The 57,671-nt window shown below is 40.1% G+C and carries 51 protein-coding genes, 2 tRNA genes, 1 other RNA gene and 1 pseudogene (1 of these 55 only partly in view); 32 read left to right on the top strand and 23 right to left on the bottom strand.

The features are described from left to right. The 4 genes and pseudogenes from F903_RS13285 to F903_RS13270 form a co-directional block, all read left to right on the top strand. Positions 1–2,341 (top strand): annotated as a pseudogene (locus F903_RS13285) (heavy metal translocating P-type ATPase); it begins 179 nt to the left of the window's first position. Between the two features lie 161 nt (positions 2,342–2,502). Further along, on the top strand, positions 2,503–3,759 hold the full coding sequence (locus F903_RS13280) for a putative solute-binding protein (protein WP_005197710.1): 1,257 nt from the start codon (positions 2,503–2,505) through the stop codon (positions 3,757–3,759). Between the two features lie 509 nt (positions 3,760–4,268). Then, the gene (locus F903_RS13275) at positions 4,269–5,303 is read left to right on the top strand and encodes a DUF6670 family protein (protein ID WP_005197708.1); all 1,035 of its coding nucleotides are present in this window, start codon (positions 4,269–4,271) and stop codon (positions 5,301–5,303) included. 309 nt (positions 5,304–5,612) lie between these two features. Then, the gene (locus F903_RS13270; protein WP_005197705.1) at positions 5,613–5,894 is read left to right on the top strand and encodes a hypothetical protein; all 282 of its coding nucleotides are present in this window, start codon (positions 5,613–5,615) and stop codon (positions 5,892–5,894) included. A gap of 296 nt (positions 5,895–6,190) precedes the next feature. Here F903_RS13270 and ssrS read toward each other — a convergent pair. The 3 genes from ssrS to F903_RS13260 form a co-directional block, all read right to left on the bottom strand. Further along, a non-coding RNA gene (ssrS, locus tag F903_RS16470) (6S RNA) lies at positions 6,191–6,376 on the bottom strand. Positions 6,377–6,462: 86 nt separating this feature from the next. Further along, a complete protein-coding gene (locus tag F903_RS13265) occupies positions 6,463–6,750 on the bottom strand; it encodes a cell division protein ZapA (RefSeq protein WP_004670486.1) in 288 nt (95 codons plus the stop codon). A gap of 2 nt (positions 6,751–6,752) precedes the next feature. Continuing rightward, positions 6,753–7,307 carry a hypothetical protein gene (locus tag F903_RS13260; protein ID WP_004670487.1) on the bottom strand — a complete coding sequence of 185 codons (555 nt, stop codon included), beginning with the start codon at positions 7,305–7,307 and terminating at the stop codon, positions 6,753–6,755. A gap of 66 nt (positions 7,308–7,373) precedes the next feature. Between F903_RS13260 and F903_RS13255 the strand changes: the two genes are divergently transcribed. The 5 genes from F903_RS13255 (at position 7,374) to F903_RS13235 (ending at position 12,749) form a co-directional block, all read left to right on the top strand. After that, a complete protein-coding gene (locus F903_RS13255) occupies positions 7,374–8,006 on the top strand; it encodes a UPF0149 family protein (protein WP_005197703.1) in 633 nt (210 codons plus the stop codon). A 69-nt stretch (positions 8,007–8,075) separates the two neighbouring features. Then, complete coding sequence (pepP, locus tag F903_RS13250) at positions 8,076–9,395, top strand: Xaa-Pro aminopeptidase (RefSeq protein ID WP_005197701.1); 1,320 nt, start codon at positions 8,076–8,078, stop codon at positions 9,393–9,395. Positions 9,396–9,883: 488 nt separating this feature from the next. Continuing rightward, positions 9,884–11,095 carry a 2-octaprenyl-6-methoxyphenyl hydroxylase gene (ubiH, locus tag F903_RS13245; protein ID WP_005197699.1) on the top strand — a complete coding sequence of 404 codons (1,212 nt, stop codon included), beginning with the start codon at positions 9,884–9,886 and terminating at the stop codon, positions 11,093–11,095. After that, positions 11,092–12,324: an FAD-dependent monooxygenase gene (locus F903_RS13240; RefSeq protein WP_005197697.1), complete on the top strand. Its 1,233-nt coding sequence runs from the start codon at positions 11,092–11,094 to the stop codon at positions 12,322–12,324. The genes ubiH and F903_RS13240 overlap by 4 nt, the downstream gene beginning before the upstream one ends. A 173-nt stretch (positions 12,325–12,497) precedes the next feature. Next, the gene (locus tag F903_RS13235) at positions 12,498–12,749 is read left to right on the top strand and encodes a hypothetical protein (RefSeq protein ID WP_005197695.1); all 252 of its coding nucleotides are present in this window, start codon (positions 12,498–12,500) and stop codon (positions 12,747–12,749) included. 102 nt (positions 12,750–12,851) lie between these two features. On the opposite strand, the gene F903_RS13230 is transcribed toward F903_RS13235, so the two are convergent. Then, positions 12,852–13,292, bottom strand: a complete 441-nt coding sequence (locus tag F903_RS13230; protein WP_005197693.1) for a MerR family transcriptional regulator — start codon at positions 13,290–13,292, stop codon at positions 12,852–12,854. Between the two features lie 61 nt (positions 13,293–13,353). Here F903_RS13230 and F903_RS13225 point away from each other — a divergent pair, with 61 nt between their 5' ends. Further along, complete coding sequence (locus tag F903_RS13225) at positions 13,354–13,992, top strand: cation efflux transmembrane domain-containing protein (protein ID WP_004670494.1); 639 nt, start codon at positions 13,354–13,356, stop codon at positions 13,990–13,992. A gap of 60 nt (positions 13,993–14,052) precedes the next feature. Here F903_RS13225 and F903_RS13220 read toward each other — a convergent pair whose 3' ends face one another. Next, positions 14,053–14,655: a LysE/ArgO family amino acid transporter gene (locus F903_RS13220; RefSeq protein ID WP_004670495.1), complete on the bottom strand. Its 603-nt coding sequence runs from the start codon at positions 14,653–14,655 to the stop codon at positions 14,053–14,055. Between the two features lie 106 nt (positions 14,656–14,761). On the opposite strand from F903_RS13220, the gene F903_RS13215 reads away from it, so the two are divergent. Further along, positions 14,762–15,652: a LysR family transcriptional regulator ArgP gene (locus F903_RS13215; RefSeq protein WP_005197690.1), complete on the top strand. Its 891-nt coding sequence runs from the start codon at positions 14,762–14,764 to the stop codon at positions 15,650–15,652. Positions 15,653–15,743: 91 nt separating this feature from the next. Here the strand turns inward: F903_RS13215 and rsmI are convergent, their stop codons facing one another. Continuing rightward, positions 15,744–16,580 (bottom strand): 16S rRNA (cytidine(1402)-2'-O)-methyltransferase, encoded by an 837-nt coding sequence (gene rsmI, locus F903_RS13210; protein WP_005197689.1) that lies wholly within the window; start codon positions 16,578–16,580, stop codon positions 15,744–15,746. Between the two features lie 16 nt (positions 16,581–16,596). Here rsmI and F903_RS13205 point away from each other — a divergent pair, with 16 nt between their 5' ends. The 4 genes from F903_RS13205 to F903_RS13190 all read left to right on the top strand — a co-directional run bounded on the left by F903_RS13205 (position 16,597) and on the right by F903_RS13190 (position 19,584). Next, a complete protein-coding gene (locus tag F903_RS13205) occupies positions 16,597–17,532 on the top strand; it encodes a penicillin-binding protein activator (RefSeq protein ID WP_005197686.1) in 936 nt (311 codons plus the stop codon). 12 nt (positions 17,533–17,544) lie between these two features. Then, complete coding sequence (locus F903_RS13200; protein WP_005197683.1) at positions 17,545–17,949, top strand: YraN family protein; 405 nt, start codon at positions 17,545–17,547, stop codon at positions 17,947–17,949. Between the two features lie 69 nt (positions 17,950–18,018). Then, positions 18,019–18,708 carry a BON domain-containing protein gene (locus F903_RS13195; RefSeq protein ID WP_005197682.1) on the top strand — a complete coding sequence of 230 codons (690 nt, stop codon included), beginning with the start codon at positions 18,019–18,021 and terminating at the stop codon, positions 18,706–18,708. 3 nt (positions 18,709–18,711) lie between these two features. Further along, entirely contained in the window at positions 18,712–19,584 is an 873-nt protein-coding gene (locus tag F903_RS13190) for an alpha/beta hydrolase (RefSeq protein WP_005197680.1), read from the top strand. Positions 19,585–19,600: 16 nt separating this feature from the next. Here F903_RS13190 and nudC read toward each other — a convergent pair whose 3' ends face one another. The 3 genes from nudC to dnaQ all read right to left on the bottom strand — a co-directional run bounded on the left by nudC (position 19,601) and on the right by dnaQ (position 23,527). After that, positions 19,601–20,353 (bottom strand): NAD(+) diphosphatase, encoded by a 753-nt coding sequence (nudC, locus tag F903_RS13185; protein ID WP_005197678.1) that lies wholly within the window; start codon positions 20,351–20,353, stop codon positions 19,601–19,603. Beyond that, on the bottom strand, positions 20,353–21,999 hold the full coding sequence (locus F903_RS13180; protein ID WP_005197677.1) for a hypothetical protein: 1,647 nt from the start codon (positions 21,997–21,999) through the stop codon (positions 20,353–20,355). The genes nudC and F903_RS13180 overlap by 1 nt, the downstream gene beginning before the upstream one ends. A 169-nt stretch (positions 22,000–22,168) precedes the next feature. Continuing rightward, positions 22,169–23,527 carry a DNA polymerase III subunit epsilon gene (gene dnaQ, locus F903_RS13175; protein ID WP_005197676.1) on the bottom strand — a complete coding sequence of 453 codons (1,359 nt, stop codon included), beginning with the start codon at positions 23,525–23,527 and terminating at the stop codon, positions 22,169–22,171. Between the two features lie 281 nt (positions 23,528–23,808). Here dnaQ and F903_RS13170 point away from each other — a divergent pair, with 281 nt between their 5' ends. The 6 genes from F903_RS13170 (at position 23,809) to F903_RS13145 (ending at position 33,729) form a co-directional block, all read left to right on the top strand. After that, complete coding sequence (locus F903_RS13170; RefSeq protein ID WP_005197674.1) at positions 23,809–26,868, top strand: LysM peptidoglycan-binding domain-containing protein; 3,060 nt, start codon at positions 23,809–23,811, stop codon at positions 26,866–26,868. Between the two features lie 8 nt (positions 26,869–26,876). Beyond that, positions 26,877–28,721, top strand: coding sequence for an extracellular solute-binding protein (locus F903_RS13165; RefSeq protein WP_005197673.1), 1,845 nt, complete (start codon positions 26,877–26,879; stop codon positions 28,719–28,721). A 27-nt stretch (positions 28,722–28,748) separates the two neighbouring features. Further along, positions 28,749–29,819 carry a microcin C ABC transporter permease YejB gene (locus F903_RS13160; protein ID WP_005197672.1) on the top strand — a complete coding sequence of 357 codons (1,071 nt, stop codon included), beginning with the start codon at positions 28,749–28,751 and terminating at the stop codon, positions 29,817–29,819. Then, positions 29,819–30,829 carry an ABC transporter permease gene (locus tag F903_RS13155; protein WP_004670508.1) on the top strand — a complete coding sequence of 337 codons (1,011 nt, stop codon included), beginning with the start codon at positions 29,819–29,821 and terminating at the stop codon, positions 30,827–30,829. Before F903_RS13160 ends, F903_RS13155 begins: the two co-directional genes overlap by 1 nt. Further along, positions 30,807–32,399, top strand: coding sequence for an ABC transporter ATP-binding protein (locus F903_RS13150; protein ID WP_005197671.1), 1,593 nt, complete (start codon positions 30,807–30,809; stop codon positions 32,397–32,399). The genes F903_RS13155 and F903_RS13150 overlap by 23 nt, the downstream gene beginning before the upstream one ends. A gap of 85 nt (positions 32,400–32,484) precedes the next feature. Then, entirely contained in the window at positions 32,485–33,729 is a 1,245-nt protein-coding gene (locus tag F903_RS13145; protein ID WP_005197670.1) for an NADH:flavin oxidoreductase/NADH oxidase family protein, read from the top strand. 85 nt (positions 33,730–33,814) lie between these two features. On the opposite strand, the gene F903_RS13140 is transcribed toward F903_RS13145, so the two are convergent. From F903_RS13140 to pyrC, 3 genes are all read right to left on the bottom strand, one after another. Further along, positions 33,815–33,890 (bottom strand) — tRNA-Glu (locus F903_RS13140). A 19-nt stretch (positions 33,891–33,909) separates the two neighbouring features. Beyond that, positions 33,910–34,572: a ribonuclease T gene (rnt, locus tag F903_RS13135; RefSeq protein WP_004670511.1), complete on the bottom strand. Its 663-nt coding sequence runs from the start codon at positions 34,570–34,572 to the stop codon at positions 33,910–33,912. Next, a complete protein-coding gene (gene pyrC, locus F903_RS13130) occupies positions 34,557–35,591 on the bottom strand; it encodes a dihydroorotase (RefSeq protein WP_005197666.1) in 1,035 nt (344 codons plus the stop codon). The genes rnt and pyrC overlap by 16 nt, the downstream gene beginning before the upstream one ends. A gap of 162 nt (positions 35,592–35,753) precedes the next feature. Between pyrC and F903_RS13125 the strand changes: the two genes are divergently transcribed. Further along, positions 35,754–37,031 (top strand): GGDEF domain-containing protein, encoded by a 1,278-nt coding sequence (locus F903_RS13125; RefSeq protein ID WP_005197665.1) that lies wholly within the window; start codon positions 35,754–35,756, stop codon positions 37,029–37,031. A 56-nt stretch (positions 37,032–37,087) separates the two neighbouring features. On the opposite strand, the gene F903_RS13120 is transcribed toward F903_RS13125, so the two are convergent. Further along, on the bottom strand, positions 37,088–38,326 hold the full coding sequence (locus tag F903_RS13120; RefSeq protein ID WP_005197664.1) for a L,D-transpeptidase family protein: 1,239 nt from the start codon (positions 38,324–38,326) through the stop codon (positions 37,088–37,090). 195 nt (positions 38,327–38,521) lie between these two features. Between F903_RS13120 and hemE the strand changes: the two genes are divergently transcribed. From hemE to F903_RS13100, 4 genes are all read left to right on the top strand, one after another. Further along, entirely contained in the window at positions 38,522–39,595 is a 1,074-nt protein-coding gene (gene hemE / locus F903_RS13115; protein WP_005197663.1) for a uroporphyrinogen decarboxylase, read from the top strand. 31 nt (positions 39,596–39,626) lie between these two features. Further along, positions 39,627–40,421 (top strand): DUF817 family protein, encoded by a 795-nt coding sequence (locus F903_RS13110; protein WP_005197661.1) that lies wholly within the window; start codon positions 39,627–39,629, stop codon positions 40,419–40,421. A gap of 181 nt (positions 40,422–40,602) precedes the next feature. Next, positions 40,603–41,073 carry a DUF3015 family protein gene (locus F903_RS13105; RefSeq protein ID WP_004670517.1) on the top strand — a complete coding sequence of 157 codons (471 nt, stop codon included), beginning with the start codon at positions 40,603–40,605 and terminating at the stop codon, positions 41,071–41,073. A 77-nt stretch (positions 41,074–41,150) separates the two neighbouring features. Continuing rightward, complete coding sequence (locus tag F903_RS13100) at positions 41,151–43,031, top strand: Lnb N-terminal periplasmic domain-containing protein (protein WP_005197660.1); 1,881 nt, start codon at positions 41,151–41,153, stop codon at positions 43,029–43,031. Positions 43,032–43,063: 32 nt separating this feature from the next. On the opposite strand, the gene F903_RS13095 is transcribed toward F903_RS13100, so the two are convergent. From F903_RS13095 to trpD, 6 genes are all read right to left on the bottom strand, one after another. Beyond that, a complete protein-coding gene (locus F903_RS13095; protein ID WP_005197659.1) occupies positions 43,064–43,426 on the bottom strand; it encodes a cupin domain-containing protein in 363 nt (120 codons plus the stop codon). A 23-nt stretch (positions 43,427–43,449) separates the two neighbouring features. Next, positions 43,450–43,998 (bottom strand): GTP cyclohydrolase I FolE, encoded by a 549-nt coding sequence (folE, locus tag F903_RS13090; RefSeq protein ID WP_005197658.1) that lies wholly within the window; start codon positions 43,996–43,998, stop codon positions 43,450–43,452. Between the two features lie 90 nt (positions 43,999–44,088). Then, positions 44,089–44,778 carry a Smr/MutS family protein gene (locus tag F903_RS13085; RefSeq protein WP_005197657.1) on the bottom strand — a complete coding sequence of 230 codons (690 nt, stop codon included), beginning with the start codon at positions 44,776–44,778 and terminating at the stop codon, positions 44,089–44,091. 238 nt (positions 44,779–45,016) lie between these two features. Next, the gene (locus tag F903_RS16285; protein WP_005197656.1) at positions 45,017–45,346 is read right to left on the bottom strand and encodes a hypothetical protein; all 330 of its coding nucleotides are present in this window, start codon (positions 45,344–45,346) and stop codon (positions 45,017–45,019) included. Positions 45,347–45,410: 64 nt separating this feature from the next. Further along, positions 45,411–46,217 (bottom strand): indole-3-glycerol phosphate synthase TrpC, encoded by an 807-nt coding sequence (gene trpC / locus F903_RS13075; RefSeq protein ID WP_005197654.1) that lies wholly within the window; start codon positions 46,215–46,217, stop codon positions 45,411–45,413. Between the two features lie 9 nt (positions 46,218–46,226). Continuing rightward, complete coding sequence (gene trpD / locus F903_RS13070) at positions 46,227–47,276, bottom strand: anthranilate phosphoribosyltransferase (RefSeq protein WP_005197652.1); 1,050 nt, start codon at positions 47,274–47,276, stop codon at positions 46,227–46,229. A 270-nt stretch (positions 47,277–47,546) separates the two neighbouring features. Between trpD and F903_RS13065 the strand changes: the two genes are divergently transcribed. Next, positions 47,547–48,347, top strand: a complete 801-nt coding sequence (locus F903_RS13065; protein ID WP_005197650.1) for an MOSC domain-containing protein — start codon at positions 47,547–47,549, stop codon at positions 48,345–48,347. Between the two features lie 70 nt (positions 48,348–48,417). Here F903_RS13065 and F903_RS13060 read toward each other — a convergent pair whose 3' ends face one another. Then, positions 48,418–49,788 carry an L-cystine transporter gene (locus F903_RS13060; RefSeq protein WP_005197648.1) on the bottom strand — a complete coding sequence of 457 codons (1,371 nt, stop codon included), beginning with the start codon at positions 49,786–49,788 and terminating at the stop codon, positions 48,418–48,420. 356 nt (positions 49,789–50,144) lie between these two features. Next, complete coding sequence (locus F903_RS13055) at positions 50,145–50,729, bottom strand: anthranilate synthase component II (RefSeq protein WP_005197646.1); 585 nt, start codon at positions 50,727–50,729, stop codon at positions 50,145–50,147. A gap of 1,399 nt (positions 50,730–52,128) precedes the next feature. Between F903_RS13055 and glnA the strand changes: the two genes are divergently transcribed. The 5 genes from glnA to F903_RS13030 all read left to right on the top strand — a co-directional run bounded on the left by glnA (position 52,129) and on the right by F903_RS13030 (position 56,954). Beyond that, positions 52,129–53,544, top strand: a complete 1,416-nt coding sequence (glnA, locus tag F903_RS13050) for a type I glutamate--ammonia ligase (RefSeq protein WP_171063427.1) — start codon at positions 52,129–52,131, stop codon at positions 53,542–53,544. A 356-nt stretch (positions 53,545–53,900) separates the two neighbouring features. Further along, positions 53,901–54,392 (top strand): chorismate--pyruvate lyase family protein, encoded by a 492-nt coding sequence (locus F903_RS13045; protein WP_034595165.1) that lies wholly within the window; start codon positions 53,901–53,903, stop codon positions 54,390–54,392. Positions 54,393–54,406: 14 nt separating this feature from the next. Next, entirely contained in the window at positions 54,407–55,288 is an 882-nt protein-coding gene (gene ubiA / locus F903_RS13040) for a 4-hydroxybenzoate octaprenyltransferase (protein ID WP_005197636.1), read from the top strand. A gap of 112 nt (positions 55,289–55,400) precedes the next feature. Further along, complete coding sequence (locus F903_RS13035) at positions 55,401–56,660, top strand: alpha/beta hydrolase family protein (protein WP_005197633.1); 1,260 nt, start codon at positions 55,401–55,403, stop codon at positions 56,658–56,660. Positions 56,661–56,747: 87 nt separating this feature from the next. Further along, positions 56,748–56,954, top strand: a complete 207-nt coding sequence (locus F903_RS13030) for a hypothetical protein (protein ID WP_005197631.1) — start codon at positions 56,748–56,750, stop codon at positions 56,952–56,954. Positions 56,955–56,974: 20 nt separating this feature from the next. On the opposite strand, the gene F903_RS13025 is transcribed toward F903_RS13030, so the two are convergent. Together F903_RS13025 and F903_RS13020 are read right to left on the bottom strand one after the other, a co-directional pair. Then, positions 56,975–57,415, bottom strand: coding sequence for a DUF2726 domain-containing protein (locus F903_RS13025; RefSeq protein ID WP_004670541.1), 441 nt, complete (start codon positions 57,413–57,415; stop codon positions 56,975–56,977). Between the two features lie 63 nt (positions 57,416–57,478). Further along, positions 57,479–57,554 (bottom strand) — tRNA-Asn (locus F903_RS13020). Between the last annotated feature and the right edge of the window lie 117 nt (positions 57,555–57,671).

Genomic DNA, 57,671 nt, shown 5'->3' with positions numbered 1-57,671 from the left:
TATTAAAGAACACGTAAAAAAATCATCCTGTTGTGGTGGAGGACAAAGCCATCAACACCATGTAGCCGCCGATGGCCAAACCGAGATCGATCCAGTCTGTGGCATGTCAGTCAAGACCACGACTGATTTAAAAACGGAATATGAAGGGAAAACTTACTATTTCTGTAACCCATCTTGCTTAGAGAAATTTGAACATGATCCAGCGTTCTATTTAGTCCCTGTGGACCAACGCCCAGTACCCGAAGGGGCAATGGATATGGATTATACCTGTCCAATGGACCCAGAGATTGTGCAAAAAGGGCCGGGTACTTGTCCGATTTGCGGTATGGCGCTTGAGCCGATGCAACCGACTTTAGATGAAGGACCAAATCCTGAACTGGTTGATTTTAGTCGGCGTTTTTGGACAACTTTGCCTTTAAGTTTATTGGTGATGATCTTAGCGATGGGCTCACATATTCACGCTTTTATCTCACCACATATTCAGCCATGGATTGAGTTGGTGCTCAGTTTACCTGTGGTGTTATGGGCAGGTTATCCAATTTTACAGCGTTGCTTAATCTCCTATAAAACTGGTCATCTCAATATGTGGAGTTTGATCGGTGTCGGTGTGTTCGCGGCATTTATTTATAGTGTAGTTGCAACAGTCTTTCCATCTGTGATTCCTGTTGAAGCCAAAACAGGGCATGGTGCCGCTGTGTATTTTGAAGCGGCCTGTATGATTGTGTCTTTGAGTTTACTCGGACAGGTTCTTGAGCTTAAAGCACGTTCCCAAACGGCAAACTCATTGAAAGCACTGCTACGTTTACAACCTGCCAAAGCCAAATTGGTGCAGCACGACCAAGTTGTGGATGTTGATATTGCCATGGTCAAACAAGGTGATATTTTACAAATTTCATCGGGTGAATAAATCCCTTTAGATGGTGTTGTGGTTGATGGAAAAACCTATGTCGATGAGTCGATGATGACAGGCGAACCTGTACCTGTGAAAAAGCAAAAAGACAATCAGGTCATTGGTGGAACAATCAATCAACAAGGTTCTATTCGTATTCAAACGACTGCTGTCGGGACCAATACCACTTTAGCCAAAATGATTCAGACTGTAGCGGATGCACAACGTTCCAAAGCACCATTGCAACGTATCGCGGATGTTGTAGCGAAATACTTTGTGATTACGGTACTCACGATCAGCGTGTTGACGTTCATTACATGGATGGTTTTTGGTCAAGCACAGTTTGACTTGGCTTTGATGTGTGCGGTAGCCGTTTTAATTATTGCCTGTCCATGTGCCTTAGGGTTGGCAACGCCAATGTCAGTGATGGCAACTACAGGTCGCGCAGCGCAAAAAGGGGTGCTATTCAAAGATGCTGAAGCGATTGAAGCATTAAGCAAAGTAAACACTCTGATTATTGATAAAACAGGCACATTGACTGAAGGCAAACCAAGCTTAAAAGAAATTCAGCCATTATCGACAACGTATACTCAGGTACAAATTGAACGATGGATTGCTTCGATTGAACAATATTCAAGCCATCCGATTGCTCAGACTTTGACTAAATTGGTGGATGCAAATCAATTGCTTAATGTGACTGACTTTGAAGATGTGACAGGTTTCGGCGTCAGAGGCAATATTGATGGCAAAACCCTATATATTGGTAGCCAAAAATTGGTTGAGCAGCTCGATTTAACATTTAGTGACGATTTAAGCAAAATGCTAGACCAAAAACGTTCGCAAGGCGATGTGATTAGTTTCTTGATGTCAGAACAGGAGTTGATTGCTTATGTTTCGATTCATGATGCGATTAAACAAAATGCCAAAGCGGTGATCGACCAACTCCATGCCGATGGCATAGAAGTGATTATGGCGACAGGTGATCATGCGAAAAATGCACAAATGGTCGCTAATGTTTTAGGAATCAAGCAGGTTCATGGCAATCTTGATCCAAAGCAAAAGCTCGATATCGTCAAACTGGCGCAAGCGCAAGGCAAGATCGTCGCAATGGCAGGGGATGGAATTAATGATGCACCCGCACTTGCACAGGCCAATGTTGGGATTGCGATGGGTACAGGCACTGATATCGCTAAACAAACGGCGCAAGTCACCTTAGTCAAAGGTGATATGCAAGGGATTGGTCAAGCATTGCATATGGCGAAACTTGGTGTAAGAAACATGAAACAGAATCTTGCATTTTCCTTTGTTTATAATGGATTGGGTGTGCCCGTTGCAGCAGGGATCTTCTTTCCATTGACTGGGTTATTACTTACACCAATGTTTGCAGCAGTGGCGATGTCGCTGAGTTCATTGTCTGTTGTAGTGAATGCCTTGCGCCTAAACCGCTCTTAAGCTTTCTCTTTTCATTGTTGTAAGTTCGCTGTCTGGTTTTATAGCTAGACAGCTTTTTTATGGGCTAATATGACTATTCTGCCCGAAGCTAAAGTCAATGGGTCAATTTTATTTGCGTGTGATTTGCTTAGTGTCAAATGATAATTCACAGGAGTGAAAAAATGTTTGTGCGACAACAACAAAAATGGCAATACAACACTTTGATCCGATCATTCTCGCTTGCAACTACATTAGCAGCTTCATTGTTGATCTCATCTACCTTATACGCTGCACCGCCAGCCGAGAAGCTTGATCTCACTTTATCTCAGCATTCGCAGAATAAAATCAAAACTTTGCTCAATGATCCAAAGATTTGGAAACAGATTCCCAAACAAGTGACTTTGTGTGTGTATTCACCGAATGGGGAACATGGTGAGGCATTTCAACAAGCCACGAGTTATATCAGTGAATTGCCCCGTATTGTACGTATTGCCAAACAATATGGGGTCAATATGAATATTACTCGACCTTCCAATTTACAGCTCAAGATTGATCTGGACTATCCGAAATTAAAACAAAATGCATCAACCATGGTGACACTCAAAGTCTATACCAATGAGGGTGTATTAACGGAAGACTTTCGCAGCAAACGCTGTGATGGTGCGGGGATTAGTAATTTAAGAGCAAGACAGTTTAATCCATTTGTGGGAAGTATTGATGCGATTGGTGCATTACAGAATTACAAGCAACTCACCTCAGTGATTCAATTATTAGCTCATCCTAAATTCGACGACAAAATGATCAATCATGATTATGAAGTCGTGGGCGTTGTGCCGCTTGGTGCGGCCTATATTATGGTGAGTGATCGAAATATTAATACACTCGCAAAAGCCGCTGGACGAAAAATCGCAGTATTTTCATTTGATCCAACACAAAAGAAGTTAGCTCAAAATGTCGGTGCGCAAGCGATTTCAGTGGATTTAGCAACTGTAGGACCTAAATTCAACAATAGAGAAGTCGAAATCATGGCTGGCCCAGCGATTTTGTTTGATCCACTGGAATTGCATAAGGGCATGACGGATAAATCAGGAAAAATTGCAGGTGGGATTATTCGTTTTCCTGTTGTACAGGTTACAGGTACTTTGATCATGCATCGTAATAAATTCCCAGCTGGAATGGGACCGATTGCACGCGAAATCATCTCTAAACAATTGCAGCCTGCATTTGATTTTGTAGATAAAATTGAAAAAGATATTCCTGAAAAATACTGGATGGATATTTATGAAAGTGAAAAACCTGGTTATATGCGACTGATGCGAGAAGCACGTATTCAAATGACCAAAGAAGGTTATTACGATAAAGACATGATGAGGTTACTGAAACAAGTCCGTTGTTCGCAGCAGCCGACGCATTATGAATGTGCATTGAATGATGAGTGATTTTTTATAGTCAGACCAATGCCTAGAATTCTACGGAAAGAGTAGAGGTTATTTAGATATAAAATTTTATTAGCGAGCTGTTAGCTCATACGATCAGTAGTAATGTAAATGTTGGGATATGCCATAAAGCTTTCTGATGAGAGTTTTATGGCATTTTATTTAAGTGGTCTAGAGATTTTTCCACTCCTTTAAAGCATGAAATTATAGCAAGACTAAGCAATCCATTGCTCAAACCATATTCGTCGATCGCTATGATAAATTCAAGTAAAATAAGATATTAGCCAATTTATTAATTTGACATTTTTGACATCAATTTGTTTTCCTCTTCGGTCAATTTTTTTATAGCTCTTTCTCTCATACTTAAAATGTCTTGATAAATTCAAGATGATGTTAACCCTTTAATTCGTTTTATTTTTGGTCAAATTTGTACTACAAAGGATGTTAGACATAAAGATATATGAGAGGGGGGATAGCTGAAATATTGAGTAAAGTTTAATAGAGGTTCTGAAATGTCACGATTATTCCCAAAACAAATTGTTGCTCCAAAACCATTGCATGAGATGATTGACTATTCAGGAAAAAGAAATGGTCGACCTTTTGATGTCGAAACGGAAACGCATACACCTCAAGGAAAATATACTTGTGTTCACTATGGTGTGATGATTCCTAATCTCCCTGCACCCTTTAATTTTTTGAACCTTTTAACCGTGGTTGGACAACCACGAGTTAAAATTTTTCGTAATGAACATTTAATTAAAACTTCAAGTATTGATACAGCAAATGTATTAATTGGTACAGCTATAGGAACAAAAGACTATTTTAAGGGCTATAGTGTCAAAAATGACTGTGCTTTAGTAAGTAATGGTTCATCTTTATGTTTTGGTCGAGATTTAGTGTTAGAAGGCACTTATCCTAATTTTCATGCTTATCGTGAAGGGCATGAATTTAACTTTGATTTGAAAATCACTGCAACTGATAAAGTTGCAAACTTTGCTGAGTTAACTTTCGGTTTATATAATCATTGGGCTTTACTCTGCCAATATGAAGGTTATCTCGAATATCAAGGCAAGAAGACCCATGTCGAAGGTCTGTGTACGTATGAATATGCACGTGCAATAGATATCAACTTGCATATGAACTATTTTACGTATCATATTTTAAATATCGATGAGAAAACTCAGGTTCTTTTAGTTGAAGTACTTGGTCCATTGAATCTTGTCTTACAACGCCGTGTGTATATTCGTGCGATTGATGATCATGGAAGCATACATTCTGAAGATTTTAAATTGGAAGTTCATGAGTTTGAATCACAACGTTCTATAACGCCTAATGGTTTATCGATGCGTTTACCTCGAACTTTTTCATGGAGTGTTAATGATGAAAAAGGAAAGCTATTAATTTGTATTGATGGCCTAGCAAATGGCGATTTTAAGTATGGTATGGCTGGTGGTTATGCAGGAAGTTATCAATATAAAGGTACATTTCGAGGTCAAGCAGTAGAAGACACAGGTTATATTGAATATCTTGATACGCGGACAAAATAATCTAAATTATGCAGCCGCAGCAAGCATTGATGAAATATCAACAGATACTAATTTAATCATGAATCTAATATCTAAAGGATTTATTATGAAATTGCAGAAATGATTTATCTTAAATATCGGTATGTTTTAATGAAAGAAACTAAAAACATTCTTTAGAAATTGTAGTAGAGTTAAAAAAACTCACAATTTGGTGCTCCACAGTACAATGGTGGAGCGAGTTGATTAGAATAATTAAACAACCATAGTTGTTTTAAAAGCATAGAATTTATATGATAAGATAATAAAATTATTAACAAAATTTCTAATCAAATGAAAAAATTACTTTTCTTTATAATTTTAGCCATAACAGCCCAAGTTCAAGCTCAAATAAATTTAAATAAACTAATGATAGAAAATTCAATGGAGCTTGGGAAAAGCCTTGAACGAATGGATTATTTAAGCAAAAGAAAAGAAAGCCCAGAAGCTAAAATAGAAGATCATTGCCAATTCAGAGAGGCGACGCGACAACATATTAAGGTTTTAAATAGAACATATGAGATAATACAACTAATGAAAAAAAGGATACAACAAGCCAGCTTAACAAAGAATTGAAAGAAACAATAAGAGCATTTGAAACAAAAATGGAAATAGAAGATGAAGCTTTAAGAAAGGAAATGAATGCATCACAAGAAATGAGAATGATTACCCTAGATTATGTATGTAAAGCAACTCAATAACGAACCGCCCCGAGATTGTCTCTCTGTATGTTGGAATTTTAAACAGATTAAAGTTATGTTTGCGATACTATTTTGCGTTTATGTGTAATTTTGAATAAACATTTAGATGTAATATTAGGCAGTAACTTCTGGAATTTAATGAATAGTACAACTCTTGTTTTTATAATTAAAAAACACTCCAGAGATGCCGCTGCATGTCGTTACCCTTGAACCCTAAAGTTCAAGGTGGAGGGCGCCGCATACTTGCTGGGTTTTCTGCACGGGGCAGACATACACTCTAAATATACAGAACACCATCCTAAAGTGATGATATCGGCTCAGGGGAATCGGACCCGCTGGCGAACATCCTAGAGATAGACTTAGTATAACTGATCTTGACCTGATGACAATGTTTGCATGTAAAGATACTTACTAATTGATGAGGCTTTGTGCAATCACCATGTTTATTGAACAGTTTGCTCTACATCTTCCAAAATCGTTTGGAGTAGGTGTTCGCAGTGTGCGTATTGCTGTAAAGATTTATTTAAAGCAAATACTTCCTGTGCCATTTGTAGTGCAACCATAATGACTAACTTATTGTGTTCTACACGTGGCGCACTTCGACGCATGTCATGAAATTTTTGATTGAGCAATTCAGCAGCACGTTCTAACTCTTCGCGCTTATCTTCTGTGGTGTTCAGGCGGAAAGTTTGTTCAATTAAGCGCAATTCGACAACGATAGGTTCACTCATGATTAAGATTCCTCGTGAGTTTCAGCAATCGGGTGGGCAAGCTGCTGAATTTCTTGTGCATGTTGATCTTGTGCTGTACCTAAGATTGCGAGACGTTGAATAATCGCTTCAACTTTAGCCTTCGCTAATTCATTTTTTTGTAATAAGCGGTCACGATCTTGTTGTAGATCTTGGATTTCTTGCTGATTATTGCGTTGTTGTGCCTGTAACTTTTCTTTCATTACACGCAAATCATTACGTTCAGCCAAGATTTCTTGGAAACGATTCTTTAGGTCAGTGGTACTTTTCTCTAAACGGCTATAGCGTTCAGCCAAAGTTGTTGCATCATTATTCAGTTGTTTAAATTGATCTTGTAACTGAGTCAGTTGTTCAGTTAAGTTATCAACTTCATCCTGTTTTTGCGTGATGATGCTATTCTTCTGCACAATTTGTGCATGATGTTCAGTTGCAGCTAATTGTTTAGCTTCAGTAAGCGATGTGTTTTCTCGCTCTATATGGCGTAGGCGTGTTTTTAAAACGCCAATATGCGCTTGTAGACGCTGTAATTGTTCTAACATAACGAAGGTCGCACAGAGTTGCAATCAAAGGTAATATATACAGCAGTATAGAGATTGGATAAACGAATGCAAGACGATATTTCAGGTTGGAACGAATGGAATGCTCATTTTAAGGGAATTGAAGAAATTTCAAGCCCAAGTGAGTTACATGGGTTGCTAACAGGTATAGTTTGTGTGACACAAGCGCCGACAACTGATGAATGGTCACAAATCTTAAACACCTTAAATGTACCTGCATTGACAGCAGAAGCATTACAAAGTTTGACTGATGAGGCTGATGACGTATCGCATGCTTTATCTGATGATGAACTGGATTATTTACCAATGTTGCCAGATGATACCCATGTGCTCGAAGAGCGTGTCACTGCATTAGCAGATTGGTGTGCAGGGGTGGTTTTGGGTTTTGGTTTAGCTTGCGGTCGTATTCGTGGCGATGAACAAGAACTGATTGAACATTTACAAGAAGTTGCAGCCGTTGAGTTTGAAGATTCAGATAATGATGAAGAAGGTGAAGAAAGTTATCTGGAACTGTATGAATTCGTACGTCTAATTCCTGTCAGTTTATCTATTGGTCGTACAAAAACGCCTGTGGCTGAAAGTTCTTTGTTACAAAACTTTCATGCGAAAAGCAGAAACCAAGATACCGCAGTTGATCCGCAAACAGTCGTTGAAATGTTTACCCCACATCGTCCGAGTTAACTCGGGCGCTGCCTTGAAACTTTATCATTAAAGATACTTACAATCCTTCATCTTCATCAGTAGGGCGATATGAAACTCAATCAAGCAGATTTTAAACAACGCCGCGATCTTCTCGCTGAGAAAATGGGCAGTAATAGCATTGCCGTAATTGCGACTCGAGCAGAAATGTATCGTAATCGTGATGCTGATTATAAATATCGTGCAGACAGTAGTTTTTATTATCTCACTGGATTTGCAGAGCCAGAAGCAGTTGCCATTATCGAAACCTTTGAAGAAGGTGAAGAGTATAGCTATAGCCTGTTTTGTCGTGAACGTAACCGTGAAATGGAAATCTGGAATGGCTATCGTGCTGGAGTCGATGGTGCAGTTGAAATCTATGATGCAGATGAAGCTTATGCAATTGATTTATTAGATGAAGAAATTATCGAGAAGCTGTTAAATAAACAACGTCTTTACTATCGTATGGGGCAAAATGCTGAATTTGATGCGAAAGTAAGCCAATGGATTCAGAAAGTGGATGCACAACAGCGTCGTGGTGGCACTGCACCTGCTGAAATGATCCAACTTGATCGTATTATCGATGAAATGCGTCTGAAAAAATCAGCGTTGGAAATTGAGTTGATGCAGATTGCATCGAACATCAGCGCAGAAGCGCATACCCGTGCCATGCAAACTGTGAAGCCAAATATGATGGAGTATGCCTTAGAAGCAGAACTCAATTATATTTTTGGAAAAAATGGTTGTGTACCTGCCTACAATAGCATTGTGGGTGGCGGTGAAAATGCCTGTATTTTGCATTATGTTGAAAATAATCAACCGTTGAAAGATGGTGATCTGGTTTTAATCGATGCGGCTTGTGAGTATGAATGCTATGCCTCAGACATTACCCGTACATTCCCTGTAAATGGTAAATTTAGTCCTGAACAAAAAGCTTTATACAATATTGTTTTAGATGCTCAGCTTGCTGCAATCGATGCTACTCGTATTGGCAATAATTATAAATATCCGCATGAAGTGGCGGTGAAGATATTAACCCAAGGTTTGGTTGATCTTGGTTTGCTTCAAGGCGATGTGGATGAGCTAGTAGAAAGCGAAGCATTCCGTCAATTCTTCATGCATGGGACAGGGCATTGGCTTGGTATGGATGTGCATGATGTCGGTGCCTACAAAATTGGTGAAGACTGGCGTGCTTATGAAGCAGGTATGGTGGTTACCGTTGAGCCGGGCTTATATGTTGCACCCGATGATGAAACTGTAGATGCCAAGTGGCGCGGTATCGGTATTCGTATTGAAGACGATGTTGTCGTGACTGAAAATGGTCCACTCGTTCTCACTAAAAACGTGGTGAAAACCGTTGAAGAGATTGAAAGTTTGATGGCAAGTCATTAAGTAGAGGTTGAGAAAAAGGCTTATCGATTGATAGGCCTTTTTATTTACCCTAGGTTTAACTTAAAATTTTTCTAACTTATTGAAAAAAATATCTTTGTGGAATCTTCTTGAGAAATTATCCAATTTTAGGATAAGCCTTCAGCTGGACCTACTTTTGTTTCGGCATGAGGAGCGAAGCTCCGCAAGGGCAACCATCTTGCGCAGCTACATCGCTGCTCACCGCAAAACTCGTTGATTGCCGTCAGCTAATTTAATGAGTCGCAGAAACAATACCTTATTAATGGAGTCCTGTCTCAAACAGTTGCGGATGACATTTCCGAGTATCATATTATTGTCGAACTCAAATTATTTAGTTTGATGCTCAAAATAACTTTTGACGATATTTTAAAAACACAGACCAAACAAAGTACAAATTCCCTTCCTGAGTTGAGTTAGAGTAAGATAGTCCCGAAACGTCAAATCATGAAAAACTGATAAGGAATAATATTATGCAGCAACAAGTCATCATTGTCGGTGGGGGTATGGTTGGACTCAGCCTAGCCTTAATGTTGGCAAAATCTAATATCGAGGTAAAGCTATTAGAAGCTGTGAAATATCCAAATTATGACGATGAAAACCTTGCGCCTTATCATTCTAGTTTTGATGCAAGAAATACTGCATTGTCACGCCGTAGCGTGCAGATTTACCAAAAACTAGGTTTGTGGGATGCCTTGCAACAACATGCAACGCCAATTCTTCAAGTCCATATTACTGAACAGGGCAGCTTTGGTAAGGCGCGCTTAGTTGCAGAACAAGAAAAAGTAGAAAGCTTTGGACAAGTGATTGAGAACGCTTGGCTTGGTCGGGTGTTGCTGACCCAAGTTCTCCAACATCCATTGATTGAATTGATTGATGGTGTGCAAGTGACTTCATTGACGCAAGATGCGGATGAGGTGCAGATCGAAGCGATGCGTAATGGAGAATACATCCATGCATTGAAATCAAAATTAGTGATTGCTGCGGATGGTCGTGATTCATTTTGTCGTCAAGCAATAGGCGTGGGTGTAGATGAACATGATTATGATCAAGTGGCAATCGTCACCACCGTCCAGACCTCCAAGCCCCATCAACATGTCGGTTTTGAGCGTTTCAGTGCATTAGGCCCATTGGCACTCTTGCCTTTACCGGGTGAATACCGCCGTTCTGTGGTATTTCCTGTAAAAAAAGGCACAGAACAGCCATTCTTAGGTGAGGAAAATGATCAATATTTCCTTGATACCTTGCAACAAACCTATGGTGATCGTGCTGGAAAATTTGAAAAAACAGGTAAACGTTTCTGCTATCCATTGTCACAAGTCTTAGCGCATAAGCAGGTCGTTGGGCGTGTGGTTCTCATGGGCAATGCTGCACATACGATTCACCCTGTTGCAGGACAAGGTTTTAACCTTTGTTTACGTGATGCAGATGTCTTGGTTCGCTTCTTAATGGAACAATTGGCGAAGTCTGATGATATTGGTCATCCAGATAATTTACTCGCTTATGAGCAAGCGCGTTTAAAAGACCAGCAACGTGTGATTAAGTTCTGTGATTCCGTGGTGCGTGGTTTTAGCAATCAAAATCCAATTTTAAAATTAATACGTAATACAGGATTGGTTGCCTTTGACGTGATTCCGGGAATTAAGCCGTTGGTTGCCAATTATGCCATGGGACTAAAAGCATGAGTGAAATGTTAGATGTGGTCATTGTTGGAGGTGGCTTGGTTGGTGGCTTAACCGCCTTGCTATTGGCACAGGGAGGCGTGCAAGCCACAGTATTGGATGCTGCCCCTGTACTGGATCAAGAAAAAACACTTGCGGTGATGAATCCACGGGTACTGGCACTCAGTCAAGCCACCATTCATTTACTAAAAATGGTCAATGTGTGGGATGACTTGGCGCGTCAAATGCCATATTCAGGCATGCAAGTCTGGAATAAAAATGGCTATGGTGAGATCAATTTCGGACATGCATCTGAGCAACCACCACAGCCTGATCAAGCGTTAGGCTCAATGGTAGAGCCAAGTGTTTTAAATGTTGCTATTCAACAAAAAATGCTACAGCAACTCAAAGACTACCGTACCCAAGTCAAAGTGATTCGGATTGAGCAAATTCCGCAAGGTTGGTCGATTGAATTAGCTGATGGCACAACGCTTAAAACCAAATTATTGATTGGTGCTGATGGTGCGAACTCATTTGTGCGTGAACAGGCTTATATCGATTTAGATGTACTGGATTATCAACAAGCTGCAATCAGTTGTGCGATTAAAACCACACAACCAAATAAATATGTCGCACGTCAAATTTTCTTGCCGACTGGGCCACTGGCTTATTTACCAATGGCAAGTCTTGATGCCCAAGAAAATGGCTATTGGCAGTCGATTGTCTGGACCTTGCCTGATGATTATGCCGATGAATATTCAGCATTCTCTGATCAAGCGTTTATGCAATTGCTGACCCGAGAAAGTTTGCAAATGCTGGGAGAGGTGGTTGAAGTACGTTCACGCGCACAGTTTCCACTCAAAGCTCGTGCTGCACAGCGTTACATTAAATCAGGCTTGGCATTGATTGGGGATGCAGCACATGTGATTCATCCTTTAGCTGGGCAAGGTGTCAATATTGGTTGCTTAGATGCAGCGGTGCTTTGTGATGTATTACTACATGATTTAAAACGTGGTGTGTGGGCGAATGAGCAGACTTTGTTGCGTTACGAGCACCAACGTAAAGGGCAGAATGACGCCATGATGCACAGCATGTCTGCGATTGGTTGGTTGGAAAGTTCTGAGTTATTTCCGTTGGTGTGGGCGAGAAATTTCGGTTTAAAACAGGTTGAGCAATTCGATTGGTTCAAAGATCGTTTTATGCAGCAAGCGAATGGTTTAAAGACCTTACAAGCAACAAGATACGCTTGCTAAAAAATAGTAGATATTTTTTAAACAATCATTTATAAATCAGAGTGAATTTGGTCGAAAAAAACACGATTTAACAAATATTGTGCTTTGCGAAATGATGAGAGCTTGTTAAATTTCACCAAGTTCTGATGACCAAATAACGATGATGAAAGATCAGTCATTGTGGGGAGAGTAATATGACGGAAATGAATGATTACGACGAAAACACAGAAGATTCTGCTGTTGACGATGATGAGGCAAAAGCTGCCGAAGATGGTGCAGATAATGAAGAATCTTCTGCTGCCAATGATATTGATCTTGCAGAAGCAGAAAGCCTAACCGTGACTGCCAAGCAAAAACAACGTCAAGCATTAGAAGATGAAGTTGCTGCATTTTTGGCACGTGGTGGGCGAATTGTTGAAGTCCCACCAGGCGAACACGAAGATTAAGTTTTTATCTCCCTTGTGCTGTGGTTAACACAGTGCCCAATCCCAATTACAGTGGGACTCCTCCCTTTCAGAAAGGGAGGTTGGGAGGGATTTCAATGGATATTATGCTTTCTTGTGTTGATGCGATTCATGTTCACACTCAAGCGGATGATTTAGTTCTTTTAAAATCCCACATTGTTCAATGGTACGATGCTGTGAACATTGCTGTTTGAGATGGGTTAAATCTTGCTTGAGATGTTCTAGGTTCTTAATTTTTTGGGAAACCTCTGCAAGGTATTGATCAATCAGATGATCGACTTCCTCACAGGTTTGATTTGGACTTTTTGCTAAATCTTTTAACTTTTGAATATCCTGTATGGAGATTCCTAGCTCTCGGCAATGTTTAATGAAAAACAAATCCGAAAGTATCTGTTCAGAATAATAACGATAATTTCCCGAGGTACGTTGTACTTTTTTTAAAAGCCCAATTTTTTCATAATAACGAAGTGTATCGACTGATACCCCTGACTTTTTTGCCAATTGTCCAATTGTAAAATTTGCCATGCTTGACTCTGGAGTTACTCTAGGGTTTTAAATCACTATAAAACATAGTGTGAGAAAAGTCATGGCAGGATGTGGATGTAATACAACACCTTCAACTCAAATCATTAGTCCAAGGTTTAGAAAAGCATTGTGGATTGCTTTGTTTCTGAATGCTGGGATGTTTTTTGTGGAAATTATTGGTGGTTCTCATGCACGTTCAGTTGCTTTATGGGCAGATGCGCTGGATTTCGCTGGTGACGCTGCAAACTACGCAATCTCTTTGGCAGTGCTCTCTATGAGCTTGTATTGGAGAGCAACTGCGGCATTACTCAAAGGATTGACGATGGCGGCGTTTGGTATTTTTGTGATCGTAAAAGTACTTTGGTCATGGTGGCTTGGCGTGATCCCTGAACCGATGTTAATGGGACTCATTGGTGTGCTGGCGCTCGTGGTGAACGTAGCAGTAGCATTGATGTTGTATGCATTCCGCGATGGGGATGCCAATATGCGTTCAGTTTGGCTTTGTAGCCGCAATGATGCGATTGCGAATTTGGCGATTATTATCGCTGCAGTCGGGGTATTTGGAACAGGAACAATGTTTCCAGACTTAATCGTAGCATTTATTATTGCTTATCTAGGTGTCTCTTCAGGTTACTCAGTGATTAAACAGTCACTGCGAGAAAGAAAGCAGTCCAAAGCTGTGTTAGGTCATAATGTATAAATCAATTTAGTCAGCAAAAAAGTATCATACCGCCATGATACTTTTTTGCTTCGAAATGAATTAGAGCAGGAGTGATACTGCGATACTCCACATCATACAGCCGATCATAAAATCTAAAACTTTCCATGCTTTCGGATTACTAAACAGCGGTTTCAAGAGTCTTGAGCCATAACCCAAACTAAAAAAGAAAATCCATGACGCAACAATACTGCCGAGTGCAAAACTGATCTTATCTTCAAATTGAGTTGCAACTGATCCAATCAGTACGATGGTATCTAGATAGACATGTGGATTTAGCCAAGTAAAGGCAAGACCTGTTAAGAGGACCTGAGTCAAAGTCTGTTTATGGTTGCTCTCAAGTTGCATCGTCTGAGTCGTTTTAAATGCAGCATAAAATGCTTTAGCACCATAAACCAATAAAAATGTTGCACCTAAATATTTGGCGATCGTAACTAAAAGCGGTGATGCCGTCATCAATTCAGCGAAACCCAACACACCAAGTGCAATTAAGATCGAGTCAGAGAGTGCACACAGGAAACACAACCAAAAGACATATTGTTGCTTGAGTCCTTGTTTTAGAACAAAAGCATTTTGAGCGCCGATCGCAACAATGAGACCGCTGCCAATACCAAAACCTTTAAAAAAAACGCTAAGAGAGAGCATATCAATAAAACGAAAAAATCAGATGTGAGAATTATCTGACTTTTAAATACAAAATAAGTAAAATTAAGAATATTTAGGTTTAACTAAAAATAATTTAGGTTTGGCTATGTTAGATAGTAAGCAATGTGAAGCCTTTCTTGCAGTCGCAGAAGTAGGAAGTTTTGATGCTGCTGGCGAGCAATTATATATTACGCCTTCAGCCGTCTCGCTACGTGTGCAGGCCTTAGAGAAATATTTAGGTCAGATTTTAATTATCCGTGGCCGACCGAGTGTACTCACTAAAGCTGGACAAACCTTGTTGCAGCATTTACGTCATACGCGGCTCATGGAACAAAATCTTTTACAAGGTTTGATGGGGAAAACATCTGACTCCGAATTTTATAAGATTGCGTTGGCTTCAAATGCAGACTCATTAGCAACTTGGCTTTTGCCGAGTATTCAGCCCACGTTGTTTAAAGAAAAAATCGTGTTGGAATTGAAAATTGACGACCAGTCGCATACGCACACGTTACTAGAAACGGGACAGGTCAATGCCTGTATTTCGGCGGAAGAGCAGGTCATGTCAGGTTGCTTGGCTCAGCCGTTAGGCAAAATGCGTTATAAAATGTTGGCTTCTGCAGATTTTGCTGCGTATTGGTTTAGACAGGGGGTGAATAGGGAAAGTCTAAGAAAAGCGCCCGCAGTGATTTTTAACCATAAAGATCTGATGCACTCAGAGATGTTATTGAAGTGTTTCGGATTGCCAATGCAAAGTTATCCTTATCATTTTATTCCATCAACAGATGCATTTGTGAAAGCAATTCAAATCGGTTTAGGTTTTGGAATGGCACCTGAAATTCAGGTTCAATCTTTATTAAGCAGTGGTGCATTTGTAGAGATCATGCCAGAAGCTCAACTCGACATTCCTTTATATTGGCATCACTGGAAACGGCAGTCTAAACAACTTGATCTGTTGACCGAAACGATTGTGCAGGCAGCTAAAAAAATATTGATATAGTTATTTGGGATTTTCTAAGAAATCTATGTTGTTTAAGAGAGATGCAAGGTAATGCTGTGCAGTGTTCATTACCTTGCTCAAATCAAGACGACTACGCTTGGGTCAACTCCAAAGCACGTTGATAAGCGATTTTCTTTTTGATCCCTGTCAAATCCGCAGCCAATTGTGATGCGGCTTTAACCGAGAGATCTTGCAATAAACGCTTGAGCAACTCGTCTAATTTTTCTTGTTCCATGTCTTTAACTTCTAATGCTCCACCAACAACAACGACAATTTCACCTTTTTGTTGGTTGTGATCATTTTCAATAAAACTGACCAATTCTTTGAGAGTCATTTTTTTGATGGTTTCAAAGGTTTTAGTGATTTCACGCGCAAAGCCAACGGGTCGATCTTCACCAAAGACCTGAGCCATATTTTTAATACTTTCTAAAATCCGATGCGGCGCTTCATAAAAAATCAAGGTTTGCGTTTCATTTTTAAGTTTTTCGAGTTGGCTGATGCGTTGCGATGCCTTTGACGGTAAAAATCCTTCAAAACTAAAACGATCACTTGGTAAACCAACTGCACTTAAAGCAGCAATAGCCGCACATGCACCAGGTACAGGAATCACGCGAATACCATGTGCTTGGGCAGCGCGAACCAATTTAAAACCGGGATCACTAATAAGGGGCGTACCAGCATCACTAATTAAAGCAACTGATTCGCCTTTTAACATTTTTTGGAGAAGTTGATCAATTTTGTTACTTTCGTTGTGATCATGACACGCCGTAAGCGGAGTTGCGATATTATAGTGCTTGAATAACTGAGCAGATTGACGAGTATCTTCTGCTGCAACCACCGAGACTGATTTTAAAATATCGATTGCACGGAAAGTCATATCATCCAAGTGCCCAATCGGGGTTGCTACAACAAATAATTGAGCACTCATAAAAGGTAACTCCATAATGTATTTAAAAAAATATTGGCTGCTACTCAGTTTGGCAGCATTGATTAGCCCCGCTTATGCGGACGTGTTGGTGATTCTACCTGAATCTGGTGCAATGGCGCGAGCTGGTGACAGCATCAAACGAGGTTACTTGAGTGCTTATACAGCATCAGGCAGTAAAGAAAAAATTATTTTTGTTGATTCAGCAAAAAGTAGCATCGAACAGATTTTTAAGGCAAGGGTGAATAAGAAGACGCGGTTGGTGGTTGGGCCATTGGCACGATCTGAAATTGAAACGGTGATAAAATTGAAGCCGAAAATTCCAGTTTTAAGCTTAAATGATGTCAATACGCAAGCAAACAATGTTTGGCAATTTAGCTTAGCCAAACAACATGATGCAGTGGCTTTAAACAAATTACTTGAAAAAGACCAGATCAAGAAACTATTGATCTTACGCCAAGCGGGAACAGAATCTGCTACTGAATTGCTTATGATGGCGCTGATGTCTGAATCTAGATCTGAGATCGAAGTTATCAATGAGCTGCCGAAAAAATTAGCAAAAAAAACAGGCCTGCTACTACTTGGTGATCATCAATGGATGGAGCAATTAGGTTCATTACCCAAACAAAATATTTATGCGACACCACTCAGCATCGAGCAGGGCAAGCATATACCAAACGGATTGCGTTTTTGCGATACTCCAGCTTTATACAATGGGCAATGGGCAGATTTAATTGAAGCCTATAAAGAACAACCTGAAAATATGGCATTTCAAAGACTACTTGCCTTTGGTGGAGATGCATGGACGATCAGTCAACAGTTTTTATCGAGTCCGATAGATCCGCAGTTTTCATTTGAGGGTCGGACGGGTGCAATCGATGTGAAAGCTGGGGTGATTAACAGACAGCCATTTTGTTATGAACAACAAAAAAATGGGATTCATATTTTAAAATAAGATCACTGAATGATGAAACAACAGTCAAATTTATTGGGGCAATGGGCAGAACAAACCGCCATGTCATTGCTCCGTTCACATGGTTATCAATGTGTAAATCAAAACTATCATTCACGGTTTGGCGAAATTGACTTAATTGTAAAACGTGGAAAAGAGCTTGTTTTTGTTGAAGTAAAAGCGAGGTCGGCAGGGGGTTATGCACAGGCTTTCGAAGTGATTTCAAACGCACAGCGACGTAAGATTATTAAAACTGCTCAGTTCTTTTTACAAAGATATCCGAGTTATGGAGACTTTGATTGTCGTTTTGATGTGATTTGTTTTGATTTTCCACAGAAAATTGCAAAAACAGTACAACCAGATTTTTCAAAATTGCAGTATGATCAGCAATGGATTGAACATGCATTTATTTTAGATTAATTGTGGCAATAACGGTCTGAAGATAAATGTGGAAGATTGAGAAAATGTGTGAATAGGGAGTCTGGCCAAGTGTTAAAACGTTTATCGATTACGCTGCTTTGTGCTGCAAGTTTATCGGGATGTGCAAGTTTTATTTCTGGTGGAACGGGAACGGCACCTGTTGGGACAAGTAGCGGTGAGCGTAGTCTAGGGCAGGTTTTTATTGATTCTTCAATCAAACGTACTGCAAATGTCAATTTATATAAACTCGATAATCGCTTTAGACAGTCTCGGATTAATATCGAAAGCTTCCATAGCAATGTTCTATTGACAGGCCAAGTGCCTGATCCTTATTTGAAACAATTGGCTGAAGACAATGTTCGTGCAATGACTGATGTCAAAGCAGTGCATAACTACATTACTGTCGGTGACAAAGTTGCTTATAGCACCATTATGCAAGATTCAACGGTGACTGCAAATACACGTGGTTTACTGATGAGAGCACCTGTTGTTTCTGACAGTAAAGTTCTTGTACATACTGAAAATGGTGTGCTGTATGTGATGGGACGTTTAAATACTGCTGAAATCCGAGATTTAGATGATGTTTTACAAAAAGTCGGGAATGTAAGTAGAATAGTTACCTTGGTTGATAATATCGATCAATCTTCAGGAGCTGTAACGCCGATGATGGGTTCAGCATCAACACAGTCTTTAGTTGAAACACCAGTTGCGATTGATCCTGATCAGGAATCTGTGACTATTACGCCAGTTAATCCTTAATTTATGAAACAAATTATTCAACAAGTGCAACAAAACGTGATACGGGCGAAAAACTTTTATCAAGAATTTCGCCTGTATGATTTTGCAAGTTATTCAATTAACTATTTAACGCCTAAAGATACTTTTGAAAAAGAAGAGCATCTCGCGTACGGGTTAAAGGCAAGACAGCGTCTAGATTTATATCGCACCAAAAATCCTAAAAAACAGCGACCTTTGATTGTATTTGTACATGGTGGTTCGTGGCAGCATGGCAATAAACGAGATTATTTGTTTATTGGCGAAACGTTTGCACGAGATGGCTATGATGTTGCCGTGATTAATTATCATCTTGCACCTGAACATATTTTTCCAACATTTATTGATGATATTGCTCAAGCTATTCATTATTTAAATCAGAATCAAAGCAAGCTGGATATTTCGACTGACAATATTATTTTGATGGGGCATTCGGCTGGTGCTTTTAATGTCATGTCAGTGGTGTATTCAGCCCAAGCACAAAGTTTTAAATATAAAGATAAGATCAAAGCGATTATTGGCTTGGCTGGGCCTTATCATTTTGATTATGTTGGTGATCCTTTATCGGAACATGCTTTTAATCTAAATATTCCCTATCAACAAGTCATGCCTTGCTATTTTATTGAGCCAAATCAGATTAAACATTATCTATTAATGGCAGAACAAGATCAGTTAGTCGGTAAAGAAAATAGTTATAAGCTTGATAATGCTTTAAGAGAAAAGGGTAATCATAGTCATATCGCGGTGATCCCGAAGACGGGGCATGTTACGATTTTGGCGACGTTGGCAAGTTTGATGAGTCATTATTTTAAAACGAAGCGGACGATTTTACATTTTATGGAAGAAGCCCTAGAGCCTTAAAAATAAAAAAGCATCACTAGGATGCTTTTTTATTCTCGATCATTTGCATAATCATCGCATGCGCAATACTGCCTTTGAACGGAATCTCTGGTAACTGATCAAATTTAAAGAATTGAGCATCACTGATCTCCTCAAGCTGTAATTCGATTTCGCCAGAATCGTATTCCGCATGAAAAGCAATCATGAGATTACTTGGGAAGGGCCAAGGTTGGCTCGACATATAGCGAATATTTTTAAGTTTTAAACCCACTTCTTCTAAAGTTTCTCGCTGTACCGCCTCTTCTAAGGTTTCACCAACTTCAACAAATCCAGCAATTAACCCATACATATTGCTCTTGTTATGCGCTGATTTAGCCAGTAACACTTCATCATGACCTTTGGTAATAATCGTAATGATACAAGGCTGCACACGTGGATACTGGTGATATGCACAAGCAGGGCAAACCATTGCATATTCTTTGGTATGAATATCGGTTGGATGCCCACAATGACTACAGAATTTGTGATTACGTCGCCACTCGAGTAGCTGAACGGCACGACTTGCTTGCAAAAAGTCTGTGGTAGACCAGCTTTGGATTAGTTCCCGAATAGGAATAAGTTGATATCCTTCGGGAATAGACTCACCTTCAAGAAGATCGCGTGCAATGACACGATCATTGTGATGTATCGGCAAGTCACTTGCTAATTTTTCAACCTTGGGTAGTTGGAAGTTTTCATCTACTAAAAGTTTTTGATGTTGAAAAATATAAGCAAGTGATAGTTGAGACATTAGGCTGCTAAAGTTTGTAATTGCTGACTATTTGATAATGCCACATCGAACATGGATTGCAATACAGGCTGTTTGTTTCTTAAGTTATCAACAAGTAAATCTAAACCTGCGACGACATTCAGAATACAGTTGATTTGTTCCGCATCGAACACAAGGTTCTGTGCCAAACGATTTTCGGCAAAATGTGCTGCACCTAAGAGCGCCGTTTGTTGCGCAGAGCTTCCTAAGAATTGGGCAGCACCAGAAAGCTCTTTTAAGTATTTAGGCAAGGCTTCCAAGCTGTGCGCAGTTGGGTCTTGAACATAAAGGCTTAAAGTTTGCGTCAATGTTTCCACAAGTGACTTTGTCTCTGTCAACAAGGCTTTATGGGCTTCATCCAACCGATCTAGCGAGATATGCATATTATTGACGCGTAACTGTAGACGGCTAGAGGTGTAATTACGCTCCAAAATTCCAATTGAATTCATGGATGCTAAAATACTATTCATCAACTGCTGAACTGAGGTGGCATCAGTCAAGGTATTGGATTGGCTCAATTTCTCAGCTTGTTGTGTAAGTTCTCTTGATGCTTCATTTAAATTCAGCACCTTGAATACATTAGAAAGCTGATTTAATTTTTGCTGAATTTCTTGGGTTTTTTCATTCGACATATTTTGGTGATTGTACTCAATTTCATTGCGAATTTGAGCCATTTCATCCGTCATCAATTGGCTGATGGTATGAATGGTTTCATAGTCAGGGCCGTATAAATGACGACTTAAAACTTGAAGTTGTGTATCACTTAATAGCTCATCACCAATATTGAGTTGTTCACGAATATGCTGTGAAATATGATCTTCTTGGCTGATACAAATCGATAAAATATCTGCGAGATCGACAATGTTACTTTGAAAAGCAGGTGGTGCTGCTAAGAATTTACCGATATTGGTTTCAATTTGAATCAGGGTACGCAGACGTGCTTCTGTAATCGAGAGTTCATCAATGAGACCTAAGCCAACATTCACCAATTGCCAGTACTGTTGGCTAGGAAGGTTTGAAGCTAAGCCAGCTAGATAAACGCCAACCAGTTTAATTCCTTGCAAATCTAATGGTGTTTCGACTTGTTTAATCAGTTTATTTAAACATAGCTTATAAAGCTGATGAATATATTTGGATTGTTCTAAGCTTGGTGCTTTAGGGAGGTTGAAGCTCGGTGTGATAAATCCAAGTAAGGGTTGGATGGTTTGACCTTCTTTGGTCATCGGTTTGCCTAGAGCGAGCTCTAAACGATTGAGTGTATCCAGTAAAAATTGTGGAACTTTGACTTCACGAAGACAGATAAACTCAATATAACGTCTCAACATCGTTGTTCCTTCACTAAGCGCAACGACATCACTGATTTTGATTTGTTCAGGTTGAGCCATGATTTTACGCATAAGCTCGGTAGAATATTGAGTAATTTGTGACAAATGTGGCATATCAATCAAAGCAAGTACTTGCGTACATTGTTCAAATTGATTGAGCGCGTCATCAATCCCAAACGGTAGGGCCTGTTCTTCGGCAAGCGTATTTACTGCAGTTTCTACCAATTTAATCGAATTATCGATCTCATTTTTTATTATTAATAATGCCGTTGGGTCGAAATGAATCGAGGTTTGGTAAGACATATGACCTACACCTTTCCTGAGTTGTTATATCCATGTACCTCCTTTTCAGGAGGTCTAAATCATTTAGGGGCTGTGCAAGCATTTGTGAAATATCATCAGACCCTACTAATCGTTAATATAACTTAACTTTGAGTACTTAAAATATAAAAACCAACCTCGATCAAAAAAATTATTTGGCGAAAAGGCAAGCTTCTCCATGTTTTTCTTCATATTGTTTGACCCATGTCTCATGTTCATTTAACTCATGTTCTGACGGCTTGATAACAACTAAGTCAACTTGAACACTTTGACGGGTTATTTTCTTTTCATCTTGTTCTGCTTGGGTCAGGGTGTCCATATCAAATGCGACTTGCCCACCAGTCATCGCAAGATAGACATCTGCTAAAATTTCAGCATCGAGTAACGCACCGTGGAAGGTACGGTCACGTGCAGGAATCTCATAGCGCCTTACCAGTGCATCCAAGGAGTTTTTCTGGCCAGGGTGTTTGTTTTTCGCTAGCGCTAAGGTATCGGTGACCTCACAGACTTCTGAGAGTAAAGGCAAACCAACACGTTTAAACTCCATATTTAAAAAGTTCATATCGAATGCGGCATTGTGCGCGATAATTTCAGCACCTTTTAAAAAGGCAAATAATGTATCGGCAATCTCTGCATATTTAGGTTTGTCTTTTAAAAAGTCATCACTAATACCATGCACATTTTCAGAATCACCGACAGGTTTTTCTGGGTTGATATAAATGTGAATCGAGCTGCCTGTGAGTTTACGATTGATCATTTCAATCGCGCCCACTTCGATAATGCGGTCACCATCTTGAAAATAAAAACCTGTGGTTTCCGTATCGAGAATAAGCTGACGAGGGCCTTGCAGATGTACTTTCGCCTCAGTAATCACAATGTGCGGGTGCTGATTTGTGGATGGGGTATCCATCACAACTTCAGTAGATACTTCAGTTTCCTCTCCATTGTCTATAATTTCCTCAGGTTCTGACGCCTCGATCATCTCATCTGTATCAGCTTCTAGATCTAAGCCAAAAGGATCATTTAAGAGCCAATCAGCTTCAGGCTTTTTTATATCAGCGTTAGCCTGTGTGGGGGATTTGAGTTGTTGAGCAATTTGTTCAGCGCCTTGATTGGCTAACTGGTCTGCCATTTCATTGCCTTCATGTCCAGCATGACCTTTAATCCAATTCCATTCGATATCACGATTGGCACAAACTGCATCTAATTTTTTCCACAAATCTGGATTTTTTACGTCTTTCCAGTTTTTCTTTTTCCAACCATGAATCCACTCGGTAATGCCTTGTTTGACATAGTTAGAGTCTGTCCAAATAATAAGATGAGCATCCATTGGACAAAAAGAAACGCCTTCAATGGCTGCTTGAAGCTCCATACGATTATTTGTGGTTTCAGGCTCACCACCATAGAGTTTATGTTCACCTTGTTCAGTAATGATGTATGCCCCCCAACCCCCGAGACCTGGGTTACCTTTACATGCGCCATCAACATAAAGCGTGATCGTCTGTGACATATTTGAACCTGAACAATAAAACGGATGAAAAGCTTGATGTGTTTCTCGTGCAAATACGCAGAAGTAGACATTCAAGTGGATAGAGAATATTAGCATTCCCTCGTGATAACTTGCATTGTAAATGCTAAATTTTGCTTGTGAGCGTTACAAAACTCATCTTTTTTAATTTCTTGTAACATTTCCATGCAAATCACGTTAAATTATTGCCTTGTCTAAGTGACATGCTTTACTACAATGGCAAATCAAAGTAATAAACTCGCGTAAGTGGACTGGAAGATTTTATGTATAAATCGAACACATTGGTGTGGCAAGCATCTGCAACATCATTATTCAAAATTACTGTACTTACTTCTGCTCTGGCTGCGTTGGGAATTACAACGGGATGTTCCTCAACACCTCAATCAAAAAAGGCTTCGTCTTCTAAGCAACTTGGCTCGGGTTATTTAGATGCAAGTAGTTTAGATTCACTTGAAGATTTACTTTCTGCGACGGACATGCGAGCAGTAGAGGGTGATCGCCTACTGGTGTTGAAACACGGTGATGTGTGGAAGCGAATGACCGTAGGTTTCAAGATGGATTTGAATCGTCGGGACTCTAGGATTGAAGCACAACGTGGTTGGTTTATTTCTCGTCAGCCTTATCTAGATCGTCTAAGCGCACGTGCCAGCCGATATTTATATCACACTGTGAAAGAAGCAGAACGTCGCGGCATGCCAACCGAACTCGCATTATTGCCTGTGATTGAAAGTTCCTATGATCCTGCGGCGACCAGTAGCGCAGCAGCAGCAGGTTTATGGCAGTTTATTCCAAGTACTGGGCGTATCTATGGTTTACAACAAACCAGTTTATATGATGGTCGCCGTGATGTTGTGGAATCTACACGTGCTGCCTATGAGTTCTTAGGTAGTTTATATAATCAATTTGGTTCTTGGGAACTGGCTTTGGCTGCTTATAATGCAGGGCCAGGACGCATTCAACAAGCGATTAACCGTAATAAAGCCGCAGGTTTGCCGACGGATTACTGGTCTTTAAAACTTCCACAAGAAACCATGAACTATGTCCCTCGTTTCTTAGCTGTCGCACAAATTATTAAAAATCCAAATGCTTATGGTGTTGCGTTACCACCGATTGCCAATCGCCCTCACTTTCGTGAAGTTAACTTAGCTGCACCTTTATCATTGAATGAAATTTCATCGATCACGGGTCTAAGCCGTTCGGAATTATATGCCTTAAACCCTGCGCATCGTGGCGAGACGATGGATCCGATGAGTCCATTGCGAATCTTAATTCCAGCAGATCTAAGCCCTTCAATTGATGCAAGATTGCGTTCTAATAAAGCTGGTTCAGGTGGTTTTTGGGCGAGTAAAACACCACCGCCTGTGATGAACAATTCATCAGGGGCTTCGACCACGATTCGTACCACAACCAATCCTGCACAGACGAGTAGCACAACACCAAAGTCCTCAGTACCTTTGACCGCGAGTAATACCTCACGTCCAAGCTCAACGACAGCAGCAACGAATGTTAAGGTGAATACCCCACGTGGATCAGATGCTTTGGCATCATTTGCTGCATCAGCGAATGTGCCAAGTGCGCCGCGTATTCCTGTTGCCATCACTCCAGCGGCAAATGTAAAGCCTGTAAATATAGAGCCGCCAATTTCAAATCAAGAGCGTGAGCAAATTGTTGCAGCGATGAAAATCCAAGGTGAGCCGAAGTCTGCTACACAGGTATTAGAACCTCAAGCAACACAAGCTGAAAAGGATTTGGTTGTTGCTGAAATCAAAGCGATTGCGCCAAAAGGTACCGAAATCGTAGATCCATTTGACGGCAAGATTAAATTAACCGCGATTCAGACGAGCCAATCAGTTTCCGACGAAAAAGGTCAAGAAGTCAGTAAAGGTTTTGCTTATCCGAAAAACTTGGTTGAGGACAAAGCGACGGCGAATAGTGATGATGCTAAACGTAATCAGGGTAAACCATATATCAGCACTGACAATGATGTTGTCGTGGTTGCACCCAAAGGCAAACGTAGTACCTATGTGGTCATGCCGGGTGATACTTTAGCTGTGATTGCCCAAAAAAATGGTGTGAGTTGGCGTGATATTGCCAAATGGAACCAAGTTGATCCAGCAGGGACTTTATTTGTAGGTACAAGTTTATATTTATATGATGCGAAGCCTCAAGCCGAAGCTGTAAAAGCAACTGAAGCTAAACCTGAGACCTATGTTGTACAATCGGGTGATAGCCTAACCACCTTAGCGGCTCGTTTTGATTTAACGCTTAAGCAACTGGCTGATTACAATAACTTGTCGGTGACAGATGGTTTGTTTGTTGGGCAACGATTAACGCTTAAAGAGCCAAAGAACAATACACGCACCACTCAGCAAAGTGGGTCACAAACAGCCCGTGCGACTGATGCGAAAGCAACGACCACGCAAAAAGTTGCCACCACATCTTATACGGTTAAACGTGGCGAATATTTAAAATTGATCGCTGATCGATATGCGCTATCTAACCAAGAACTTGCTGATCTAACCTCTGGCCTAACTGCAAGTAGTAGTTTGTTGGTCGGGCAAAAAATCAATGTTCCTCTGCAAGAAGTTGCTGAGACTAAAAATACGGTTAAATATGAAAATGTAACCGCATCGACCAGCTATAAGACTGAAAACTATACCGTACAACGTGGCGATACATTATCCAGTATTGCAACCCGATCAAAGATCACACTGAATGAATTGGCTGAGCTGAATAATTTGAAGTCAAATAGCGGTGTTCGTCTCGGGCAAAGCTTGAAGATTCCTGCTGGCTCAACAACTCCAGATCAATATGTGGTTCAGTCAGGGGATAGTTTGAATGCGATTGCTGGTCGATACAACTTACAAGTGAGCTATCTGGCGGACTTGAATGGCTTGCAACCAACTTCGGGTGTGCGTATCGGTCAACGTTTAAAATTAACTGGCGAAGTCGCTAAAGCAGAAACACCAGCTCAACCAGAAGCTAACAGAGCAAGTAACGCACCAGCAAACCGAAATACTGCAAATACAGAACAATATACCGTTAAAGCAGGTGAGTCGTTGAATAGTATTGCGAGCCGTTTGGGGATGACTGGGCGTGAGTTAGCAGACTTAAATCAATTACGTGCCAATACAGGTTTACAACGTGGTCAAACCATTTTGATCCCTAAAACTGTGACGGAATATAAAGTTAAGCGGGGTGATACTTTAATCGGTCTAGCCAGTCGATATGGTTTACAAACCAACGCACTTGCGGAAATGAATGATTTAGCTCCAAATACTCAATTACGTATCGGTGACGTCATTAAAGTTCCAAATTTATAAGGATAAATATGAACTTGTCTCATGGAAGAGCACAAACTCTCATCCTTTTGTTTGGTTTGGGGGTGAGTAGCCAAATCAGTTTGGCTGCTCAACAAACCACGCCTTTTTTGGCTGTGCATGCGACACCTCAATATTCGCATTTAAAAGTAATGCCTTATGCAAATGCAAATGCACCTAAAGGTGGGATGCTGAGCCAGTCGAGTAATGGAACATTTGATAACCTGAACAGTATGAATGGCAAAGGCAGTTCAACCGATGGGGTCAATTATTTATTTGATACCTTGATGGATTCTTCCTTAGATGAGCCGAATGTCATGTATCCATTGCTGGCGGAAAGGGCCACATATGATCCACATAAGCCTAAATTTGTTATTTTTTATCTGAACCCCAAAGCGCGGTTTAGCAATGGCGATGTTTTGACTGCTGATGATGTCAAATTTACTTTTGATACCTATCAAGAAAAAGCCAATCCAGGCTTGAAAATGTATTTGTCAGATTTAGAAAAGACAGAGGTGTTATCTAAATACCAAGTCAAATTTACTTTTAAATCTGATGACAATGCTGAAATGCCGTTAATCGTCGCAAGCTTACCGATCTATTCCAAGCAAGAGTGGCAAAATAGAGATTTTACCCGTGTCACCATGCAGCCGATTTTGGGATCAGGGCCATACTTGATCGATCGGATTGATGCAGGTCGAAGTATCACTTATAAACGTAATCCAAATTATTGGGCGAAGGATTTACCTGTCAATCGGGGACGTTATAACTTTGATCGCCTCAGATATGTGTACTATCGTAATTTGGATGTGACCTTTGAAGGATTTAAATCTGGGCAATTTACCTTGCAGGAAGAAAATATTTCGCGTCGTTGGGTGACTGAATATAAATTTCCCGCAGTTCGAGATGGCTTGGTCAAGAAATATAAAGTAAATTTAGCAAAGCCCTTAGATTTTCAGAGCTTTGTATTTAACACCAGACGAAAACCATTCGATGATATTAATTTACGTAAAGCACTAAGCTATGCCTATGATTTTGAGTGGCAAAATAAAGCCCTGTTTTATGGACAATATCAACGTTTACAAAGTTACTTTGCCAACAGTGAGTTAGCCGCAGTTGGTCGACCATCCGCAGCAGAAATGTCAGTAATCAATCCTTACTTATCTAAATTAAATCCATTGATGCAAAAAGGTGTCTTGGCGGATTGGAAATTTCCAGCTTCGGATGCCAGCGGTTTCAATCGACAAAATTTATTGTCTGCTCGCCAAATCTTGCAAGATGCAGGTTATACAGTCAAAAATGGTCGCTTACTTGATCGTCAAGCTAAGCCAATTGAAATTGAACTTTTAATTCACCAAGATGGTATGCAACGGACATTAATGCCTTTTGTTCGTAATTTGAAACGTTTGGGCATCACAGTCACTATTCGGCATGTCGATGTGCCACAGTATATTGAGAGAATGCGACGCAGTGATTTTGATATAACCACCATGCGCTTACCTCAGACCATTACACCTGGTAAGGAACAAGCACAGTTATGGGGAACAAAGGCTGCAGATGAGGAAGGAAACTATAATTTTGCAGGTATTAAAAACCCAGCCATTGATCAAGTGATCCAAAAAATTATTGCTGCCGAGAGTCGTGAACAAGTGGTATTGCATACTCGTGTATTAGATCGGTTATTGCGCGCAGGCTACTATCATATTCCAACGTATGGAAAGCCTGAAACATGGTTGGCGTATTGGGATATGTACCAACAACCAACGCAAAAACCAAAACTATCGATTGGTGTTGATTACTGGTGGGTGGATACTGAAAAAGCAAAGAAAGTAAGTCAATATTTGCGGAAAAAATAATCAGTCTGGACAATAGGGATAAGATTGATGGGAACATATATATTAAAACGGCTACTCCTGATTATTCCAACTCTGTTTTTTATTTTGTTGATTAATTTTGCAGTGATTCAAATTGCGCCAGGCGGACCTGTTGAGCAAGCGATTCAGCAAGCGCAAAATTTCCAAGGTGTGGGGTTGTCTGGAGGAGAAACAGCACAACAAAGTTCCCAGACTCAATATCAGGGCGCCAGAGGGTTGAGTGCGGACATGGTGGAGCAAATCAAGGTGCAGTATGGCTTTGATAAATCAGCGCCCGAACGCTTTTGGCTTATGCTCAAAGGTTATCTATCTTTTGATTTTGGCACCAGTTTTTTTAAAGATAAGCCTGTTACCCAACTACTCTATGAAAAAATGCCCGTGACTATTTCATTGGGTTTATGGAGTACGCTTTTAATTTATCTGGTGTCTATACCCCTTGGCATACGCAAGGCTAAACAGCATGGTTTAATCTTTGATAAATCGACCTCGTTATTATTGGCAGTAGGCTATGCCGTCCCATCTTTTGTGTTTGCCGTGTTATTGATTGTGTTCTTTGCAGGTGGCAGTTATTTCCAATGGTTCCCACTGCAAGGATTGGTATCAGAGAATTTTTCCCAACTCAGTATGCTCGAAAAAATTAAAGATTATTTTTGGCACATGAGTTTGCCATTGTTGAGTATCGTGTTGGGTGGTTTTGCGGGTTTAACCTACCTGACTAAATACTCCTTTATGGAAGAATTAAACAAACAATATGTACTTGCGGCACGTTCTAAAGGACTGACTGAAAATCGCGTGTTGTATGGGCATGTCTTTCGTAATGCCATGTTGATTGTGATCGCTGGATTGCCTGAAGCTTTGGTTGGCATTTTCTTTGTCGGTAACTTATTTATCGAAATCATTTTTAATTTGGATGGGCTTGGGCTTTTGGGCTTTGAAGCAATTGTTCAGCGTGATTATCCTGTGATTTTTGGTACATTGTTCTTATTCACTTTACTTGGACTGATTCTACGTTTAGTCAGTGATGTACTGTATCAGGTGATTGATCCTCGTATTAACTTTGATGCGCGAGGAGTGAAATAATGTCTCCCGTGATGCAAGCACGTTTAAACCGCTTTAAGAAAAATAAACTCGGTTTCCGCTGTTTTATTCTATTTATGATCATTTTTATTTTGTCATTGGCTGCTGAGTTTATCGCCAATGACAAGCCTTTGATCGTGAAGTATCAAGACAGTTTTTATTTTCCTGTCTTTAAAGATTATCCAGAAACCACTTATGGTGGTGTGTTTGAGACCGCAACCGACTATCAAGACCCAGCAGTGCGTGAGTTGATTTCTGCTCATGGCTGGATGCTCACACCTATCGTTCCTTTTTCATTTCAGACACCAAACCTTGATTTAACCGTACCTGTACCCTCTAAGCCGACTGCACAAAACTGGTTGGGGACGGACGATCAAGGACGGGATGTACTGGCGCGGGTACTGTATGGTTTACGTGTGTCCTTGCTATTTGGTTTTGCTTTAACCATTTGCGCGGCGGTATTAGGCATTATTGTGGGTGCAATCCAAGGCTATTATGGTGGTTGGATTGACTTAATCGGACAGCGTATTCTCGAAGTTTGGGGGGGATTACCAATGTTATTTATGGTGATGATCCTTGTGAGTATGTTCACCCCCAACGTTTATTGGCTATTTCTAATTATGTTGTTATTTGGCTGGACGGCATTGGTTGGATTGGTTCGTGCAGAATTTTTACGCGCCAGAAACTTTGATTATGTTCGGGCCGCACGTGCGCTTGGGGTGACTGATCGAACCATTATTTTTCGGCACATTTTACCCAATGCCATGAGTTCGAGTTTGTCGCAACTCCCATTTATGTTGACTGCAAATATCACGGCATTAACGGCATTGGATTTTTTAGGGTATGGTTTACCTCCAGACGCTGCTTCGTTGGGTGAATTACTCTTACAGGGTAAAAATAACCTGAATGCCCCTTGGTTGGCATTGTCAGGCTTTTTTACGCTTGCAATTGTGTTGTCATTATTGATTTATATTGGGGAGGCGACACGTGATGCATTCGATCCAAGACAATGATTCTATAAAAAATGATGTGCTTAAGGTCAAAGCACTCACCGTTTCCACAGCGACAGGTCAGGTTTTGGTTGATCAATTGAGCTTTGATTTATGTGCTGGAGCAACTTTAGCTATTGTAGGGGAGAGTGGTTCAGGCAAATCTGTGAGTAGTTTGGCTTTGTTGGGGCTATTGCCTAACCATTTAAAAATACAAGGGCAAGCATGGCTACATGATCAAGACTTATTGGCTTTAGATACGCCAGCTTTACGACAAGTTCGTGGACAAAAAGTTGCCATGATTTTTCAAGAACCGATGACGGCATTAAATCCTTTGCATCGGGTTGAGAAAATCATCGGAGAAAGTTTGTTGTTGCAAGGTTGGTCTAAAGCCAAGGTGCAAGAAAAGGTCATTGCCTTATTGAACGATGTAGGGATACCTGAACCAGAACAAAAATTACGTCGTTATCCGCACGAGTTATCTGGTGGACAACGTCAACGGGTGATGATTGCAATGGCATTGGCGCTTGAACCAGATATTTTGATTGCTGATGAGCCAACAACGGCATTGGATGTCACTTTACAAACTCAAATTTTGAATTTGCTAAAACAACTGCAACAGCAACGCAATATGGCGATGATTTTGATTAGCCATGATTTGAATTTAGTCAAACGCTATGCTGATGATGTGATTGTCATGAATAAAGGGCGAGTGGAAGAGCAAGGGGCGGTGAATGAAATTTTTAATCGTCCTCAAGCGGCTTATACCCAGCATTTACTGGATCATGATTTTGGTCAGGCACTCTCATACACAGAGGGTCAGGTCATTCTTGAATTAGAACAGTTAGGGGTTAGATTTCCGATTAAACAAGGATTGTTGAATCGAGTGAAAGATTATTTTACTGCGGTTGAACCATTAAATTTGACGCTAGAGCAGGGTGAGTCTTTAGGTGTGGTGGGAGAAAGTGGGTCGGGTAAGTCGACTTTGGCTTTAGCAATTACCCGTTTGATTGAGAGTGAAGGGAAAATTGTCTTCTTGGGGAAAGATTTAAACCAACTCAATGAAAAAAAATTACGTCCATTGCGCACTGATTTTCAGATTGTATTTCAAGATCCATTTAGTAGCTTAAATCCTCGTATGACGATTGGACAGATTATCGGTGAAGGATTGGCGCTTAAAGCATTAGATCAGGTTGTTGTAGAGCGACAGATTGAGCAAACGCTTGAGAAAGTTGAACTGCCCATTGATTTTAAAAATCGTTATCCACACGAACTGTCAGGAGGACAACGACAACGTGTCGCATTGGCACGTGCCTTGGTCTTACAACCGAAATTGATGATCTTGGATGAACCGACCTCGGCCTTAGACCGAACAACACAACGCGCAATCGTGAAGTTGCTCAGACGATTGCAACAGCAAGAGCAGATTAGTTATATTTTTATCAGTCATGACTTGCAAGTCGTCAAAGCAATCTGCCAAAAGGTCATGGTATTACGTCATGCAAAAGTAATGGAATATCAATCTACTGCGTTACTTTTTTCACAACCAAAAACAGAATATACCCGTCAGTTGATTGCTGCCAGTCAGTACTAGCTTGTAATTAAGTTGACATGTGGTATTGTCAAGTGGTCAGATTATAATTGAATAAGTACTCTAACTTTTGTAGCAGAGGATGACCATGAGTCAGATTGCAGACAGTATCACCATTCGTAATACCACATTTAAAAACCGCATTATTAAAGGTGCGATGAGTGAAGCATTGGCCAATCATGAAGGACAACCTAATGATTTGCATATCGGGCTATACGAAGCATGGGCAAAAGGTGGTTTGGGCTGTGCTATTACAGGTAATGTCATGGTCAATATCGATGCCAAGAACGAGCCTGGTGTCGTTGCAATAGAAACTGAACGTGATTTGGCAAGACTACAACAATGGGCTGCAGTCGGTAAAAAATACGGTATGGTACAGTTGATTCAATTGTCTCATCCAGGTCGTCAATGTCCAAAAGGTTTGAATAAAGAAACAGTTGCACCTTCTGCTGTTCCATTTAGTCCAATGTTGGCGACCATGTTTGGTACACCACGCGAACTCAAACATGAAGAAATTTTAGATATTATTCAGCGCTTTGCCACTGCTGCTGTGATCTGCGAGAAAGCGGGCTTTGAAGGCGTGCAGTTACATGGTGCACATGGCTATCTGATTAGCCAGTTTCTATCACCACTGACCAATAAACGTACTGATGAGTGGGGCGGTTCGGTTGAAAATCGTATGCGGTTCTTGGTTGAAGCATATAAGGCTGTCCGTGCTGCAACCTCAGAAAACTTTATTATTTCTGTAAAACTTAACTCTGCGGACTTCCAGCGTGGTGGGATTACTGAAGAAGATGTGATTACGGTATTCAAGGCTATAGATGCTGCTGGTATTGATATTATTGAAATCTCTGGTGGTACTTATGAAGCCCCGGCAATGGCTGGTGCTAAAGCAAGTTCTCGTAAGGCAAGCACGATTGCACGTGAAGCATATTTCTTAGAGTTCTCTGAAAAAATCCGTCAGCATGTTTCTTGTAAGTTAATGGTGACAGGTGGCTTCCGCACTGTTGCTGGTATGAATGCTGCGCTTGAAAGTGGTGCCTGTGATTTTATTGGTATTGCTCGTCCATTGGCTGTTGAAACAGATTTAACCGATCGTTTGATTGCGGGGCATGATGTCCGTTATGCGGTAAACCAAATCAAAACAGGTATTCCTTTTGTCGATAAAATGGCAATCATGGAAATCATTTGGTATGCGGCACAGTTCAAAGCGATTGGTCAAGGTAAAAAACCAAATCCTAAATTGTCGCCGTTATTGGTATTCTTAAATTATGCAAAAGGGAATATCAAAGCCGTGGTGAAAGGGCGGGTTAATTCTCGAAAATCAGCCTAATGCTTTTAAGGACTCTTCGGAGTCCTTTTTAATTTAGGTAATAAAAAAGCCACTGTCTTAAAAGATGCAGTGGCTTTTTTGAATTTGGCGTCCCTACGGGGATTCGAACCCCGGTTACCGCCGTGAAAGGGCGATGTCCTAGGCCTCTAGACGATAGGGACTTCTTGAGGTGGGTGTATATTAGGGTTCTGTCACCAAACTGTCAAGAAGATGAGGAGACAGTTTGTTCAAAATATAGCAAAACAGTTCAGCAGTCTTCTGTGTATCGTATAAAGCAGAGTGTGCCTCTTTACCATCAAACTCGATTCCAGCCTGAATACAAGCTCTTGCGAGAACGGTTTGCCCAAACATCACAGCACTAAGCGTAACGGTATCAAACACCGAGAAGCTATGAAACGGATTCTGATTTTTAGTGCCAGTGCGTGCAATCGCTGCTTGCAAGAAACCCAAATCAAAGTGCGCATTGTGACCAACCAGTACCGCATGGGTACAATGTTGTGCTTTGCGTACTTCAGTGAGTGACTTGAAAATACGACGTAAAGCACTGCGTTCATCTTCAGCCATCGCTACACGCATTGGGTTGAAAGGATCAATACCAATGAAATCTAATGAACGGCGATCAAGATTAGCGCCTTCAAAAGGATTAATATGCGCTTGAAAAGATGGGCCAGGTACAAACTGACCTTGTTCATCATAGACAATCGGAATGCATGCAATCTCAAGTAGTGCATCGGTCTGACAGTTAAAACCTGCTGTTTCAACATCAACAACAACAGGTAAAAAACCGCGAAAGCGCTGCCCTATGACGGGAGCTTTATTTTCTTGTGTCACACTTTTCTCCATTGCAGTGTTTTACCTGCATGAAGTGGAATGATTTTCTGGTCAGCGAGATAATCAAGCGACTCAGGAACGGTGTGTTCTTCTTTGACTAAGGTGATCGTTGTGGTATTACGTGGTAATCCATAAAAATCAGCCCCAAAATGGCTGGCAAAGCCCTCAAGACGCTCTAATTTTCCGACTTGATCAAATGCTTGTGCATAGAGTTCAATCGCTGATGGCGCACTGTAACAACCTGCACAGCCACATGCATTTTCTTTGGCATCTTGAGCATGCGGTGCGCTGTCCGTACCTAAGAAAAATTTAGGGCTACCACTGGTGGCAACTTCTAACAAAGTCGTTTGATGTGTTTGACGTTTTAAAATCGGCAAGCAATAGAAATGCGGTTTCACACCACCAACCAACATATCATTACGATTAAATAATAAATGTTGAGGTGTAATCGTGGCTGCAACATTGCGATCTTGTTCAACGACAAAGTTTGCAGCATCACTGGTGGTAATATGTTCTAAAACAACTTTGAGTTTCGGAAATTGTCTCAGTAAAGGTGAAAGCACCTCATCTAGAAATCTTTTTTCACGGTCAAAAATATCAACATGATTATGCGTGACTTCGCCATGAAGTAATAGAGGCACTTGATGCTCTTCAAGTTGCTCAATCACTGCATACACTTTACGAATATCACTTACACCGTTATCAGAGTTTGTTGTTGCGCCAGCAGGGTAAAGTTTGATGGCATTTACATGATCTGATTCTTTGATTTTACGAACTTCATCAGGTGAAGTGTAATCGGTAAAATAAAGCACCATACGAGGGTCAAAATTGAGCCCTTCAGGAACATGGGCAAGAATACGCTCGCGGTACGCTAAAGCCTCTTCTACAGTTTTGACTGGTGGAACAAGATTTGGCATACAAATCGCGCGGGCAAATTGTTTTGCCAAATCGGGTACTGTGCGTTTTAAAGCTAAACCATCACGTAGGTGAGCGTGCCAATCATCTGGTTGTAAAAGTGTAAGAGTATTCAAGGTGTACTTCAAACTTAAAAATAATACAAATAATAATGCATAAAGTGTGAAAATGGTAACTACAATTACGGATAAGTGGTTAAGTAAAGTGCACGACGGGATGTGGATTTGTGTTATTTTTATCCAGCATAAAAATACCGTATTATAAGAAGAGTAAAAAGGATGGAAAATCAATATGATCTTGAGCGGTTAAGGCGGTCTAAAGAAGCACTCGAGCAGCTCGTTGTCCAGCATTTTAAGTCAAAAAAAACCCATCAAGCTTTACCCGAAAAATTAGAAAATGAGTTTTGGCGGTTTAATATTGATCGAACACGCGTAAATGCGATCCAATTTTTTGGTCAAGGTGTGATCACCTATGCGATTTTTGTGTTGTTGATTTTGCCTTCCAATTTTATCGTGATTCGTGAAAGTGCAGATTTTGTCTCAGATTTTATCTATAGCATTTTGAGTTTAATCGTGGTTGGCATATCACTGTTTCTATTTTGGGTGTTTGCGCGTTTTAGAAAATTGAATGCTTTATTTTACCCTGCATCCTGCACCATTGTTTTTTACACTATTTTTCTGACCTCATTACTGATGATGAGTGTTTCAAATGTCGTTCTTCAAAATCAGGCAATGGTCTTGATTGCTTTCTTATATATGTTGGGTTTTATTCTAAGTGGTATTAAACCACTACACATGTTGGTAATCGGTACACTTGCCGCCATCGCGATTTTACTATTTCTGTATTTATTTAAAATTCCTTGTGATTTCCTCATGATCGGGCGAACCTTGATTGGCAGTATATTACTTGGTTTTTCGATTAGTGTGATGCTCAACTCTAAAGAGCGACGGATATTTTTAAAGTCAAAAATCTCAGAAATAGATGAAAAAATTCTACGTTTACAAGCTTCTGAGTTATTGCATCTGAGTCAGCATGATGAACTTACGAATGTTTCAAATCGGCGTACTTTTGAAGAGATGTGCTCTTATTATTATGACTTAGCATGTCAAGAGCAGACATCTTTATCCGTATTGTTCATCGATATTGATTATTTTAAAAACTATAATGATTTTTACGGTCATCAGATGGGTGATCAAGTTATTTCTGAAATCGCTAAAACCATAAAAGGTTCGATTAGGCATATGGACTTCGTTGCACGTTATGGAGGAGAGGAGTTTGTGGTGCTTTTACCACAAACGTCTGCGCAAGGTGCTTATGCTGTTGCTACGAATATATATCGTGCCATCGAGCGACAGATGATTCCACATGAGAAGTCTTTAGTTTCAAATCATGTCACCATTAGTTTGGGGATTACCGTTTTTAATGGAAATCCAAAAATTAGCCAAGACGTGTTAATCCATACTGCTGATAAAGCGTTGTACCGCGCCAAACAATTGGGGCGCAATCAGATTTATTATCAACCATTACCGAATATCGAAGAAAATATTAAGAATTAAAAAAACCGAAGATCAACTCAATGATATTCGGTTTTATTTTATGCAAACGATTTGAATTACTCTAAGAATCTTACCGTTACACCAGAACGAACTTTATTACCCAAATCATTGGCATCCCAGTTGGTCAAACGGATACAACCATGTGATGCAGTCTTGGAAATAAGTGATGGGTTTGGTGTACCGTGAATACCAAATGATTTCTTGCTTAAACCAATCCAAATATTACCTACAGGACCATTTGGACCCGGTGGAAGTGATAATGGCTTAAGATTTTTTCCTTGTACAAAGTTCGATGGCGAATAGCTGTACCAAGGGTTTTTAGCAACACCAGTTACTTTATAAGTACCCGTCGGAGAAGGCGTACTTGTACTGCCAATTGTTGCAGGAAATGACGCAATCATTTGGTTACGGCTGTTGAATAGATAAAGTTGTTTTGCGCCTTTGTGCGCCACAATTAAATGAATATCTTCAGGTAAATCGTTGCGTACATTTGCAACAACAATTTTTTGGCCCACTTTATTAAAGTTTGCTTTAGGGTTCAGTTGTCTAAGAAACCGTTCATCCATGTGAAACTTTTCACCTAACATTTCTGTTACGCGAGTGTAATGCAACCCTTTCATTTTCGCTTGGTGAGCATAGTCTGAAGGAATTGAGTCAACATAAGGACCTTTTAAGTCCGCTTCAGTGATGGTGTATTCAACATATGCAGGTTTAGTTTGTTTGGCAACCAATGCATCCCACGTTTCTTTGGTGAGCTGACCTGTTGGTGTTAAACCATTCATTTGCTGGAATGAAGCAATTGCTTTTAACGTGTTTTGACCATTTGAACCATCAATTGCACCTGGTGAAGCATGCGCATTGTTTAACATCACATGTGCACGTGCATAAGCAGGCAATTGGCGTCTTGGCATATCTTCATACCATTCAGCGGCGTTAATGGCATCCATGGTCCAAGATGCAGGAACTTCTGGGGCTTGTGATGGCGTTTTAGATATAGTTGTTGCTGTATCTAACGTTGCTTCACGCGCTGGCGCTGCTGTTACAGCAGTTTCAGGTGTATTTTCTATTTTTTGAGCAACATCTGCTGCTGGGTTTCGGCTAAGCTGAGGTTCAGATGCAGCAGACACAGCAGCACTACTACTTGGCGCTGCATAATCAATTGCCAAAGGATCAATCGGATCTTGGACTGCAGAAATCTTTTGGGGATTTAATGCTTGCTCAGTTGTTGGCGCAGCAAAAGCAACATTAGCAAGAATACAACTTAAACTCATAGCGAGTAATGAGCGAACAAACATGTAATTCAACCTTAAGAATTATTCATTTAGGAATATAAGACTTTGCAAGTATTACAGAAAATGATCAAGCTTGCAGTAGCAATTTTGTGATCAAGCGTTTTTTTCGTCAGTTAAAGTCATGTACCGCATAGCATTATATATCTGGGACGATTTTTGCTATCATGCTTGCCACCTGAAAAAATTTAGAGATTGGTAATGACAACGTTGAAAAATGATCGTTTTTTACGAGCTTTGTTACGTGAACCTGTAGACACCACACCAGTATGGATGATGCGTCAAGCAGGGCGTTATTTACCAGAATATCGTGAAACTCGTGGGCAAGCAGGGGATTTCCTTTCCTTATGTAAAAATGCAGAATTTGCTTGTGAGGTGACCTTACAGCCTTTGCGTCGTTATGAGCTTGATGCTGCGATTTTATTTTCAGATATTCTCACTGTGCCTGATGCTTTAGGTTTAGGACTGTATTTTGAAACTGGAGAAGGTCCAAAGTTTCATAAAACCGTGCGTACTGAACAGGATGTTGCAAATTTACCGAAGCTAAATGCAAAATCTGATCTCGCTTATGTGATGAATGCAGTCTCTACGATTCGATCAGCATTAAATGGGCAAGTTCCTCTGATTGGATTTTCAGGTAGCCCTTGGACTTTAGCAACCTATATGGTTGAGGGTGGTTCGAGCAAAGAGTTTCGTTTCCTTAAGCAAATGATGTATGCCCAGCCAGAAGTGTTACATGCTTTACTTAACCATCTTGCTGATTCAGTCATTGATTATCTCAATGCGCAAATTGATGCGGGTGCGCAGGCGATTCAGATCTTTGACAGTTGGGGTGGTGCGCTTGCTCACCGTGAGTATGTCGAGTTCTCGATGAATTACATGACTAAAATCATTGCTGGGCTGCAACGTGAAAAAGACGGACGCCGTATTCCAATTATCGTGTTTACTAAAGGTGGTGGCCAATGGTTAGAAACCATCCTCACGACTGGTGCCGACGCAGTTGGTTTGGATTGGACCACGCCGCTTTATACAGCGCGTGATGTGGTTGCTGGTCGTGCCGCTTTGCAAGGAAACTTGGACCCAGCTGTACTTTATGGCTCAGCAGCATCGATTGAAAAAGCAGTGAAAGCAATGCTTGACGATGCCTATGCCAATGGTGAAAAAACAGGTTATGTTGCAAACTTAGGGCATGGTATTACCCAATGGGTTGACCCTGCACAACCTAAAATCTTTGTTGATACTGTACATGAATACAGCCACAAATATTTAGGCTGATATTTTTAAACGCATTTGAAGGGCGGATTTTGTGCAGTTAATTGGATTGGTGCTCAGTTTTTTGACTAAGGCAGTTTCGGCTGCTTTATTCGGTATATTGCTTTTAATTGCATTTGCATTAACCGCCCCGATGGGTAGCCATGAATATTATGGCTTCTTTCGCTATGACTATCTGTTGTTTTATGCCTTAGTGATTCAGGTTTGCTTGTTGTATTTAAAGCTCGAATCATGGGAAGAAGCCAAAGTTATTGCTTTGTTTCATATCATGGCAATGGGAATGGAAGTTTTTCTAACTCATCCTGCCATTGCCTCTTGGCAATATCCGCAACCTGCTATTTTAAAATTATTAACAGTGCCTTTATTTGCTGGTTTTATGTATTCGGCTGTAGGCAGTTTTTTTGCTCGATCATTGCGATTATATCAAGTTTCTTTTGAGAACCTACCCACTTTCGGCAATATGCTGTTATTGGCGGTGTTGTCGTATTTTAATTTCATGAGCAAGTTTTTTATTCCAGATATTCGTATGGGTCTGTTTATTTGGAGTGTGTTGATTTTTTGGAAAACCAAATTGTATTTCCAACTTGATCAGTATCGTTTTAAAATCCCGATGTTGCCTGTTTTACTGTTGCTCGCATTTCTCATATGGATTGCGGAAAATATCAGTACTTTTTATAAAATTTGGCTTTATCCGAGTCAGGTCAATAATTGGCATATGGTGGGGTGGGGAAAACTTGGTTCTTGGTATTTATTGCTCCTGTTAAGTTTGGTATTGGTACTTAAAATCTTAGGGACTAGAGGCAAAAATGGAACTTGGCGATTGAAATAAATAGGCGCTTCTTTGATTTAATCAATTTATTTATAAACGGATCTGTATAAATATTTCAGCGATATTTCAAATTTCATTTGCTAAAAAAGTTGAACCTCGCTATTTTATTTTGTGTGTGTGACTTTCACGGCACGATAGCAATAACAAATATTGAAGAATAATTGATACTGGAGACTTTCTTATGTTAAAAAAAATTGCATTAGCTGCATTACTCGCTGCTGGTTCAACCATGGCAATGGCTGATAATGATGTTGGTTGTGGTGTCGGTACACAGGTATGGGCTGGTAAAAAAGGTGTTGGACCTAAAATTCTTGCTGCGACCACCAACGGTATTTTTACTAACCAATTACTAGGTATTACTTTTGGTACTTTAGGTTGCCGTCAAGGTGGAACTGTTACTGCACAAGTTGTGACGTTTACCAATGAAAATGCTGAGTCTTTAGCGCGTGATATGGCGGTAGGTCAAGGCGAAAGCTTAAATGTACTTGCTGAACTTATGCAAATTAAATCAGAAGACAAAGCACGCTTCTTCGCAGTATCTAAAGCAAACTTTGCTGAGATTTACTCAAGCGAAAATCAACACACACTTCAAGTTCTAGATTCATTACAAAGTGTAATGGCAAATGATGACGTATTAAAAGCTTACGTTTAATCAGAAATGGTAGTGAACCCTGTCTTTTTGACAGGGTTTTCTTATATGGAAATTCTAAAAATATATTGTTGATGTGAATGAAATTAGCTACTTTTGCGATTGCGACTTTGATGTGCCATTTTGCACATGCGACTGCTACACCAAATATTCAAAACTATCTTAATCTTGCTGAACAAAAACAATTAGATCAACAGATCACTTGGCAACGCTTAATGTATGCAGATCAATCTGGAAAAAGTGAGGTCGACTATCAAGGTTACTTTTATGCAGAAGATGGTAAAACTGATTTAAATCACGAATTAAAAGCGGATATAAAAGCATTATTTCTAGAGTCAGCAGATAATCAGTCATTTCGATGCAAGTTTCCTGCGCGTAGTCGTTGGTTGATGCAACAGTTAAATATTGATGTTAAACAACTACCATTGGCGAATTGTGCTGAATTTGAAGAATGGATCAATCAGATTAATCCTTATAAAGCGACATTGATTTACGCAACCGATTTTATGGGTAATCCAAGCTCAATGTTTGGACACACCTTATTGCGTTTAGACCCAAAAGATCAAAAAGAATTAAATTTGGTTTCTTATGCTGTCAATTATGCTGCAACTGTTAACAACCAAGATAACTGGTCTTATGCGTGGAAAGGTTTAACAGGACAGTATCCAGGTGAATATTCTTTGATGCCATATTATCGAAAAGTAAAAGAGTATGGTGACTTTGAAAGTCGGGATTTGTGGGAATATGAGCTGAATTTAACCGCTGAAGAAACACGATTTTTGGTTGAGCATATTTGGGAAATGCAGCATGTGAGCTTTCCTTATTATTTTGTCAGTGATAATTGTGCTTATCGTTTGCTGGGTTTAATTGATTTGGTTCGTCCAAATCTAAACTTAAAGGCTCAATTTAATTATGCCGCGATTCCAATTGAGACGCTTAAAACTGTAGAGCAGCAGAAGTTGGTTAAAGACATTGTTTATCGTCCTGCATTAGAAACGCAATTGCTTGCTCAAGCAAAACAACATGGCACAGCCTTAGCCAAAGTCGCACATCAAGTTGCATTTTCAGCGATCGAACAAGTCTCGGCTGTCTTGGTATCTTATAGCCCCCAAGATCAGGCTAAAATCCTAGAAATGGCATACGATGATTTGTACTTGCAATATATTAGCAATAAAGCAGACGGTGATGTGGCTCAAGTTCATTTGCGACAATTATTGGCTAAACGTAGCCAGATTCAGATCGATAAACAACGTCAAGAACCTGCACAACCAAAGATTCAACCTGTTGAAGGGCATCATGCTCGAAATCTATCTATAAATGTAGGTGAGGTGCAAGGACAAAAGTTCGTTGAGTTGGGGCATCGTCAAGCCTATCACGACCTTATTGATCCATCTGGTGGCTATCGATTGGGTACACAGCTACTGTTTTTAAATGGTGCACTACAATACCGTGATGACCAACTGAAACTTGAACACTTAGATCTATTGGCTGTGAATTCTTATAACCCGATTCAGCCGTTTAAAGCACCACTCACGTGGGGATTTAATTTAGGTTGGAAGCAAGAAGCCGTCGAAAAAGGACAGTTTAGCCAAGATCAGCAACATGGTGTTATGAATCTGAATATGCAGGCGGGATATAGTTTGGCGGATTACAATCGTCAACATCTATGTTATGTACAATTGCAAGGGCATCTGCAAGCTGGAAGTGCATTAGACAAAGGTTGGCGTGTTGGAGTAGGACCAACATTGGGTTGTATGAATCAATGGTCTGATCAGTGGAATAGTTTGCTACAAGTTGAGTTGCCTTATTGGCAGGATCAAAGTCAATGGAATCTAAGAATAGGGACGCATGTTCAGTATAGTTTGAATGCGAATAATGCGCTGCGTTTGAATTGGCAATATGAACAGCAAGATCACAAAGATTGGACAAAATTGGGTTTGGGGTATGTTCGGTTTTTTTAGATATTGGGTTGAGATGGTGTGGTCATAAGTGATCACACTTCTACAATGACATAGTATTTTTTAACTGCTTCAACTACTTCAAATGTACCTAAAAATGCAGGAGGAATAATTCCCGCATTGCCAGCAGTCACCTCAATAAAAGAGTGGTTTTTTGCATCATGAATGCGCACCACACCCTCAATAACCTGAAAAAATTCTTGTTTGTTGTCCGCAAACTGGATATTCCATGCACCTATTTCACATTGCCAAATCCCGCAGCTCATATGCGCATGTTCATAAAGGCTATAAGTCAAACGTTCAGGATTGCCTTTAACTAAGCGGTCAGGGCGAGGGTGGTCTACACTGGCTTGATTCGGTGTTAAATCACCATGACCTGCTAAGTAAATAGATGACATGTTCTTCATGCTCAGATCGGTTATTAATAACTTTCAGGAACTGCACTCAAAAACTCACGACGTGCATCTTTATCTGTTTTAAACTCACCTACGAAAGAAACGGTACGCGTGGTTGATTCTTGTTTACCCACACCGCGCATCATCATACACATATGCGCTGAGTCGATGACCACAGCTACACCACGTGCTTGAGTGACTTCGGCAACGGCTTCTGCGATTTGCTGGGTCAAGTTTTCTTGAATCTGCAAACGACGTGCGAACATTTCAGTAATCCGCGCAAATTTTGATAAGCCTAAAACCTGACCTTCAGGTAGATAAGCAATATGCACGCGACCATAGAATGGGAGAAGGTGGTGTTCACAAAGCGAGTAAAACTCGATGTTCTTCACCAATACCATTTCATGGTTATCGGAAGGGAAAACCGCATTATTGGTTACTTCTTCAAGCGTTTTACTATAACCAGAGGTTAAAAAAGAAAAAGCTTTAGCCGCACGCATAGGGGTATCTTGTAAGCCCGGGCGAGTTAAATCCTCACCAACGGCAGTTAAGATGTTTGCGTACGATTGCTGCATAGACATAACAATGTTCACTTAGGTGGGTTGAACAAAACGGGAATTGTATCAGAAAACGATTGAAAAAATTAATTTTGAACCAAATGCCGATTATTGTTTGTACTTTGGGTTCTTTTCTGCGCGTTTAAGCAGCACGAGAACCGCGCCAGTACCGCCTTGGGTCTCAGGTGCACTGACAAAAGCGAGTACATCGCGATGTTGTTTGAGCCATCCATTGACATAGGTTTTTAAAATCGCTTCTGGGCCTTTGCCGTGTACAATTTTAATGACATTTTGATTTTCATCTTTTGCCATTTGGATAATTTGTAATACCGCAGCGCGTGCTTGTTCAACGGTACAGCCGTGTAAATCGACCGCTTCAAACCAGCGAATTTTACCAGCTTTGAGGTCTTCAAAAACTTTGTGCTGCAAAGTGGCGATGCGATAGCTGAGCGTGGCTTGGCTTGCGACAGGGTTTAAGATGGCTTGGGTATCAGAGATTTCTGCTGACTCATGTTCTGTTGAACCTTCAGCCGCAGCGCGTTTTGCTAAAGTTTGTGCATCTACTTTTTTGCGACGAGCAGGTTTAACATCAGCAATATTGTCATTGGCGATCGGTTTTACACCCTGTAGTGCTTTTTTAAAAAGCTCAGTGTCTTCTAATTCTTCAGCAACGGCTTGTACCTTTTTCGATTCGGCTTGTTGCTCGATCTTGCTCGTTTGTGGCTGAGAGATTTGCTTTTTAAATTGTTTCAGTAAATTAAACTGATCTTTAGAAAGCGATGAATCATGTTTGCTCATAATTTCAGTTAAATATGCGAGATAGGAGATAGGTGCAAAATTATAGTCTGAATCTGTTGAGATTTGAACTGAATTGCAATTAAGTAACGGATTTGATGCAAAGGTAGGGCTCTTCAATATGCTTAATATTTCGAGTAGGCTTTAAACATTATTTAAAATAATAAAATAAAAGCATCAGACAATAACCATTGTGTAATTTAAAGTTAGATAGATGATTTTTTCCAAGTTAAAAATATTTCTAACATTGCATTTTTTTTACCAAGCAAACATCACGATATGAGTAATATTTTTCATAGTCATTTCTAATTTGGCTATTTTCAATCCTACAAGCCAAATTGTTAATAAATGGTCTACCTTGCTCTAAATATTCTTGAATTGCTCTCTGGTCTAGAATGATAGTTTTTTCCCAACTCGTGGCTTGGTTATTTACATTAACATTGAGATATATACCTTCATTGTCTTTATAAAGCTCCCATAAGTAAGGTTCTATTTCTATTAAATGCATATTAGTTTTACCTTGATTTTGAAACTCACAAGAAGATGCCCATGTATTATTATTTAAAATCATGATATTTGATCGTAAAAAAAGCCAAATCTATTCAGATTTGGCTTTGCGTATTTAGGTGATAAACCTAAACCAACTCAGGCTCACCAAACAATTCATTAAACGCTTGATCAGGATGAGGCTGTTTCATAAAACTTTCACCAACAAGGAAAGTATGAATATCATTAGCTTGCATCACCTCTACATCAGCAGGCGTGGCAATTCCACTCTCAGTGACCAAAACACGAGAAGCTGGCAGCAATTTCTTTAAACGTAATGAGGTTTCTAAATCCACATCAAAAGTTTTAAGATTACGGTTATTCACGCCCAAAATACATTGCTCAGAAAGCTTTAAAGCGCGTTTCAGTTCATATTCATCATGTACTTCAACCAATACGTCAAGCTGATGCTCAAATGCAGTCTTAGACATTTCTTCAAGCTGTTGATCAGATAAACATGCCACGATCAATAAAATACAATCCGCTTGTAATGCACGGGCTTCAACGACATTATACGGATCAATCAAGAAATCTTTGCGTAACGCAGGCAAGGCACAATGATTGCGTGCAATCGCAATATTTTCATCAGCACCTTGGAAGAAATCCACATCGGTCAGAACCGATAAGCAGGCCGCACCCGCTTGTTCATATTGTTGTGCAATTTCAGCAGGATTAAAGTTTGCACGAATAATGCCTTTTGATGGAGAGGCTTTCTTAATTTCAGCAATTACAGCAGGGCGTTTATGCTGTAAAGCCTTGGCAAAACCACGAACAGGAGTTGCTTCTTTCGCCCATTGTTCAACATCATGCAAGCTACGTTGTTTTAAACGTGTAGCAAGTTCCTCATGTTTGCGGTCAACAATTTTACCTAAAATGGTATTTTGAATATCGATCATGAGAAATCCTTAGTCTGCCTGATATTGTTTCAATGTTTTGGTAAATTCAGCCAAGATACTCATTTTTTCTAGGGCTTGACCGCCGCAAAGAATATCTTGTGCCAGTTCAACTGCTTGTTTATAGGTTTTAGTGAGTCCTGCAACATAAATCCCAGCGGCTGCGTTCAGCGCAATCATATTTGCGGCTTTTTCACCAATTTCAGATTTGTTACGGCCTAAAGCATCTTTGATCAGCTTTAAGCTTTCTTCAGAACTATTTACCACTAAACCAGTCAGTGTTTGAGATGGAATCCCGACATCATCAGGGGTCAACATCCATTCTGTAATTTCGCCATCTTTTAATTCAGCAACTGCGGTTGGTGCTGCGAGACTAATTTCATCTAAACCATCTTTAGAATGCACAACCAATACATGTACAGCGCCAAGTTGTTTAAGAACTTCTGCGATTGGTCGGCAAAGCTCATCTGAAAAGACACCAATGACAAAACGATTTACGCCAGCAGGATTGGTTAAAGGTCCCAATAAGTTGAAAATACTACGAATGCCTAGTTCACGACGAGGAGCAACTGCATATTTCATTGCTTTGTGGTGATTGGGTGCAAACAGAAAACCCACGCCCATTTCACGGATACAACGTTCAGTTTGTTGCATGTCCAAATCAAGCTGGATGCCCATTTGTTCAAGCACATCAGATGAGCCAGACTTACTCGAAACACCACGATTTCCATGTTTAGCAATGGTTGCACCAGCTGCTGCAACTACAAAGCTTGATGCTGTAGAGACATTAAATAAGTTCTGACCATCACCGCCAGTTCCGACGATATCAACGAGATGTGGAATATCACTGACATCAATTTTAATGGCGAACTCACGCATGATCCGTGCGGCAGCAGTGATTTCATCAATACTCTCACCCTTCATACGCAACCCCATCATTAGTGCGCCGATTTGAGCATCGGTTGCTTCACCTTGCATAATGCTGCGCATGACATTTTCCATTTGCGACTGGGTCAAATGAATGTTTTTAGTAATGTGATTGAGTGCCTGTTGGATATTCATAGTCATGAGTTACAGCATTATGATTGATTAAAAAATTAAGAATAGAATAGGGGTTGATCGCAATGGGTTCGGTATGACCTTGATGTAATACATGCTTTCAAAGCGAGTGAGTTATGTTATCAGAAAATAATGCAGATTTTATAGGCTTTAAATAAAAACTATGTGATGCCTTAAATTTAGACATATTGCTATAATTTTCAACTATTATTCTGTTTTGATTAATGAACTTCTTTACCGAACGATTCTGTTTGTCTTTGTGGGGATTTTTACATGCTTGTCAGTCAACTTTTCTATTATCCAGTGAAGTCATGTCGAGGCAATAAATGCATTGAAATGGAAATTGATGCCTTTGGGCCAAAGTGGGATCGCCGATGGATGATCGTTGATAAAGATGGTCGTTTTGTTACACAAAGGCAAGTTGCTGAAATGGGACAAATTGGAGTGTCTATTTCTTCTGCAAGTGTAAGTTTTAGTTATCAATCTGAACAGATCGAACTGAGTATGCTTGAAGCGCAAGGCCAAAAAGATGAACGTTTAGTGACCGTATGGCGCGATCAACTCATTGGAAATCGTATTGATCATCCAGTAAATGTTTGGTTGAGTCAAAAACTGGGGCGAGAAGTGCAACTGGTTTATATGCCGCAAGAGACTGTTCGCCAAGTTGATTTGGAATATGCAGAGTTAGGTGATCGAGTCGGTTTTGCTGATGGTTTTCCATTTCTGATCATCAGTGAAGCATCGGTAGAGTTTCTTGCTGAAAAAGTGGGCTACCCATTAGATGTGCAGCGATTTAGACCGAATATTGTGATTTCTGGATGCGAAGCATTTGCCGAGGATCAATGGAAACAGATTCAAATTGGTGAAGTGACGTTTGATTTGGTTAAACCGTGTTCGCGCTGTGTTATTCCAACCATTGATTTGGAGACGGGTCAAAAGCAGCCAGCATTAATGCAGGCGATGTTGGCATATCGTAAGCAGGGAAATAAGGTCATGATGGGACAAAACGCCCTGCATCGAAAAGAAGGGACGATTGCAATTGGACAAGAAGTTCAAATTCTAAAGATGGTGTAACTGCATTTTAGTTTTGATTTATCGGCTGAAAAAAATGCCAATCGATTGGTGTCGATTGGCATAATCATTTCTAGGTTTGTTGAGGCTGATCTTCTACAGGCGTTCTGACTCCCAATATTTGACTGGTTGCTGTACCAGCAGTCATAGAGCCATTCACATTCAAGGCAGTGCGTCCCATATCAATCAGTGGTTCGATTGAGATAAGTAAAGCAACAAGCGTGATTGGTAAGCCCATGATTGGCAATACAATTAGCGCTGCAAAGGTTGCGCCACCACCAACACCAGCCACGCCGATCGAGCTAAGTGTAACGATGACAATCAATTGTGCAATCCACAGTGGATCAAGGGGATTGATGCCGACAGTTGGTGCGACCATCACCGCGAGCATTGCTGGATATAAACCAGCACAACCATTTTGTCCAATCGTTGCGCCAAACGATGCAGAAAAGCTGGCAATACCTTCAGGTACACCGAGTTGCTTAGTTTGGGTTTCAATATTCAAAGGAATACTGGCTGCACTTGAACGACTAATAAAGGCAAAGCTTAAAACAGGGAATGCTTTTTTAAAGAAATCGATAGGGTTGACGCGTACAAATAGCAATATAAGCGCATGTACGAGTAACATGATCGCCAGACCCAAATAAGATGCAATGACAAACTCACCTAATTTAACAATGTCCGCTAAATTTGCAGTAGCAACCATTTTGGTCATCAATGCAAGCACACCGTAAGGGGTAAATTGCATAACTAAACGGACGAGGCTAATAACCAGAGCTTGTAGTGCTTCGATACCATGACGGATTCGTTCGCCATTCACAGTATCTTTTTCCATGAGTTTAAGTGCAGCAACACCTAGGAAAGCAGAAAATATGACCACACTAATAATTGCAGTCGGGCGAATCCCTGTTAAATCAGCAAAAGGATTTTGTGGGAACAATGAAAGCAATAATTTGGGTACATCTAAGTCTGCAACTTGACCAATATATTGACTTTCTATCGCAGCTAAACGAGCCGTTTCTTGTGTGCCTTGAACTAAACCTTCAGCGGTTAAGCCAAATAAATTGGTAATACTGGCACCAACGAAAGCAGCAATTGCCGTGGTCACCAATAAAATGCCTACCACCAATACACTGATTTTTCCGAGAGAGGTGGTTTGGTGTAATTTGATCACGGCACTTAAAATTGAAATAAAAATGAGCGGCATGATCACCATTTGCAACAATTGCACATAACCATTACCGACAATGTTGAACCATGCGACCGAATGTTCCAGAATTTGACCATCACCATAAATGGTTTTGAGTGCTAAACCGAAGAAAATACCAACCACCATACCGATCAGTACTTTTTTGGCCAGACTCCAGTCATGTCGATACGTGAAAAACAATCCTGCTAGCAGCAGGATAAAAACAAGAATATTCAATAAAACTAATGTATTCACAATAAGTATCCTGATCTTTGCTTCAGGCGAAGTGTGCTAAAAAAATGACTTGAGATTTTAGCACCCGATTGTTGATAACCTTAATCATTCCTATCACTATGCTTAATCTAAAAAATGAAAAAGCAGCCGATTTAACTTTGAATTTATGGAAAGATTTGTTTTTAAAACATGTGAAAAGTGTATTAATTGTTGAAAAATAATGATTTGTTTTAAACTTAAACTTTTCCGATTAATTTTAAAACTGGAAATTTTGCCTGTATGTATAGGTTGTATATGCTTTTTATATGTTCAAAATAAAAACAGCCTATTCATTTAAATAGGCTGTTGGAACTAGAAATCTGAAACTAAATATCCGTTTAAGCGTAAATATCGAGGAAGTTTTTGAAAATCTGATGACCATGTTGGCTCAAAATAGACTCAGGATGAAACTGAACCCCTTCAATTGGCAGTGTTTTGTGTTTTACGCCCATGATTTCTTCAATGGTGCCATCTGTTTGATTGGTCCAGCACGTGACTTCTAAACAGTCAGGAAGCGTTTCTTGCTCAATCACGAGAGAGTGATAACGTGTGGCAGCAAAAGGCGAAGGCAAATCACTGAAAATACCTTTATCACTATGATGCATGTCGGATAAGCGCCCGTGCATGACTGTTTTTGCACGAATAATATTTCCGCCGAAAGCCTGTCCAATGGCTTGATGACCTAAACAGACACCGAGTAAAGGAATTTTGCCTGCAAAGTGATTGATTGCAGCAATGGAAATTCCTGCTTCGCTTGGAGAGCATGGACCAGGACCAATCACCAGATATTTTGGCTGCCATCGCTGTATATCCTCTAATGTGACTTGATCATTACGAACAACTTTTACTTCTTGATTCAACTCGCCAAAGTATTGAACGATGTTGTAAGTAAATGAGTCATAATTGTCAATCATTAGAAGCATTTTAGATTCAACCTATTGATTATATTTGAGATTTTAACATGTGGTCTTGTTTGTTACCGACATTGTTACTCACTTTAATAAAACTGGCTATGTATAAATAGAGAAGCCGCTTTATTTAAGCGGCTAATGTATCAGATTTTGATTCCCTTGTGACCACCTCATTCACGTATGAATCGAGGTAGTAGCTAAAATGGTATTTACGACGGCCGTGAGGTCAGTGTGGGGTTGGAAGCTTCTATTAACCAGATACAAGCGTTTTACATTCAGTTTAAAAAGAACCGCCTAAGTGATGGATTTTAGCGACTAAACATTCTGTAAAACGCAGGAAACAGCGAGATAAATATTTTATTGTGTAGTTATTCTTTAAAAAATCATTAAAAACATTTCATATTTTATTGACGTAGTTCACACTTTTATTTATATTTGAGACTTACTTTAATAAAAAAGTAAACAACAATAACCTTAATTCAGCGCAAAACAAGAATCAAGGTGAAACCCACTCTCTTTTAGAGGGTGGGTTTTTTAATGGGTGAGATTCATGACTGAAAGTAAAAAAGAGCAGTGCCTTTAGCTGATTTGTGTATTGATCAGTATTACATTGTGAGTGATTTAAAAAGTATTGTAGTCGAGCCTTAGAGCTTGATGAGCTAACGTCTGCAATCAGAGCAATGAGCTATTGGGCAAGCATTTAAACATGTTTAGTGACAGGGTTGAGCACCCATACAAGCACATAAGACAGGGGCGCGATAATATGCTTCTGCTCAATCAGTAGAAGTGTGATTATAACTCTCTGAAAATTTTAACTCTATTGTGCTTTTTATTTAGATGAATCTATTTATAAATTGATACGATTCAATATCCATACGTATGAAGGAGGATTGAGATACAGAGGGTAGGAAATAATCGTAACAAAAACAAATGATCAATGGTGAATATTTCGAGAGCAGATGATTTTTACATAGATAAAGTGACCGACTAAAATTGTGTTTAAAAAGACCAATAAATTTTTATAATTGAAAGGTTTGAAAAAATAAATGACAAGTGAATCGAAAGTCTAAATGAATTGAATGGAATCAATTTGAAAAGAATGATATAAAAACTCAGTTTATGCTAAAGAATGGCGTAATTGGCACTACATTAGTTCTTTGATATGTATTTATGCACCATTTTGGATCGCATTGTCTATTTTGGGGATGCGTTAAAATGGAAATGTTTAAATATGGTGCATTTGCAAATAGTGGGCAAGATATATAGAGATTGAACATGGAGCTTAAATCATTTTTTCTGCAAAGAATTTCAATGTTTTAGGTACGCTTTTAAATTATTGGTATGATAATTGCTATTTATACACCAACAACTAACACGCACTTAACGAGTGCATAAAAATTCATTGGAGCAAATGAGCATGGCGAACAAGGTCCTTCAACTCATCAAAGAAAGCGGCGCAAAATGGGTCGATTTTCGCTTTACTGATACCAAAGGTAAAGAACAACACGTAACTTACCCAGCTGATACGATTGATGAAGATACATTTGAAGACGGTAAAATGTTTGATGGTTCTTCAATCGCTGGCTGGAAAGGCATTGAAGCATCTGACATGATCTTACGTCCAGACGCTGAAACTGGTTTTCTTGACCCGTTCTTTGCTGAGCCAACAGTTGTTGTGACTTGTGACGTAATCGAACCATCTACTGGTCAAGGTTACGAGCGTGATCCACGTTCGATTGCTCGTCGTGCTGAAGAGTATTTAAAATCTACAGGTATCGGTGATACTGCATTCTTTGGTCCAGAACCAGAATTCTTCGTTTTTGACGAAGTTAAATGGGATATCGACATGTCTGGCGCTCGCCATACATTGATCGCTGAAGAAGCTGCTTGGTCTACTGGTAAAGACTTTGAAGCGGGTAACTCTGGTCACCGTCCACGTGTGAAAGGCGGTTACTTCCCAGTTCCTCCTGTTGACTCTCATCAAGATATGCGTGCTGAAATGTGTGCACGTATCGAAGACATCATGGGTCCAGGTCGTGTAGAAGTACATCATCACGAAGTTGCATCTTGCCAGTTAGAAATTGGTGTGAGCTTCAATACACTTGTTCGTAAAGCGGACGAAGTTCAACAATTCAAATATGCAGTTTGGAACGTTGCTCATCAATATGGCAAAACTGCGACATTCATGCCTAAACCAATGGTTGGTGATAACGGTTCTGGTATGCACGTTCACATGTCGATCGCTAAAGATGGCAAGAACTTGTTTGCTGGTGATGAATATGCTGGTTTGTCTGAAATGGCATTATTCTTCATTGGCGGTGTAATCAAACACGCTCGTGCCTTAAATGCGATTACTAACCCTTCTACAAACTCGTATAAGCGTTTAGTTCCACATTACGAAGCGCCGATTATGCTTGCTTACTCAGCACGTAACCGTTCAGCTTCTATTCGTATTCCATACGTTTCTAACCCTAAAGGTAAGCGTATCGAAGCACGTTTCCCTGATCCAATGATGAACCCGTACTTAGGTTTTGCAGCATTGTTGATGGCTGGTATTGACGGCATCCAAAACAAAATTCACCCAGGTGAAGCTGCTGATAAGAACTTATATGATCTTCCTCCTGAAGAAGAAGCGAAAATCCCAACTGTGGCGCACAGCTTAGATATGGCGATTGAAGCACTTGAAGCGGATCATGAGTTCTTGTTGAAAGGTGGTGTATTCACTAAAGAAATGCTTGATGCATACATCGAACTTAAAACTGATGATGTTCGTCGTCTTAACACGACAACTCACCCAGTTGAATTCGATATGTACTACAGCTTGTAATACATTCCGATTCAAAAAGCTCGCTTCGGCGGGCTTTTTTATTGAAAAATTCATGTAAACTCATAGGGTCTGTTGGCACTTCACAGATGCTTGCGACAGAGGACATTTTTTAGATGTTACAAGGCGGGGCGTATGAAATTTAGTGCTTCTAAATGAATACGAGCTAACGTAGTAACCTCAAAAAATGACCCTGTCCCGAAGGGTTATGTCTAAAACTTCCCCAAACTTCGTTATGAAACTTGACAAGGGTATCGCCATTGTCTACGTTCCATGCCTTGTTTGTGTGGTTTTAGCCTATAACGCAATGCATGGCTGAAGTATCAGCAGACCCTTATGATGTTTTTAGTGAGCCGAGCATGCGTAATTTACAACCAAGTAGAATAAAGGGCAGGGATATTCCACCTGAATTAAAAAAATGGTTGTATGCATCGGGTTCACTCACTCAACAGCTCACTGACCTCGGTGCTGGGGAATTTCATGTTGAACGAATTAAAGAGCAGTATCAACGCTTATTATTTGCCGATAGTCAGTGGATGAGAATGCCATATACGCATATTGCATGGGTTCGAGAAACTTACTTATATGGTTCAGAGCAGCAGGCTTGGGTGAAAGCAAAAAGTATTTTTCCTATTTTAAGCTTACAAAAAAAAGCACGATTATTTAAACATATTAGAAATAAGCCAATTGGTTGGTTTTTATTTCAGCGAACTAATCCAGCCTGCGAACGTCGCGTGATTTATCTCACGGATGGCTGGACGCGGCAAAGTTGCTATACGTGGCATGGTTGCAAATTTATCGTACAGGAAACATTCTTGCCTGCATTTGAACAGTTTATTCGACAGCATTGACTCTAAGGGGCAACATGGAAACAGTGCAACAAACAACATGGCGACAGCGTTTAGCAGCATATTATTATTTGTGTCGTTTTGATAAGCCGATTGGTACAGAGTTGGTGTTCTGGCCAACCATGTGGGCATTATGGATCGCATCTAAAGGCATCCCTGATTTTAAAATATTGTTGGTGATGACCCTTGGTGTGCTCTTTATGCGAGCTGCAGGTTGCGCGATCAATGATTTTGCAGACCGTAAAGTGGATGCCCATGTTGAGCGTACCAAAGCTCGTCCTCTTGCAACTGGGGTGATTAGAGCGAGAGAAGCTGTTTTTGTTTTTCTTGGTTTGGTTGCAGCAAGTGCCTGTCTTTTATTTTTCTTGCCGATTGAAACCTTTTATTGGTCATTTGGAGCGTTATTTCTCGCTTTCATCTATCCTTTTATGAAGCGCTATACCCATTTACCTCAGGTATTCTTGGGTGCTGCATTTTCTTGGTCGATTCCAATGGCTTATACCGCAGTTGGACAGACACCTGATTTAATTTGCTGGCTTTTGTATTTCGGAAATTTGGCTTGGACAGTGGCTTATGATACTCAATATGCAATTACAGACCGTGAATATGATTTGAAAATTGGTGTGAAATCTACCGCAATTTTATTTGGTCGATTTGATATACAAATTATAGGATCATTGCAACTGTTAAGTTTGGGTTTGATCGGTAGTGCACTTTATTTGGAAGATCTTTTAATTCCATTTGGACTGGCTGCATTATTGGTTGTTGCTGCTGATTTTATTTATCAAGCAGTTAAAACCAAAGATCGGGATCCGCAGATTTGTTTTTGGGCATTCCGTCACAATCGCTGGGTTGGAATGATCATTTTTATTGGAATCTTTTTAGAATTCATGATTTAAAAATGACTTATTAGTTGAAAAGTGTCCTATGCAGGGCACTTTTTTTATGCCTTAATAAAGTCGCATGTAGTTTCATGCACACAAAATAAAACAAGGACTAAAAGGATATTTTATGAAACGGTCTAATATTGCTTTGGCAATGACGTTCTCTATTTCTGCATTATTTTTATCAGCATGTAATGATGATAAGGATTCAAATCAAAGAGATAATCAGAAGGACAAATCTTTTGTTTCGGAAACTTCTTATACCTATGAGTCAGAAGGTCTCGGCGATTTAAGTGCTGCTAGTTCAATCAAAGTTATGAACTATAAAATGCCAAATGTATTAGGGAAGACGGTTGAAACGTCTGCTTTAGTATTTTTTCCTAAAATTGCAAAACCAAAAGATGGTTATCGAGTTGTGGTTTGGGCGCATGGAACATTAGGTGGGGCTGATAAATGTGCGCCAACCAATACGCCATTAAATCCAAACTTTAAGAATTATACTGCAAAGAATTTGCTAGAACAGGGCTATGTGATTGTTGCGCCAGATTATGAGGGTTTGGGTGGAGCGGGAGAACATCCTTATTTACATATTCCAAGTGAAGCGCGTTCAGCACAGTATGCGGTTAAGGCGGCTAAAGAATATTATGGTCAACAGTTGCAAGGTTCGTGGATGTCTGTGGGCCAATCACAAGGTGGGCAAGCATCATTAGGGATTGCTGAATATTCAAATAATGATGCAACTTATAAAGGGGCGGTTGCGGGTGCACCAGCATCTAGTCTGGATAAAATTATTTTAGAGGTTGCACCTGAAGCGATTGATACTTTACCGCAATCTGCAGCGATTGATACTTATGCGACTTTGTTATCTTACGCGGCGCTAACTGGTGTAGGGATTACTTCTTATGAACCGACATTTGGTTATCAAGGAATATTTGGAAGTGCTAAAGCAAAAGAAATAGCAACGTTGGCGAAAACTGAATGTTTAGGTGAAATTGTACAGGCTTATAAGCAAGATATTCAAAGTTATGTCGTGGATAATCCGACGGCTAAAGTTTCTGAGTATCCAGGTATCGATGTCGAAGCGTTTAAGAACGATGCAACCATTCAAAAGTTCTTAACGGATTATAGTCAGCCGACAACCAAGAAGTTGAATAAGCCTATTTATATTATCCAAGGTAAATACGATACTAATGTCCCTTATGTAATTACAAAGGCATTATACGATGCAATGTATAGCTCTGGAACAAAAGTGGAGTTAAAGACTGTTGATATTGTACCAAGTTCAGCTAATCCTGTAGTTAATGGATCGCACACTGGCGCGATTCTCGCAGCGAATGACAGTGGTGAGTTGGTCCAATTTATTAAGCAAAATATGCCAGCACAATAAAAATTGATGTTGAAAAAGAGTCTCTTTCTAGAGGCTCTTTTTTGTTATAGTGTCGCAACTTTAAAATGTTAATTTTTTGGATCGGCTATGAGTCAAAATGCAGTTGAGAAGAAATCTGTACCTTGGGTATTGATGGGATTGGGGTTATTGATTCCAATTTTTATCATAGGAATGGCTTTTTTAGCGGCAAAGAGTGATGCAAAAACCAAGAAAGAATATGATCAGCAAAGAGCAGAAATGGCTAAAAAATTTGAACAGCAAAAAAATGTGGGACACGCAGAAAAAGCTGAGTGATAACTTTTGATATTGTTGATTTATCGAATATCCATCTGTAACTGCTTTATAGATGGAATTTGAGTATATCGTTGTACTTGATATCCTGCCTCTTGCAACATTTGATCACGTTTCTGGTCTTCTAGTTCTTTTCCGATATGACTTGGATCATCAAGTTCAATAATTGCCACAACTTTCATTTCTTTGTCTAAAACCACAAAATCAGTAACCTTGCGATTGAAGCGGTTGCGAATCTTGTAGTGCTTACTGGTAATCAGTGCGCTAAAGGCTACTTGCGCCAATATATTGTGGTGGGGGAATGCTTGCTGAAGCCTAGAAAACATTTGAGACTCAAATGCAGTGATCACCGGACGGGCGAAATAATTTTGTTTTAGGAAAAAAGGTCGCAGGTAACTGATCAGTAGCAGTACTGTGCTTATACTACCAATCAGCAAAAAGATGAGTTGCGTTGATTCAGACATATTCTTATCAAAGTGCTAATAAAAAACCCACTGCATATAGATATGAGTGGGTTTTTAGAATCTTGGCTCTCCCACCTGGGCTCGAACCAGGGACCTGCGGATTAACAGTCCGTCGCTCTACCGACTGAGCTATGGGAGAATCTGGATATGCAGATCATGCATATCGGTACTAACGGTCAAGCGAGCCAATAAAAACTTGGCTCTCCCACCTGGGCTCGAACCAGGGACCTGCGGATTAACAGTCCGTCGCTCTACC

This window comes from Acinetobacter sp. NIPH 298 (assembly GCF_000369505.1).
In the GTDB taxonomy this organism is placed as follows: Bacteria; Pseudomonadota; Gammaproteobacteria; order Pseudomonadales; family Moraxellaceae; genus Acinetobacter.
This window is presented reverse-complemented; position numbering and strand designations above follow the sequence as displayed.

Bases quoted from the DNA above. Each gene is read 5' to 3' on its own strand.
- F903_RS13280 (WP_005197710.1), top strand. From the start codon at position 2,503: ATGTTTGTGCGACAACAACAAAAATGGCAATACAACACTTTGATCCGA.
- F903_RS13275 (WP_005197708.1), top strand. From the start codon at position 4,269: ATGTCACGATTATTCCCAAAACAAATTGTTGCTCCAAAACCATTGCAT.
- F903_RS13270 (WP_005197705.1), top strand. From the start codon at position 5,613: ATGAAAAAATTACTTTTCTTTATAATTTTAGCCATAACAGCCCAAGTT.
- F903_RS13265 (WP_004670486.1), bottom strand. From the start codon at position 6,750: ATGAGTGAACCTATCGTTGTCGAATTGCGCTTAATTGAACAAACTTTC.
- F903_RS13260 (WP_004670487.1), bottom strand. From the start codon at position 7,307: ATGTTAGAACAATTACAGCGTCTACAAGCGCATATTGGCGTTTTAAAA.
- F903_RS13255 (WP_005197703.1), top strand. From the start codon at position 7,374: ATGCAAGACGATATTTCAGGTTGGAACGAATGGAATGCTCATTTTAAG.
- pepP (WP_005197701.1), top strand. From the start codon at position 8,076: ATGAAACTCAATCAAGCAGATTTTAAACAACGCCGCGATCTTCTCGCT.
- ubiH (WP_005197699.1), top strand. From the start codon at position 9,884: ATGCAGCAACAAGTCATCATTGTCGGTGGGGGTATGGTTGGACTCAGC.
- F903_RS13240 (WP_005197697.1), top strand. From the start codon at position 11,092: ATGAGTGAAATGTTAGATGTGGTCATTGTTGGAGGTGGCTTGGTTGGT.
- F903_RS13235 (WP_005197695.1), top strand. From the start codon at position 12,498: ATGACGGAAATGAATGATTACGACGAAAACACAGAAGATTCTGCTGTT.
- F903_RS13230 (WP_005197693.1), bottom strand. From the start codon at position 13,292: ATGGCAAATTTTACAATTGGACAATTGGCAAAAAAGTCAGGGGTATCA.
- F903_RS13225 (WP_004670494.1), top strand. From the start codon at position 13,354: ATGGCAGGATGTGGATGTAATACAACACCTTCAACTCAAATCATTAGT.
- F903_RS13220 (WP_004670495.1), bottom strand. From the start codon at position 14,655: ATGCTCTCTCTTAGCGTTTTTTTTAAAGGTTTTGGTATTGGCAGCGGT.
- F903_RS13215 (WP_005197690.1), top strand. From the start codon at position 14,762: ATGTTAGATAGTAAGCAATGTGAAGCCTTTCTTGCAGTCGCAGAAGTA.
- rsmI (WP_005197689.1), bottom strand. From the start codon at position 16,580: ATGAGTGCTCAATTATTTGTTGTAGCAACCCCGATTGGGCACTTGGAT.
- F903_RS13205 (WP_005197686.1), top strand. From the start codon at position 16,597: ATGTATTTAAAAAAATATTGGCTGCTACTCAGTTTGGCAGCATTGATT.
- F903_RS13200 (WP_005197683.1), top strand. From the start codon at position 17,545: ATGAAACAACAGTCAAATTTATTGGGGCAATGGGCAGAACAAACCGCC.
- F903_RS13190 (WP_005197680.1), top strand. From the start codon at position 18,712: ATGAAACAAATTATTCAACAAGTGCAACAAAACGTGATACGGGCGAAA.
- nudC (WP_005197678.1), bottom strand. From the start codon at position 20,353: ATGTCTCAACTATCACTTGCTTATATTTTTCAACATCAAAAACTTTTA.
- F903_RS13180 (WP_005197677.1), bottom strand. From the start codon at position 21,999: ATGTCTTACCAAACCTCGATTCATTTCGACCCAACGGCATTATTAATA.
- dnaQ (WP_005197676.1), bottom strand. From the start codon at position 23,527: ATGTCACAGACGATCACGCTTTATGTTGATGGCGCATGTAAAGGTAAC.
- F903_RS13170 (WP_005197674.1), top strand. From the start codon at position 23,809: ATGTATAAATCGAACACATTGGTGTGGCAAGCATCTGCAACATCATTA.
- F903_RS13165 (WP_005197673.1), top strand. From the start codon at position 26,877: ATGAACTTGTCTCATGGAAGAGCACAAACTCTCATCCTTTTGTTTGGT.
- F903_RS13160 (WP_005197672.1), top strand. From the start codon at position 28,749: ATGGGAACATATATATTAAAACGGCTACTCCTGATTATTCCAACTCTG.
- F903_RS13155 (WP_004670508.1), top strand. From the start codon at position 29,819: ATGTCTCCCGTGATGCAAGCACGTTTAAACCGCTTTAAGAAAAATAAA.
- F903_RS13150 (WP_005197671.1), top strand. From the start codon at position 30,807: ATGCATTCGATCCAAGACAATGATTCTATAAAAAATGATGTGCTTAAG.
- F903_RS13145 (WP_005197670.1), top strand. From the start codon at position 32,485: ATGAGTCAGATTGCAGACAGTATCACCATTCGTAATACCACATTTAAA.
- rnt (WP_004670511.1), bottom strand. From the start codon at position 34,572: ATGGAGAAAAGTGTGACACAAGAAAATAAAGCTCCCGTCATAGGGCAG.
- F903_RS13125 (WP_005197665.1), top strand. From the start codon at position 35,754: ATGGAAAATCAATATGATCTTGAGCGGTTAAGGCGGTCTAAAGAAGCA.
- F903_RS13120 (WP_005197664.1), bottom strand. From the start codon at position 38,326: ATGTTTGTTCGCTCATTACTCGCTATGAGTTTAAGTTGTATTCTTGCT.
- hemE (WP_005197663.1), top strand. From the start codon at position 38,522: ATGACAACGTTGAAAAATGATCGTTTTTTACGAGCTTTGTTACGTGAA.
- F903_RS13105 (WP_004670517.1), top strand. From the start codon at position 40,603: ATGTTAAAAAAAATTGCATTAGCTGCATTACTCGCTGCTGGTTCAACC.
- F903_RS13100 (WP_005197660.1), top strand. From the start codon at position 41,151: ATGAAATTAGCTACTTTTGCGATTGCGACTTTGATGTGCCATTTTGCA.
- F903_RS13095 (WP_005197659.1), bottom strand. From the start codon at position 43,426: ATGTCATCTATTTACTTAGCAGGTCATGGTGATTTAACACCGAATCAA.
- folE (WP_005197658.1), bottom strand. From the start codon at position 43,998: ATGCAGCAATCGTACGCAAACATCTTAACTGCCGTTGGTGAGGATTTA.
- F903_RS13085 (WP_005197657.1), bottom strand. From the start codon at position 44,778: ATGAGCAAACATGATTCATCGCTTTCTAAAGATCAGTTTAATTTACTG.
- F903_RS16285 (WP_005197656.1), bottom strand. From the start codon at position 45,346: ATGATTTTAAATAATAATACATGGGCATCTTCTTGTGAGTTTCAAAAT.
- trpC (WP_005197654.1), bottom strand. From the start codon at position 46,217: ATGATCGATATTCAAAATACCATTTTAGGTAAAATTGTTGACCGCAAA.
- trpD (WP_005197652.1), bottom strand. From the start codon at position 47,276: ATGAATATCCAACAGGCACTCAATCACATTACTAAAAACATTCATTTG.
- F903_RS13065 (WP_005197650.1), top strand. From the start codon at position 47,547: ATGCTTGTCAGTCAACTTTTCTATTATCCAGTGAAGTCATGTCGAGGC.
- F903_RS13055 (WP_005197646.1), bottom strand. From the start codon at position 50,729: ATGCTTCTAATGATTGACAATTATGACTCATTTACTTACAACATCGTT.
- glnA (WP_171063427.1), top strand. From the start codon at position 52,129: ATGAGCATGGCGAACAAGGTCCTTCAACTCATCAAAGAAAGCGGCGCA.
- F903_RS13045 (WP_034595165.1), top strand. From the start codon at position 53,901: ATGCGTAATTTACAACCAAGTAGAATAAAGGGCAGGGATATTCCACCT.
- ubiA (WP_005197636.1), top strand. From the start codon at position 54,407: ATGGAAACAGTGCAACAAACAACATGGCGACAGCGTTTAGCAGCATAT.
- F903_RS13035 (WP_005197633.1), top strand. From the start codon at position 55,401: ATGAAACGGTCTAATATTGCTTTGGCAATGACGTTCTCTATTTCTGCA.
- F903_RS13030 (WP_005197631.1), top strand. From the start codon at position 56,748: ATGAGTCAAAATGCAGTTGAGAAGAAATCTGTACCTTGGGTATTGATG.
- F903_RS13025 (WP_004670541.1), bottom strand. From the start codon at position 57,415: ATGTCTGAATCAACGCAACTCATCTTTTTGCTGATTGGTAGTATAAGC.